This is a genomic window from Corynebacterium sp. HMSC073D01, from assembly GCF_001815555.1.
GTDB classification, from domain to species: Bacteria; Actinomycetota; Actinomycetes; order Mycobacteriales; family Mycobacteriaceae; genus Corynebacterium; species Corynebacterium glucuronolyticum.
The window spans coordinates 1-57,671 of record NZ_KV821030.1 but is presented as its reverse complement, the minus strand read 5'-3'; the positions used below and the strand labels follow the sequence as shown (position 1 = coordinate 57,671).

The window sequence follows — 57,671 nt, the reverse complement described above, 5'->3', positions numbered from 1 at the left end:
CGTCTTGCAGATAAGACAAGGAAGGTATGCGAGAGCAGGAATGGGTGCGACTCGACAACAGACATGAACACGTAACACCAGCCAACACTCACTGAACGTGCTGAAGAGGCTGTGCCCCAGATGCGCCGAATTATTGAGCCAATATGTGCAGACATTCGGACGCTAAAGAAAATAACCTAACGAGGAAAGATACCAATGCTCGCTAATGTGAATCCCCATGTGAGAGCCCAGGTTTTGGCTGAGGCCCTCCCGTGGATGCAGCATTTCAAAGGAAAAACAATCGTCGTCAAGTACGGTGGGAACGCGATGGTCAACGAGGACCTGAAAAAGGCCTTCGCTGCGGACATGGTCTTCCTCCGAAGCATCGGTGCCCACCCTGTCGTCGTCCACGGCGGTGGACCTCAAATAAATGCGATGCTTCAAAAGCTCGGCATTGAGGGAGAGTTCCGCGGCGGGTTCCGCATCACCACTCACGACACTCTCGATGTCGTGCGGATGGTCCTCTTTGGCAAGGTTGGCAGAGAACTCGTAGGCCTCATCAACTCCTACGGTCCTTATGCAATCGGCACAACAGGAGAGGACGGCGGGCTGTTCACAGCCACCAAACGACTCGTCACCGTAGACGGAAAGCCAACCGATGTGGGACTTGTTGGGGATATCACCTCCGTGCGTACTGAGGCCATCACTGACCTCATAGACAACGGACGAATACCTGTCGTCTCCACTATCGCCCCAGATAAGGATGGGCAGGTCTACAACATCAACGCCGATTCTGCTGCCGGTGCCCTGGCGACTGCCCTCCACGCTGAACGTCTTGTCATGCTCACCGATGTACCTGGGTTGCTCGCAGACTACCCCGATGAGTCAAGTCTCATCAGCTCAATCGACACTGACGCATTGAGCAGGTTGCTGCCTTCTCTCGACGCCGGGATGATCCCCAAGATGGAGGCTTGTCTCAATGCCGTCAGCTCTGGAGTATCTGCCGCGCACGTTGTTGATGGTCGCGTTGCCCATGCTGTGCTCCTCGAGTTTTTATCCACTTCCGGTATCGGAACGATGGTCACCCCGGTAACACAGGAATCTGCAGAAATGTGATCCTAAGAACACAACAGGACGCAGCAATCCCAGCTCGGGCTTGTGCTCACGCACGCAAACGTTTGAGTCCGCACAACAATGTGACAGCACGCGGTGAGTGAGACCACGCGGGTGAGTGAGACCACGCGTGTGAGTGAGACCACACAGAAGAGCGAACTAACAACGACACACATCAATAGGAACGACACAATTCAACAGGAAGGAAACGGTGGCACGGATGACACCTAAGGAAGGACAAGGCAGCATGTCTCAGCACGACCAACCAACCCCCGGAGAGCTCACCACACGGTGGGAATCCGTCATGATGGATAACTACGGCACACCTGCCCTCGAGATTGTCTCTGGCCATGGTTCGTGGCTCGTGACAACCTCCGGAAAGGAGGTTCTGGATATGGTGTCGGGAATCGCGGTCAATGCGCTCGGCTACGCGCACCCGCACATCATCGCAGCCATAGAAAAGCAAGCTCACACGATCGGTCATACCTCCAACTTGGCAATCACAGAGCCCGCCGTACACCTCGCGGAACGCCTGGTTCAGCGTTTCCCGATAAAGGATGCGCGAGTCTTTTTCTGTAATTCCGGCGCGGAGGCAAACGAGGCGGCTTTCAAAATCGCCCGGCGCACCGGTCGGCCACGGATACTCGCAGCCAGTGGAGGCTTCCACGGCCGCACCATGGGTTCGCTCGCGCTTACGGGGCAGCCGAAAAAGCAAGCTCCCTTTACCCCGCTTCCACCTGGGGTTGAGTTCTTCCCATACGGTGACCTGGACTCGTTGTCTTCGCTTGTCGACGATTCGGTCGCTGCCATCATCCTCGAACCGATCCAGGGCGAGGTCGGTGTCGTTCCTGCTCCAGATGGGTTCCTCTCCGGGGTCCGTGAGCTTTGTGATGCCCACGGTGTGCTGCTCATCATCGATGAAGTCCAAACCGGTGTCGGGCGCACGGGTGAATTCTTCGCCTTCAGCCATTCTGGCATCGTCCCCGACATCGTGACAATGGCGAAAGCACTTGGCGGCGGTTTACCCATGGGAGCAGTCATTGCACACGGCACGGCGGCAACCTTGCTTGGACCTGGGGATCACGGGTCAACGTTCGGTGGGAACCCGATCATTGCCGCTGCCGCCAATGCGGTCCTCGATGTGATCGACGACCAGCTTCTTTCTGAGATATCCCGGAAAGGGGCCCTGCTTGCACGGTTGACTCAGTCGTTACCCCACGTAGCCGAGGTTCGTGGCAGAGGGCTCATGGTGGGCCTTGTTCTCGATGCGGACATCGCAAAGGATGTTTCTGCACAGGCCTTGGAACAGGGATTATTTGTGAATGCTCCAAGTGCCACTGTGATTCGTCTGGTGCCGCCATTAACAATCAGCGACGAGGAAATTTCGAAGGCCACCGAGATCCTTCACTCGGTATTGCAAGAAATTCCCTAAATCACGCGACAGGTGACAGTGCCGACTTCCTCGCATCTCCCCCTCGAAGCGGCAGCTGAGCAGAACAACTTCTGAACCGAGGAGGTTTGTGAGCCTAGCTGCTTACCCGAACCCAACGCGTTCCGGCGCTGAACACCGTGAGCGGAGGCACCACGCTGTGGTCATCCCGCTGCAGTGTGCCTGTCACCTGTGCCTTTCCTATCTTCCCCCATGGCTTCTGGACGTGCGAAGGTAGGAAACACTCGAGGCATTGCTATCTTCCGCGTCGCTGGCTCGCGTGTCCTTGTCCTCTTCGGTGGGAGCGCACCACGTACGGATAGATTCGGCAATGCCGGGGGCATCGAGCCCCAATTCCTCCAGAACCTGCGACCGCGACGCATGGCGAAGGAATTTTTGGGGAACCGCAATGATCCGTACTGGGGTATCCACCCCACACTGATCACACACCGTATCGATCATCGAGCCGACACCACCATGGATGACGCCATCCTCTACAGTCACGACGGTATCGTACTGCTCGGCAAGCTCCGGGATAAGTGGATTTACCGGAATCGCCCACCCCGGATCGATGACATCAACAGAAAGCCCCTCCTGCTCCAAAGCCTGAGCAGCCTCCACACACGAGTCGGCAAGGGCACCGATCGAAATAATGAGAACCCTGTGCTGCCTCTCGCTATCCTCGGCATCGTTGTCATCTGCTACGTGCAAACCGGACGTGTAGATGAGCTCAATGCCACCTTCGAGGGTCTCAACAGCGTCGATGACGGGAACGAGCGCACCCTTGGGGAACCGCACGATGGTCGGCCCATCTTCATACTCGATAGCTTCATTGAACTGCTTCTTCAAGCGCTCGTCATCGCGCGGGGCAGCCAGACGCATACCCGGCACAATACCGGCGATCGACATGTCCCACACACCGTTGTGAGAAGCCCCATCGGAGCCGGTAATCCCGGAGCGATCGAGGACAAAAGTCACGGGGAGTTTGAGCAGTCCTACGTCCATGAGCATCTGGTCGAATGCGCGGTTGAGGAACGTTGAATACAGCGCGACCACCGGGTGTAGCCCGCCGAGCGCCAAGCCGGCAGCTGACGTCGTAGCGTGCTGCTCAGCAATCCCAACGTCGAAAAGCCGCTGGGGAAACTTTTCCCCGAACTTTGCTAAACCTGTTGGTCCGGCCATAGCGGCCGTGATAGCAACTATGTCATCGCGCCGGGCACCCGCCTTGAGTAATTCCTCTGTGAAGACATCTGTCCACGAACGTTGCGACTCCGCAAGCGGCACGCCTGTCTCCGGGTTAATTGCGCCGGTGGAGTGCATCAAATCGGACGTTTTGTTCTCTGCAGGTGCGTAGCCACGCCCCTTCTCCGTCACGCAGTGGATAATGATCGGACCGGTATATTCCTTGGCATATTTGAAGGCATGCTCAAGAGCCTGGATGTTGTGTCCATCCACAGGCCCGACGTACTTCATATTCAATTCAGGGAACATTTCCGTGGGAATAACGTGGTATTTAACGCCCTCCTTGAGGGCGTGCATGACTTCAAAAGTTCGCTTGCCGACCCAGCCCATGGACTTCAGAGTGGTCTTGCCTTGCTCCATTACTTTGTCGTAGAAGGGCTGAGTCCGCAGATCAGCGAGACTATTCGCAAAGCCACCAATCGTGGGTGAGTAGCTGCGACCATTGTCGTTGACGACGATGACGATGTTGCGGGTCTTGTCCTCAGCGATGTTATTGAGTGCCTCCCAGCACATGCCTCCGGTCAGTGCGCCATCGCCGACAACCGCCACAACTTTACGGTCGATCTGATCCGTGAGCGCGAACGCCTTGGCCAAACCGTCGGCATAGCTCAAGGCAGCAGAAGCGTGGGAGGATTCTGTCCAGTCGTGTTCTGACTCTCCGCGATCTGTATAGCCAGAGAGCCCACCCTTCTGCCGTAACGTATCGAACTTGTCTGCGCGACCGGTAAGGATCTTATGCACGTAAGACTGGTGAGACGTATCGAAGATAAGAGGATCCTTCGGAGACTCGAAAACCCTGTGCAAGGCGATGGTCAGTTCTACTACGCCAAGATTAGGGCCCAAGTGTCCTCCGGTAGCGGAGACCTTCTCAACCAGGAAGTCGCGAATCTCGCTTGCCAGATCTTCGAGTCTTTCTTGGGGAAGAGCTCGAACGTCGCTGGGGGAAACGATCCTTTGAAGAAGGCTCATGAGTTTTTCGATGCCTCACTTTTCACAAGTTATACGGATATGTACGACCTCGCGGTGTTTTGGGGCAGAGGATGCTCGTGTACTGCCCTAATAACCGTAGGAAGCGGAGGCGCTAGGTTCCGAGTTGTGCTCAAACGCGCGCACCGCTTATTACTCCAGAGTGTACCTGTGCCCGAAACTGGACACCGGCAAAGGTAAATTATTGGGAAACCGGGGGTAAACCTTTGACTAAATGAGACTTCTGTTCACCCCCACTGTGGTGCTACTGCGCTGCGGAAAGCGATACGACTGTTTCGAAGTGGTAGCTGCCAGGAAAAGCGTTCACTAGGAAAATACGGTCAATGTGAAATCCGTTATCTACCCATGTACGCAGATCGCGAGCGCACGTTGCCGGATCACAGCCGAAGTGTACCACCCGCTGTGGGCGACGCATTGCAATGTCCGCAATTGTCATTGTTCCTGCTCCTGTTCGTGGTGGATCGAGAATGACGAGAGCAGGCTGGGGCAATGAGGGAATCGTCTTCGCTACGTCTCCCCTTGCAAATGCAACCTGGTCAGAGCCCTGCCAATCCCGCACATTGGTGGTATCCACACTGATCACATCAGCTACGGGATCTGCGAGGGCGGCAACAACTGCCGGTGCAAGGGCGCCGACCCCGCCATAGAGATCCCACCCAACGAGCGGTTGATCGGTTCCCCCGGCGAAGTGATCGTCTTTCGTTGCCTCCTGAATGAGAGAGCTGAAGATCGCGGGTACATCTTTATGAGCTTGCCAAAACCCCGTCACCGGGAAGGCAAAAGGTGTATCTTCTACCTTCTCATTGACAAGCTTGCTACCCGCCACAAGACGACCGCGGTTGCTCACCCGTTTGCCGCGCGGAGCACGGATAGTCTCTACGACGTGCACCTCACCGGTGCTGTCGACCGCACACACGACTTCAGCGCCCGGGGTGAAGGTGTGCTCTTCCACGACATCGTAAATACGCGGATCAATAGCACTACAACGGGTGCACACAATGTCGTTGGAGTGCCGCTTACGCACACCTGCTCGGCCTTGTCTGTTCACGCCGAAGCGAGCACGTGTGCGGTACCCCGGGCGAGTGTCAATGTCGACGATCTCTGGGACTGGGAGTTCTCCATCGAACCGTCCAATCCTATGGAGCTGATCAATCAGGATTGTCTCTTTCAGCTCTGCTTCTTTCTCCGGACGCACGTCATGGAAATCGCAACATCCTGCGCCATCGGCAGCAGCAGGGCACCGCGACGGACCACGATACGATCCAGCCTCGTCGACGGTGTCGACAACTGCGCGCAAGAATCGCTTTTTCTTTTGGGTAATTGTGGCGGTGACGAGATCCCCTGGGAGGGCTCCTTCTAGGAACACCACCTGGTCGTTTACTGTGCCGATAGATTCACCGCCGTGAGCAGGCCGATCAGCGCGTAGCCTCATGCTCATCCCCACATTCACCTCAGCAGACTGCGCACCCGTTGGATCAATGTCACTCATGATCAGGTCCTACTTTCTCTTCCGTCGGGCTAGTTTTTTCGTTTGTGGATGCTATTCCGTCTCCGACGAGACCACCGGTCTTGTCCCCTACCCCATGTGCAGTAGCTTCTTCGATGATGCCATCAGCCTTTCGAATTGCCCAGATAGTAATGAGCAGAACCACAGCAGTCAACGGCCACCCCATGAGGATCTTGACAACCCCAAGTGCAGTTGTAGAAGCAGCGTTGTACAGGTGATTTTGAATGAAGAACCTGGCGATAAACACAAGCACCCAAGCCACGGTGGCACCGTCGTAGTAACGGCGTGCACGGGGATATCTGCGCCAACCAAAGCCATCACCTTTAAGGCCCTTCCAGACCACTCCGACTGCGGGCCAGCGGATGACAATTGAAATGAGGAAGATGACTGCGTAGAGCAGCGACATCCAGATTCCGTACAGGAAAAACCCCTTCGCGTCGCCCATAAACCAAGCAATTGCCGCACACAAAATGACGCCGATGAATCCGGACACTGCCGGCTGGAGTGTCTCCTTGCGAATGAGTCTCCAAATAAAAACGAGAGCAGCAACCCCAAGTGCGGTAAAAATAGCTGCTTTAAGACCCAAAAAGGAATTAGCGGGCACGTAAACCACGATGGGGAGCGTGGTTGCCACTAGGCCGGAGAGACCTCCCATTTGGTCAAGAAGGCTCGGCGCTTCTTCTTCTGCCTCTGTAGGCAAAAGAGCCTCGTCCTCAACTGTTCCGACACGAGGCTCTACGGTGTGGGATCCCCCCTCATTTCCATTATTTTCGGATAAACCGTCACTAGCCGCGTGCGTCTCCCGCAGTGATTGGTGTCCATCTTTTCCCTCTGATGCGGAGGAATAATTGTCTTGTGTCACGTTTTATCCTTGGTTCTTGGTTAGTTGGGCGATGGTGTCACATTACAGTTCCAGATCCACACTCACACAACCGCGCAGCACGCACGCTCCCCGCTGAGGTTCCCAAGCAAACAAGAGGAAACCGAGGTTACCGGAAAGTGATGGCATGTAGCCAGTGGATTCCTCGAAACGTAAAGCCCGACAACGAGAAAATGAGCGATGCCCCTTTCCAGGGACATCCCAACGGCATAGTGGAGGAACAGCACAGTGGAGGAACAAAACTCTGGCCCACATTGCTGCATTTCCCTCGGTGCTCGAAGCGCTGACGGGCACCGAAAGGAACCTTAGAATGAGCGATTTTGTGGTGCGATCTGCTGAATGGCGGAGCCATTAACACTATCAGAACGCCAATCAAACATTCGCTCACGAGCCTCGGCTGCGCTGCGGGAGGTGTCGCGTCCACGCGTGCTTTCCACGTAAGCACCTGAATTCTCTGCCTCAGATAGGGGAGCATCGTCCCCTTCGCCAAAAGCTAGACCTTCCGTGCGGCTGTCATGTGCCGATTGGTCAAAACCGGCAGACGGTGTCGGGACATATGCATGAGCTCCAGACGAAGAAACGTCGTCTTCGTCCCGAACATAGTCTGTGGATGAGTCTTCAGGAGTGGGCCGGCTGCTCTGGACATCGTCCTGTACATCCAGGGGATCGGAACCTTCTTCACGCACAGTCTGAGACGCTAGTGGAGGCTCTTGTGGCTGGCGTGCGATTGAATGCTCTCTCTGCGCGCGCGCCTGCATGGCATCTTGGATTTGTTTCGCGAGCGCGTCTGGCACGGAAATCGGTAGCGGCTGCCCTGGCGGAATGGGGGCATCACCGCGGTCAACAATGGTTCGAGCAACCGTTGCCCTGGCGATCTCGGCCATTTCATCCGCGGTCTCGTTCGGTGCAGCACAGGTAAAGCGAATCATCCAGCGCCCACCCTGCACGCCGATAAGGCGGAGCGTCGCCCGCTGTGTGCGTCCAACAACCTCCGGACCCCACGGACCATCCTCAACATGGGCATCGAGACCGTCTTCCGTCATGCCGTCGACAATGCTCGGGTATACCTCGCGCCACAGGTTACCTGTCTTCGCGGCGGCAAACCCGACCGGGGTAATGCGGCCATAAGGAGTAACAATGTGGAGTAGTTTCGGCCCCTGCTCCCCCATCTCCACTTGGACTTCGGAATCATGAGGAAGCGGGATCCGCAGAGAACCCAGGTCAAGCACGCTCGATGCGAAGTCGCTCACGTCGAGTTCCCGCGCACCAGGGCTTTCTGAATCGAACGGACCAAAAATGTTCATCTGTATTCCTTAATTAAATATGGTCAAACTTTTCGCGAATTCCGCAGTAGTTGGGCAGTTGCTCTACTTTGGGATCCTACCGCCCCTGTATTGTCCTCGACTGCGCTCCGGGGCTATATTCGTCGTTTCTCCGCACAAATCTGCACGCCAATACCCGCTTTTGAAAGACATGTAACACAGGACACTCCGACGACGTCACGTGGATTACGACCCTCGCCTGTCACTCTAACGCCACAACCCCAAAGGTCACCAGGATTAGCACGCAGTGAATGTGCACCTACTCTAGCGCACGAATCAATTCGCCGTCGGTGTGATTCCTGGGCGAGACTGTGGGCGTTATTGAAACAAGGAAGTGACCAGAATTTGGGTTACAGCCAGCAGCTTCATGATTCTCAGCGGTATGCGTGGCGAGCACACACATACCTTTCGCTGACGTGTGCATCCGCATCCGTCTACACACAAAGAGCAGTGCTAACCCAGGAGAGCTGAGCCTCCGGTCGATCCATACCCACCGGCGCCGCGCTCGGTATCGTCCAACTCATCCACTTCAATAACAATGGGCAGCTCAATCTTCTGAATCAGAAGCTGCGCAATGCGATCACCACGCGTTATCTGGATTGCCTCGGTACGATCTGTATTTACCAGACACACCTTGATCTCACCCCGATAACCTGAATCAATAGTGCCCGGCGTATTGACGATCGATAGACCTTTCTTGGCAGCCAACCCCGATCGCGGATGGATCAAGCCAACGTAACCAGTATCGAGTGCCATCGCGATGCCGGTTGATACGAGTGCGCGCTCCCCCGGCTGAAGAACAAGAGTTTCGGCGGAATGCAGGTCAATCCCCGCATCGTCCGCGTGTGCACGCTGTGGCAGGGGGAGGTCAGGATCAAGGCGTTTGATTGCTAATTTTTCCACCGTTCCAGCCTACAATAGCAGCCGAATTAGGCCACCTTTTCAGCGCGTTTAACCACACATCGAATCCTGCCGTCTCAAGGAGTACCACACGGAGACTACCTATGGAGACCACAAAGCGGCTTACCCGCGGAGACCACTTCCAAACGTTTTCGTCCTCAGGCGAAAACAACCACATGGCACAGCAAAACGCGAGGATACTTAGGGGCTAAGGAGCCGTGGTCAGCATCGGGATGGCTTGTCACTAATGATCTGGAGACTCAGAGTTTTCAACCGATCCAGGATGGCGAAAAACCGCGCGTAGCAAATCGAATCGATGGTAATAAACACGTACTCACACTGCGACGCGCTGTTAAATACATAGCAGCTAAGTCCATTGCACCGCATTTTTGAACACACTGCAACACGCCGCGATGTAGGCATGACACTAGTAACGGGTGCGATGCCGGAGTCGAATTTTCTCATGCTGGCTCCCTCCTGCCAGAGAATGTGTCCTGTGGCACAACATGGCCGAGCCCTTATCCGCCTAAAGTTTTACGTGAAGTAAACTGATGAACCATGAGCGGAGACAAGAAGGCACAAAAACCGACTGTTCTTTATGAGGAACGTCACCATGCGCCGGTGTGGTGGTGGATTTTCGGCCTGGCAGTAGCATTCCTTATTGCTGCACAAGTTCAGCACAACCGGGCAATGATCTGGGGATACATCACTTTCGCCATTTTTGGTGGCGCTGTCATTTGGTTCCTGGCTTCCCTTTCAAGCAACGGGGTTCGAGTTGAACAGGATGCATCCGGCGAACGTTGGCTTACATCCAAGGGGGCAAACCTCCCTGCCTCCGTCGTCTCCCGAAGCCTCGCAATCCCCCAGTCAGCCAAGCAATCCGCGATGGGCCGACAGCTCGATCCGGCCGCCTTCCTTATCTACCACGGATGGGTGAAGCAGTTGGCAATGTTCGTCCTAAACGATCCAGAAGATCCCACACCATATTGGCTCGTCAGCTCAAGAGATCCAGAAAGCCTCATTCGCGCCTTCGTACCAGACCAGGCCGAGCAGGCAATGTCTATGATCGCCGAATCCGACAGAGCATAACAATTGGCAGGAGTTGATCGAACCCCGTAAGGGGTTGTGATTTCACCCACCGCAGGACCACATACCCTTCCTCCGTGCCATGTCCTTCCTCCCCCGCCCCGGAACTATCTCGTCTCACCAAACAGGTTCCTCTGTACCCGGGTGGTCTAAGATCCGTTCAACGATTCGTCGGCCCGGGTTTTGCGATAGCACAAAGCCCTCGCCGGCTGGGCGAGGGCTCCACACCATCTGTAATTTAGCCGCTCAGAGGCCACATCAGCGTGACTCTCTCATGGGTGCAACCGCGACATCCTTATTTGGGGACACCACGACCCGCTCGCTGCCTACCCCAGGTTGGTGTGCACGCAGCTACCCCCTGCCCCGAAGGAAGTGAACTCTGCGCAAGCGAGTTCATCTGCTGATTCAACAGCAAAAATATCGATACGACCGTACGGGTATCGATACGACCGTACGGGTATAGCCTAAGCGCAATCCATACAGATCAGAGTGCCGTCCGGCTCCTCGTGAGAAAGTCGCTTGCGGCTCTGAACAATGAAGCAAGAGCCACAAGTAAATTCGTCGCTACGCTTCGGAACTACCGCGACATCGATCTCCTCGCGGGTGACATCCTGGGTCGGAATGTCAAAGGTTTCCACCTCATCACCGTTGTCATCCATCTCGTCACTCTGCTTTTCCTGAGAGCGGAGACCTTCGAGGGAATCGGCATCAAGATCATCGTCTGCGAGACGACGCGGTGCATCGTAATCAGTAGCCATGTAAGTTGAATAATCCTTATCACTCAGTCCTGTCAAGTGGTGAGAAATCACTCATGTGCTCCTCACTTTCTCGGCATGTTAGAGCGCCCCTATAAAGCTTGTCACTTCCATCACCCCCGTCTCGCATAATTGCTGGCCACAGCGCTGAATGGGGGTGATTAGAGCTAACTTTCCACCTCCAAAGAATCTAAGTATTTCTTATCTTTTCCTGATGTTTTTTAAGCTGCCCTGACCACAGCTCCACGAATACCAACTTCCATCCCCAAGACTCTCGCACTCCATGCAAACGTTTCGACCAGCCTAGCCCTTGAAAACCCACTATCCACTGTGTCGAGCCCCCGTTCACTAGTTACACCGTCAACAGACAAGCACTTCACCGTTCCGCGCACGACGCTGCGGAGGGTAGTTTAACGAGAAAACAGCCACATGAAATAGCGCGCGAAGCACCGGGCGGCCACTTCGATCCCTCATGTTTCGCAAATTGTTCACAATGCGTACGTATGTCTGTTGTTGGATCACGTACCGTCACACGTACCGTCGCTGGGAGACACTTACGTAGGTAGACCCCTAATCTGGAATTGCGTCGAGAGCCCCTGCGCTAGCCAAGAGACGTTCGAAAGCATCACCAACTCCCGGTGCAGCGCCCCACACCGGCAGTCCTTCCCGTCCCGGCACACTGATACCTGGAGAATGCACGCTTGCACCGGCTTCCTCCGCGATGATCTGCCCAGCGGCGTAGTCCCACGGGTGAATACCGTGTTCAAAATAACAGTCCACACGACCTTCCCCGAGGGCACAAAGATCGAGGGCGGCCGAACCCATACGTCGAATATCACGCACGGTAGGCAATAGTTTGGTCAGAATTTCTGCCTGCTTCGTGCGTCGGGACGCTAGGTAGGCAAAGCCTGTTGCTAGAAGGCTCTGTTCTATCTCAGTCGCGCTGGATGCGGAAATCTGCGCAAATGCCTCATGCCCCACAGTTTCTCCAGGAGGAACCACCGCTTTCTGAGCCCCCTCGCCCCGCGCTGAGCGGTACACCTCGCCGGTAACAACATTAATCACTGCGCCTGCAACGATATCCTCATTTATCGCAGCGGCTATCGATACTGCATACTGCGGAATTCCGTAGATAAAGTTCACTGTTCCATCGATGGGATCGATAACCCAGGTGACCCCAGACTGCGAAGTAGAACGAGCCCCTTCTTCGCCGAGGAATCCATCTGCGGGCCTCAGCGCTCGAATTGAGTTTGTGATGAACTCCTCGGAGTGCTTATCAACTTCCGTAACAGGATCCACGTCGGAGCTCTTCGTGGTCGTCACGCGCTTCAAGTCACCTACCCCTGCGCGCTCCTTCCGGATTAAGGCGGCAGCTTTCAACGCCACGACAACCGCAATATCGCGCAGTTCATCGGGCGCGGGGAGCTTCGCTTCCTCTGCTTGTGCTTGTCCTCCATAAACCACAGTTTGATCCTCGATCTGTCCCATCATTGTCATCTCCTCTACATCGAAGGATGCCCCTCGTCGTGCCGTGTACGCATTCCTTCGGATGGCTACGGTAAACAGCAATCCATCGCTTTCTAGCGTAGCCACAATTCCTCGATACCCCCTTTTCTCCGCATCGGCAACGCTCAAGGACATCGTCCCTTTCTCGAAGTACTTTTCCGCCCCGCCCCAGGTAGTTTCCCTCGTTGTTTGACTGTGATTGCCCCTGCCTGGCAGCTAGTGAGGTGGCCGACTAACGTTGAGGAAATTGTTTGGCGACCAATTTTTCCGTTCTCCCGTATTGATTATTGAAGGTCATCAACTTTCCACAGCTACACACGCCAGAATCAACGGCCACCTCAGACCGGAAATTCTCACACTGTTACGGAGCGGAGGGGATTGACTCTCACCTCCCCTCTGTGCAGGCACACCGCAGAGGTTAGGATGAATGCATGACGCGAATCGGTTTTGGCATCGACGTTGGTGGCTCCGGAATCAAGGGGGCTGTGGTCGACTTAGACAAAGGAGACTTCGTCGGCGAGCGAATCAAAATCCTCACTCCACAGCCGGCGACCCCGGCTGCAGTTGCTGACACGGTCAAAGAGATCGTCACGCAGGCTAAGTGGGACGGCCCGGTCGGAATCACTATTCCCTCAGCAGTTAAGAATCAAACCGCCCTCATGGCTGCAAACATTGATAAGTCGTGGGTAAACACGGACGCCCATGCCTTATTCAGTCAAGCTCTCGGCACGGAGGACATCTATGTCCTCAATGATGCCGATGCCGCCGGCCTTGCGGAAGTAACGTATGGCGTCCCAGAGGCCAGTCACGGCCCTGTCATCCTCGTCACCCTCGGCACCGGAATTGGGACCGCTTTGCTCATCGACGGTACGTTGTACCCGAATACGGAGCTGGGACATCTGACTGTTGACGGGCACGAGGCAGAGAAGTACGCCTCGAGCGCCGTCCGGGAGAAAAAAGATCTCTCGTATAAGAAGTGGGCTAAACGAGTTTCCAAAGTCCTGAACGAATACGAACATCTCTTCTGGCCCTCTTTGTTCATCGTTGGAGGAGGGATCTCTAGGAAAGCAGATAAGTGGGTCCCCTACCTCACGTGCGAAACTCCCGTTGTCCCGGCGAAGTTGCGAAACAAAGCCGGCATTATTGGTGCAGCTCTCGCGGCTGAGAGGAAGCTGCGTCCGTAAAAACACGATGGGTGTGGAGCAGCGATAATCAATGCCACACCCATCAACTTCCTCAACCATTCACGGCTATATACACACTTCCCCCTAAAGAGAACAGACTATTGTGAGAAACTTCACACAGGTTAGGGGGAGGAAAAATCCCAATCTCGGAAAAGTTGACCTATACTGGGTGGTCGATCGTCGACGGTAGGGTCAGTTCTTGCCTTGCAAGCACCCGAACTACTATGTAGGCCGTAGACAGTCACTAGTATTTCCGCGAGAAATCTCCGGCGCAATTGGTGACGGACTCAATGTTGTAGTTGAAGCGAAAGGGCGTACGTGACAGCCACTGAATCTTCGGATAAAACCCAGAATGAGTCTCAGGAGGGAACCTCTGTGACTACATCCACTCCTGCGAAGAAGACGGCTAAAAAGGCTGCGCGCACCGCGAAGAAGACCGCTAAAAAAGCGGCTCCGCGGAAAGCCACCCGCACTGCACGCACAGCGAAGGCAACCAGCTCTCAAGCAGGCGCCTCCACGACTGCTGCCGCAAGCACCGACGCAGCCACTGACACACAGAAGGCTCCTGCGAAGAAAACTGCTAAGAAGACGGCCCGCAAGGCCACTCCCCGCAAGGCTACACAGTCTGTATCCACACCTACAGATAATGAGGCAGTAGACGCAGCGACTGCTGGCGAGGGCGCGGATTCGGCATCCGCTGCTGCTAAGAAGACAACGAAGAAGGCGGCAAAGAAGACCGCTAAGAAGACAGCGAAGAAAACCGCGAAGAAAACAACCCGCGCCGCTGCTCGCAAGGCAGCTTCCACGTCTGCCCCAACGGAGGAGACCAACGCTCCCGCCAATAGTGAGGGCACCGAGGACGAGGAAGCCACCCCGGCGACCAAGAAAACGACGAAAAAGACGGCTAAAAAGTCTACGAAGAAGACCACTAAAAAGTCAGCAAAGAAATCTGCAAAGAAGACGGCGAAGAAAACAACTCGTCGCTCGTCTAAGAAGACAGAAGAGGACGAGGACACCAAGGCCGCCGAGGACACTGAGAACGAGGAGCTCGACGAGGACACTGATGACGAGGCCCATCCGCTCGATACAGGGGCCGACGCTGATGTGGATGACGAAGACGAAGAAGAGCACTCTGTTTGGGATGAGGAAGAATCAGCTGCTCTCCGCCAGGCACGTAAAGATGCTGAGCTAACAGCGTCGGCCGACTCAGTCCGTGCGTACCTGAAGCAGATCGGCAAGGTAGCACTGCTCAACGCGGAGCAAGAGGTATCCCTTGCCAAGCGAATTGAGGCTGGACTCTACGCCACTCATCTTCTCAACCAATTCAAAGATCCAGAGTGGTTGGAGAGCCACGAGAAGCCGGCGAATTCCCAGAAGAAGGATCTTCGCACGGTCGCTCGCGATGGACGTAAAGCAAAGAACCACCTGCTTGAGGCAAACCTCCGACTGGTAGTGTCCCTCGCAAAGCGATACACCGGTCGCGGAATGGCCTTCCTCGACCTTATCCAGGAGGGTAACCTCGGCCTCATTCGTGCCGTCGAAAAGTTCGATTACACAAAGGGCTACAAATTCTCCACCTACGCGACGTGGTGGATTCGCCAGGCCATTACCCGCGCCATGGCAGACCAGGCGCGGACGATTCGTATCCCCGTGCACATGGTCGAAGTGATCAACAAGCTCGGACGTATCCAACGTGAGCTGCTGCAGGATTTGGGCCGCGAGCCCACCCCGCAGGAGCTGGCCAAGGAAATGGATATTACTGAGGAGAAGGTCCTCGAGATCCAGCAGTACGCTCGCGAGCCGATTTCCCTCGACCAGACTATCGGTGACGAAGGCGATAGCCAGCTGGGTGACTTCATTGAGGATTCCGAGGCCGTCGTCGCGGTGGACGCTGTGTCCTTCACACTGCTCCAGGATCAGCTCCAGGATGTCCTTAAGACTCTTTCGGAACGAGAAGCAGGCGTGGTCAAGCTGCGCTTCGGTTTGACCGACGGAATGCCGCGTACGCTCGACGAGATCGGTCAGGTGTATGGGGTTACCCGCGAACGCATACGCCAGATCGAATCCAAGACGATGTCCAAGCTACGTCACCCATCGCGGTCGCAGGTTCTCCGGGATTACCTCGAGTAACTTGAGATAACCACAGCACAGGGGCGGAAACCACAAGGAGGTTTCCGCCCCTTTTGCCGTGTTCTTTCTGCACTTGCTGTCACGGAGCCCCCATGACCCGCGCGCATCGGCGCTACCTATGAGCCTTGGGAAGAGCTCATCATCCACATTCTTTTCCCTGTGCAGCCGATGCAGGCAGTTTTCTAACAGCACTCAGTGCTACGCCGCAGTGATGTGCCGTAGTGCTGCGCCATGGTGATGCGCTGGCGTGCTGATAGTGGATAATGAGCAAGATTATTCTGAGCTACCGGATTTTTACCGTTGCGCTTTTCCCCTTTTTTCGGCTGAGAATTGGGCTAGACGGACGACACTCACGGCTAGTTCAAGACCGACCCTCAGCAAGATTATGTTCAAAAAAGCGCTTCCCGCAGCGGCGGCCGTGGCGATACTAATAATGATCAGCCCCTCAAGTAGCCCAACGCCCCCGGAGAACAGTGTCCCTAAAGCACCAATGACGACACAAAAGATAAACACCGCGGTAAGTGCAACCGCAGCGGTATAAATTACCTTGGCGAATTTCGGGGTGATGTATTGGGTGAAGGAAAAATCGAACAGCGCTACCGCGAAGTCACGCAAACCGCTACGTGAGCTGTTTCCATCATCCTGTGCGGTCGCATTCAGGCTGTGCGCAGCCAAAGAAGATTCTCTTTGATCCGAACTCAGTGAGGAGACCGGCTGAGAAAAATCGGATTGCGAGCCGACTACAGATGGCGAGGCTCCTTCGGAAGCCCAGGGCGAGTATTGCTGAGAGGTCGGCACAGTGCTCTGGAGACGTACGTCACGTTGCGGAGTGCTTATGCGATCCGTATCCTGCGTTGGTCCAGAGGTGTACGGAGAATACCGGATTGACGTGGGGCTTTGGGTGCTTTCGTCAACTGTTGATGCTCCTTCCCCATAGATACTCGCGGCTGCACGCTCATCGGCTTGCTTCGCGTGTGATGAATTCTGTTCTTTGCCACTAATTTCAGACACGGTCGTGTGTGATGTGACGTTGCTTGACGCGGCGTTACTTGACGCGGAATTCCTTGGTGCGGAATTACTTGACGCCGTCTCATTCCCCGCTGGATACGGGCTACCTGGAACATCAGTTTTCTTTATCTGGAGAGGGGATCTGTTCAGACATACATCCATTCCTATGCTTGTGAAATTGCGTTATCTGCCAGAGGCGCATCGTGCCGAAAGCGAGTTATTTCGCACAGCTTTTGCGCCCTTTTCCCTTCCAGGCTATCGCCAAAGGTGTTGGTTTGCCTTCAGCACTTGTGGTTCGCCACACATCCCGAAATTTTGCTTCGCTGACCTACATCGATCAGAAAACACTGCGCGGGCGGAGGGTATCGAACATGCGACAGCGTCGATAACACGTGCCTCGCAACTTCGGTTTCCAATCGGTGCCCAGGTTCGCGAACCGAATCCGATTAAAGGGGTCAGAGTGTCTTCTGTTTATCCGCCGCGAGTTGGACTTTCTGTGCTCATCTATTCGGCGGTTGCCTTTCAGCTAGACCGGTACCGGCGTGGCTAGACCGGTGCCGGCGCTGTCGGGTGCTACCAGCTACGGAGGTAATCGATGCGGGCCTGCAGCTGAGCGGCGGTGCACATCGATGTCGGAGGGCCACCACAGGCTTTCCGCACCGCCGTGTGAATCTGGGCATGCGGCTTTCCTTTACGGGCAGCGGCAATCTGCACGAGCGCGTTCAACTCCTTGCGCAGGCGCGGAATCTCCTGCGAAGCAACGCGGGATTTCGCGGCGGCGACACCACCAGTTGGCGAAGCGTTCCTGCGCTGCTCTGCCAGGCGCGCCTCCTCCTGCTTTCGTTCCTGCTCCCGTTTGTCCAGCTGCTCCTCCTGGCGCCGACGCAGGAGCGCGCGCATCTGGTCAGCGTCGAGAAGCCCGGGAAGGCCAAGGTAGTCGCGTTCCTCATCGGATCCGGTGAACGTGGGGGTGCCGTAAGTCGATCCGTCGTAGATCAGCGAATCGAGCTCCGCCTCCGCGGATACAGACTCGTAGCCTTTCTCCGCATCGGGCTCGTTCTTCTCCTTATTCGCCTCCTGGAGTGCCTCGTCATCCCAGCCGTCAGACGGACGGTGGGGCTTGCCCAAGACGTGGTCACGAGACTGCTCTAGCTTCGCTGCGAGGTCGAGGAGGACGGGCACAGAGGGAAGGAAGATCGAAGCGGTCTCCCCCGGCATGCGGGAACGCACGAAACGCCCAATCGCCTGGGCAAAAAACAGCGGTGTTGAGGCGGAGGTGGCGTAGACGCCGACCGCGAGACGCGGGACGTCCACGCCCTCACTGACCATGCGCACCGCCACCATCCACTCGTCCTGGTTGCCGGAAAAGTTCGCGATCTTTTCGCTCGCCTTGGAATCGTCGGAAAGCACAACAGTAACCGGAGACCGAGACAGGCATTCGAGAATCTTGGCGTACGCGCGGGCGGTTTCCTTGTTGGTCGCAATGACCAGACCGCCAGCATCGGGCATGTTTTGACGCAGCTGCTCCAGGCGCGTCTGCGCTGCCTGCAGCACGGCGGGGATCCAATCGCCCTTGGGGTCGAGAGCCGTCCGCCACGCGCGGGCGGTCTGCTCCGCGTTGAGAGGCTCGCCGAGGCGAGCCTCGTACTCTTCCCCCGCGCTGTCGCGCCATCGAGCCTGACCAGAGTAAGCAAGGAAGACAACCGGGCGCACAACACCGTCGGCAAGCGCGTCACCGTAACCGTAGGTGTGGTCCGATTGCGAGACGAGGTGCCCGTCGCCATCGGGACCGTAGCGGACGAATGGGATAGCCGCGTCATCGGACCGGAACGGAGTACCGGTAAGCGAGAGGCGCCGCTCAGCATCTGCGTAGGCCATGCGGATGCCCTCTCCCCAGCTCTTGGCGTCGCCACCGTGGTGAATCTCGTCGAGGATAACGAGAGACTTCTTCGCCTCAGCCACAGCGTGATGCTTGTAGGGGTGCATGGAGACCTGTGCATACGTCACACACACGCCTGTCATGGCAGGGTTCACACCGTCGGTGTTAGAAAAGTGCGCATCCAGACTGATCCCGAAACGCGCCGCCGACTGCGCCCACTGTGTTTTTAGGTGTTCGGTAGGCACAACGACAATCACTCTGTTCACGATCCTGCGTCTAAGAAGCTCGGACGCAACCGTTAGTGCAAAGGTCGTCTTTCCTGCGCCGGGGGTAGCCACGGCGAGGAAGTCTTTGGGGTTGTCTCGGAGGTAGGTATCCAGCGCACGCTTTTGCCAGTTACGTAGCCCCATACTCACCTTTTACGCAGGCTCTTGTAGATTCGTTCGCAATCGGGGCACACGGGGGATCCGGGTTTCGCCTGCTTCCGCACAGGGAAGGTCTCCCCGCAGAGAGCAACCACCATCTTGCCACTAATCGCGGAATCAACGATCTGATTCTTCTTTACGTAGTGGAAAAACCGTGGGGTGTCGTCTGACGTGGATGTATCCTCACGCACATCCGGGCGCTCAATCGTTTTCGTAGAAGTAGGCACGCCCCCTATCATGCCCCAGTTTCCCCGGAAATGCTCAATTGGGTTTAATCTTGTGGATATGACAGGCCCGTACCCAGGCGAGAATTCTTCGCGCCATGACCCCGGCGATGCTGAGGCATCTCGGTCGCATGACTCTGCGTCGTCTTCGCCTTTTTCTGGGCAGGACGATCGTGAGGAAACCACCACGGACACCACTGGTGTATTCTCCTCGCTCGTTATCGACGCTGACGAAGAGGAATCGCACGATGACACCAGTCAGGGTTCCCGCCTGCGCCACTGGTGGTCCGCTCATGCTCGGCGGTCGTCCTCCGTAGAGCTCATCACAGATCAGGAAAAACGCACCCCGTGGCAGAATCACGAGCATCGAAAGGTGCTCTACATGTGGCTGCAGGGAATGCGCATCCCCTTCCTCATTATGTCCGCCATTACCTACCTGGTTTGGCACAGCATTCTCCTGAGCTGGGTTTTGTTCCTCATCTCCATTCCGCTCCCCTGGATTAGCGTCGTCATCGCCAACGGCGTCGGCGAACCCCGCGACAAGCGTGAGCAAAACGTGTACAAGCCCGAGCGGTTCCGCGCCGAGCAGGCCCACTCCGCATACGCTGCGCTCCACGCCCCCATTCCTGCAGATGGAGGCCAGCAATCACCTCCTGCCTTGGAGCCCGGTAGCACCCGGCGCGAAGACATGCCCCCCACGCACTGAGGATCCTTCGTCTCCCTCCTGATCTGGTTACCTCCCCCTCCCTGTCTTTTGCTTGTCGACGCTCGGGGCTCCCGCTGCGCTTTTTCGCCCACGTTTTCCTCGAGTTGTGGTTTTCGGGCATGAGGTTACCTGAAACGGAGCCCTCGCGTGAACACACGAACTGATATGTAGATAATGGAACGCATGAGACGAACGCAGCCACAGCGAGGCGGACAAGACCACACCACATCTCCACGTGAGGCGTTGGGCCTCGATCTCGCTCGTGTGTTTACGGCGTGTGGTTTTACGCCGGAGGGACTGACACAGCACCTTGGCACCGATGTCATGGGGTGTATCACTCGCGGGGAGCCTGCTCCCGTGGAAGTGGCAACCGCCGGGGGAAGAGCTATCGACCACATTGTTCGGGCGGCGATTCTCCACCTCCCAACTGACCTGGGCGCAGCACTCGGATCAGACGTGCTCAACCGTTGTATCCAGGCAGGACTCGTAGTACAAACCACCGGGTCCTCGGACGGATCTCATCTCCATATGTTCACGTGCGATATTCGTCCACACACGATTGATGGGGCGACGCACTGGGTGTATTCAGATCCGGATCCGTCGATGCACATCCGCACTCTCGCCGACGATCACGTCATGGGGCTCGGCGCTGCGTCCCGCCTCATGCTTGACGTGATTCCTACCACCCCAGTCGCGCGTGTGCTCGACCTGGGCACTGGAGCCGGAACTCTGTTACTGTCACAGGTCGGGCATGCCCGGGAACTATGGGGAACGGATATTTCCCAACGAGCTCTTGACCTCGCTGAGCTCACCCTCGCGGGGGCAGGCGCGCACCTTGTCAAGGGTTCCTGGTTCGAGCCCATTGAGAACGAGCGATTCGATCGCATCATCGCCAACCCGCCCTTTGTCATCGCACCGCCTGGAGCCGCGAAGACCTACCGACAGTCCACCTTCGAATTGGATGGTGCCACGCGCTTCGTTGTGAAATCGGTGCGCGACTATCTCACAGAAGGGGGCACGGCACATATCCTCGGCGCGTGGGCACTGCATGACGGGGAACCGTGGGAACACCATGTCGGCTCCTTCGTGCCCGATAACGGGGTGTGTTGTTGGGCAATCCAGCGCGATGAGGTGTCTCCGGCCGCGTATACAGCTATGTTCCTGCGCGACGAGGGAATCGATCCGCGCTCGGATGAGGGCCGGAGCACGACGCACACGTGGCTTTCCTACTTCGCAGAAAATGGAATCACGCGCATCGGACTGGGAATGATCCACCTCAGTGCGCTCTCCGCTGCTCAGCCGAGTGAGGTTCTTGCAGAGGAGATTCTCACCCCACTGGCGCCGAAGACGGGGCCGGAGGTTGCGGAGTTCTTTACGCGAGCCCAGTGGCTCCGTGAGCAGTCGCCAGAATCCATGCTGGAGCATACGTACCTCGTCCGACCGACAGTGGCTAAGGAGGATGTGTCCCTCCCCGATACGGAAGCCGGGTCGGGGTGGAGGAAAGCCGCACTGAGACTGACCCGCACCGATGGGTTTTCCTACACGCACGAAATTGACGATGATTTCGCCACCCTCATAGCTGGTTTACACCCTCAAGGTCTCGCTTTGGGGGAGGTCTGTGGTCTGTTCGCGATGGCTCACGGCCTGGACGAGAAGAAGCTTCAGCAACAGGTCATCCCGCTTGTCGTTGCTCTTGTCCAGCACGGCATGGTCTTACCGGCTGACCTCGTGTCGCCGCAGTTTTTCCAATAAGCCAGATGAGCATCTGTCAGCCCTATCTATGTCGCCCGACTCCTCCGCGCGCGGTTCTCCTTCCCCGCTCATCCCGCTTTAACGCTGTAGCACTCGCGCACGGTGAGGTGCACCACTACTGGGCTAGGCGGTAAGGGCGGATACCGAAAGAACACACCAGGGGCTGTGTACCCCTTCCTGCCCTTTGACATGAAGCCACCAGCCAGCCCACTCCTGGCACGCACTTTAGATACAATTCTCACAACGATCGAAAAAGGAGGAAGCGACAGCATGCGCGCTGTACTAACACGAGTGACGGAGGCCTCGGTGACCGTGGACGGAACCGTGGTGGGAGCAATCGATTGCCCGGAGACTGGAGGTATCTTGGCTCTCGTCGGCGTTGGACGGGATGATTCTGGCACGGCGTGGGAGACGATGGCTCGCAAGATTGCCGAGCTTCGTATCCTCGACGGCGAGTTATCAGTCACGGATGCCCACGCTCCAGTTCTGCTCGTCAGCCAGTTCACCCTGATGGGAAAGACGGCCAAGGGTCGCCGCCCGTCGTGGTCAGATGCTGCTCCCGGTCCGGATGCAGAGCCTGTCATTGACAAAATCGCAGCGGATCTCCGAAAGCGCGGTCTCACAGTCGAGACCGGTCAGTTCGGGGCGATGATGCAGGTTTCGTCGGTCAACGATGGTCCTTTTACTGTCCTGGTCGAGTGCTAAACATCTCTCCACACAGCCCATCGGCAGTCCCTGCGGATGGGCAGTTCCCCGTGGCAGGTTCCCTGCCACATTGACTACTTAGATGCATGACAGACCACGCACGCCACTCCCCCTGGTCAAGTAGACGGTTGACCACCGACAGAGTTCGTACTGTGTTATCCCCTCCCACGAAACCGTTGACCGGAACGCTTACCCCGGCATCCGGACGGTTCACCGGACCAACCACAGTACTCCTTCCCGTGCCGCTGGAACGCACCTAACAACGGAGCAAATGGGCCGTGACCTCCCCTTTTTCATCGCCCCTCTGCCATTACCATGATCCCGACCCACCCCCATTTAGGGGTGTTCCAACGGTCGGCGGAACCTTCACGGATGAAAAGCCGTTGAACCTTTTAGAAAGTTAACGACGATCGGTTGGAGGTTGCCCAGTGACAACACAAGTCAAGCAGGAAGACAACAAGGTCGATCCGCGAAATCGACGCCACCAAACCAACGATAACCCAGCCGCAGACCTCGTCCGCGTCTATTTAAACGGAATCGGCAAGACCCCGCTTCTTTCCGCTGAGGAAGAAGTGGAATTAGCAAAGACAGTAGAGGTCGGATTATACGCCCGCCATCTCCTTAACGATCCGGAATATAAGCCCACCCGCGCTATGAAGCGGGATTTAAAGGAACTCGCGCGCGAGGGAGACAAGGCGCGAAACCATATGCTCGAGGCAAACCTGCGCCTCGTTGTCAGCTTGGCCAAGCGCTACTCAGGCCGCGGGATGCCACTTTTGGACCTCATACAGGAGGGAAACCTGGGGCTTATCCGCGCAATGGAGAAATTTGACTACGCCAAGGGGTTTAAGTTCTCCACGTATGCCACGTGGTGGATCCGCCAGGCGATCACCCGCGGAATGGCTGATCAGTCCCGTACTATTAGGCTTCCCGTTCACCTTGTCGAGCAGGTTAACAAGCTTTCCCGTATCAAACGCGAGATGTACCAGCAGTTCGGACGCGAGGTGACCAACGAAGAGCTAGCCGAAGAATCAGGCATCGACGAGAACAAGATCGAGATGTTGTTCCGCCAGTCTCGTGACCCCGTCAGCCTCGACATGCCCGTTGGCGCAGACGAGGAGGCCCCTCTGGGTGATTTCATTGAGGACTCCGAGGCAACCGATGCCGAGGAAGCTGTTGTCGTCTCGCTGCGCCACTCCGACATCCGCGCGGTAATTGATACCCTCGAGGGCCGTGAACAGGATGTTATCCGCATGCGCTACGGACTCGACGATGGTGTCCCTCGCACACTCGACCAGATCGGACGCCGCTACGGCCTATCCCGCGAGCGAGTCCGCCAAATCGAGCGCGAAGTCATGGCTAAACTCCGCGAAGGATCGCGGGCGGAAAAGCTCCGCGCCTACGCCGTCTAAAAACACTCCCAACATGGGGATCATCGCCCGCCTGCTGGCGGGCTTCTTTAACTAAAAAAAGAAGTCAAAAAGGAAAGTCAACAGTAGAGGCACGGGGCATCCACGACGGCGAGGGCCGCTGCCTCCCAGTCGCGAACACGATTCTAATTATCTGGCACTAATCTGAGCCCGCGGTCCTTTTTCTTGCAAAATAGTGTCTTACCCCCAAATTCGTGAAATTTTGTAAAACTGCTACCGCGAAACTCGGCAGACGTTTAAGTTTTCTCCCATGGATATTCGTACGTCGACTCCAACCCGAGCCCAGCGGTTGGATCGACTCCCTTTTACAGGCAAGCATAAGAAACTACTCTTCGGCTCCGGCCTCGGTTGGGCCCTCGATGCCATGGACGTGGGACTGGTCTCCTTCGTCATCGCCTCTCTCGCGGTGGACTGGCATCTGGATAAGACGGTGACATCGTGGATCGCCTCCGTCGGGTTTATCGGCATGGCGATTGGAGCCACCTTCGGTGGCCTGCTCGCTGATCGATACGGCCGACGAAGCATCTTCTCTGTCACCCTTCTCGTCTATGGCCTGGCAACAGGCGCCTCCGCGCTTGCCACGTCGGTGACGATGCTGCTTATCTTCCGTTTCCTCACGGGAATGGGCCTGGGCGCCGAGCTTCCGGTCACATCTACCCTGGTAAGCGAATTCTCCCCGCAGCATGTGCGTGGCAGGATTGTGGTTCTCCTCGAGGCATTTTGGGCCGTCGGATGGATCGCAGCAGCCGTCATCGGCACATTTGTTGTCGCTCATCACGACAGCGGCTGGCGCTGGGGCCTCGCTGTGGGCGCGATGCCCGCGCTTTATGCTCTCTACGTTCGCGCCAAAATCCCGGAATCGGTGCGTTACCTCGAGCTGAAGGGGAAAGATGCAGAAGCAGAGGCAGTAGTTACTAGCTTCGAAGATGCAGCACGCTCCGAGGGCTATGAACCCGCCGCACTGTCAGAGCCCCCGCAGGAGGATCTCCCCGCCACCTCCGCCACCCACAGCATCTGGTCTTTCGCTTTGCGACGCCGCACCGCTGCACTGTGGTGCGTTTGGTTCTGCGTCTCACTCTCCTACTATGGAGCATTCACGTGGATCCCCTCGCTGCTTATGGATCAAGGTTTCACCCTTGTCCGCTCGTTTAGTTTCACTCTGATCATCACTCTTGCCCAGCTCCCCGGTTACGCAGCCGCAGCCTGGCTCATTGAGGTCTGGGGCCGTCGAAGCACCCTGTCGGTATTCCTCGCCGGCTCAGCTGTCGCCGCCGTATTCTTCGGCCTAGCGACCACCAGCTGGACCATTATTCTCGCCGGATGCCTGCTTTCCTTCTTCAACCTCGGCGCGTGGGGCGCGCTCTACGCCATCGGACCGGAGCTCTACCCCACATCTGTGCGCGGGCGTGGAACGGGTTCCGCCGCAGGTTTCGGGCGCATCGGCTCAATTTTGGCTCCGCTGACCGTGCCGCCCCTTCTCGCGCTAGGTGGGCATATCACTGTTTTCGGTGTCTTCGGCGTCGCCTTTGCTCTAGCCGCTGCAGCAGCGTTCACCCTTCCCGAGCAAAAGGGCATCGCTCTTTCGTAAAAAACTCATTACCCGTCCAGACATGGAGCCCCCGGTTTTGACCGCAGGGGCCCCACCATGAGTAAACATGACCGCAGACTTATGCCGCAGATTCGAAAGAATCCCCGGCATAATCATTCGGCGATGCGCCCACATCCACAGGGGCTCTCCCCAATCATTGGGCGGTGACGGACAAAACTGAGAGACAGGCGCACTGGCAGAAAGAGTGCCCTGTAGCTACTCACTACCCTTGCCCGTGTGACCCCTGAGAATGAAGAAGAGCCTCCGCACTGATGTCGCGTATGCGCGAACGTCCCGCCCCGCGCGGACAACTCGTGCAAACCTCCCCACTTTTCACTTCGGGATTTATCAGTCCCTCCTCCCCCAGTTCGCGGTAGACTGTGGGTCACCAAGCCATGTGCTGGGCAGCGTACACAAACCCCGTTATTTATTGGTAAAATATTAACAAAACGACCGGACTGAAAGGCGCATTCCGTGAAGGAACTTGTCGATACAACGGAAATGTATCTGCGGACTATCTTCGAGCTCGAAGAGGAGGGTGTTCCCCCGCTTCGTGCTCGTATCGTGGAACGTCTCGAACAGTCTGGCCCCACTGTTAGCCAGACGGTTGCCCGCATGGAGCGCGATGGCCTCCTCGTCGTGGAGGCGAATCGACGCCTCACATTGACTGAGGAGGGCCGCGAGCGAGCTACAGCTGTCATGCGCAAACACCGCCTTGCGGAGCGCCTTTTGTCCGAAGTTATTGGGCTGGACATTAACAAGGTTCATGACGAAGCGTGTCGTTGGGAACATGTAATGAGCGATGATGTCGAAAACCTCCTGACTACTGTGCTCTCCACAACAAAGGTGTCCCCCTTTGGTAACCCCATCCCTGGTCTAGACGAACTCGATGCCCACGCGGACACTGAAAAACCCGCCAAACTGGGAACCCGTATCGTGGATCTCCCTCCAGAGGAAGAGGTCAACGGTACGCTTGCTCAGTTACACGAGATTGTCCAGATAAATGAGGGTGTTTTCCGCAATTTCTGCGAGGCTGGCCTTCGGCCAGGAAGCCCGCTTACCGCAATCAATCATGGAGCATGGGGCGAAATCATCGCTAACGGGTCCAGCTTTTCCCTCCCCGAGGACATAGTTCACGCGGTGAGGATATACCCAGCAGAAGACTAAACCCCAGTGTCTCACTTCTGAGGTGCCGCCAACAAACCCCCGGCACCTCTTTTCGTATCCCCTACGCTTGATCACGCCTGCTGTCAGGGCCGTAATCGCTGGGCATCTTCTCCGCTTTTACCACCGGAGAACCCGATAACTCTCAGGACTACGGGCAACGCCCATGGACACAGATGCTCGCGTGGTCTGGGGATATCTTCTTTCTTGTTTCTATACGCGAATCAGAAATGTGGGCGAACGCGCGATCCACGATAGACGATCACGTCTATCTGCGGGGAAACCCTGTACGAGTACTGCCCGTTGTAGACTAGTATGCGTTGTTCCGGTGCACCAGTACCTGCCGGTTCCTACTCCGCTGTCGCAGTCGACAGTCACGGAGCCCTCAGTTAGACGCAGAGTACAACGGTGTCCTTCACCACCACGAAAAAGGTAGGTTTTTACAGATGAAACTCGTTGTCACGGGAGGCGCAGGCTACGTCGGTAGTGTGTGCACAGCAGTCCTTATTGAAGCAGGCCACGATGTCACCATCGTAGACAACTTCTCTACTGGTAACCGCGATGCCGTCCATCCCGATGCTCATCTTGTTGAAGGCGACGTACGAGATGTCATCGATGATGTCCTCTCCGCCGATTCCTACGACGGCGTGCTCCATTTCGCCGCCCGGTCCCTCGTTGGTGAATCTGTGGAAAAGCCGGCCGAATACTGGAACCACAACATGGTCACGACGCTCACACTGCTTGACGCGATGGTCGCACACGATGTTTCCAGCCTCGTCTTTTCTTCAACCGCCGCCACGTACGGCGAGCCGGAAACAGTCCCGATCACAGAGGATTTCCCCACACCGCCAACGAACCCATACGGGGCCACGAAGCTGGCCATCGACTACGCAATTTCCTCCTACTGCACTGCCTATGGGCTGGCCGCAACGAGTCTCCGCTACTTCAACGTTGCAGGTGCCTACGGTTCCATCGGCGAGAATCGTGAGATTGAAACCCACCTGATCCCGCTGATCCTGCAGGTTCCCCTCGGAGCCCGCAAGGATATCAAGATTTTCGGTGATAACTGGCCGACAAAGGACGGTACCTGCGTCCGCGATTACATTCACATCCGCGATCTCGCTGATGCCCATGTCCTTGCTCTAACGTCAAACCAGCCGTCCACACACCGGATTTATAACCTCGGCTCTGGCGACGGGTACTCAGTCAAGGAGGTTATTGAGGCGTGCCGGGAAGTCACCGGGCACCCTATTCCCGCCGAAGTCGCTCCCCGGCGCGCAGGTGACCCCGCTGTACTTGTCGCTAGCTCGGAAAAGATCAAGCAGGAACTGGGCTGGAACCCGACCCGCACTACCCTGCACAACATTGTGCAGGATGCCTGGGAGTTCACCAAGAACGCAGACATGCATTTCCTCCGTAAGTAGGCAACCCTGCGCCTAACCTTTGCGTGCGCACCCGCGGTGGATCCATCTCGGAAGGTGTGCCCAAGTCACGCAGCGCGCTCATATCCGGATCGCTTTTCCCGTCCGAAGAACGGGTGCAGTACGACGACCTTTGCCACACATGCGTGATAGCGACGGTTGGAGCGACCGAGGGGGACAGGACCGTTCCAGCCACTGACTGCTGCGGGATCTGGCATAGCCATCTCTTAAACCACGTCAAGGCACGCCAAGGGCCTGCGCTAGGTAACAGGCGCAGGCCCTTGGTCTTTCCTTTTCTTTTATCCCGCTCGTATTTCTCCTTTCTCTCCCCGATCCCATTCCCCCGAGGTGTGCACTGTTTTCGTGGAACGCCGCCCCCGAAGCGTTCCACGAGAGTATCTACCAATTCCCCCACGGGCTCCTCCCCTACCCGCCGACGTCGGGGTAGGAATGCCCCCGATGAACTCCCCCACGTTCCCCGATTTGCACCATCCCTACCTCACACCTCCGATTACGTTGTCCTCCGAATCCATTCGATGCCTGGGCACCCCCTCCGGCATCTATCCCCCTGCAGAGGTACGCGACTTCTTCATGTTTTGGTAGATACACTATGCATTTTTCTATTTGAGTACACGCACCTGGCTACGTTAGCCGTCACAGATGTGCTCGTGATTCACAAACGTGCTGCCAGAGATGTATTATTGGCATCGAACTTTTTCATCGTGACAACACCGCAACCAACGTGGCAGGCGATCGGATCCGTGTCATGCTTATCGATTCCCCCTTGTCATACTCCCCTTTTTTCCTTTCCTATCCCCAGATATCCCCCGCAGTCCCCGTCCCCGCTTGGTCTTCCCCACGACCTTTCACTTTTGTTGGTTCCCGATGTGCAAGGAGACAGCGTCCGTGCGGAGACTAGCTTGCTTTTCTGGCCTTGCCATCCGCACACGTGTCGACGGCAACGTCCGTGTCATTTCCCACGCACTCGGTTGACTCTGTACCCCCGTTTTCAGAGCGGACGCTCTCATCGTCCTTCACGGGAGGGTGTTCACCACCGATGGCGCTCTCTCCATAGAGGGTGTACGGAAATTCCTCAAAGTCATCGTCCTCGTCCTCATCGTCATAGTCGTCATCGTCGTCGATGCCATCGATATCGGACAGCAGTTCGTGGGTTCCTTCGAGGCAGGCTTCCAGGAGCTCACTATGAATCCCATGCATGCACGCTTGGCCGATGCACTGCGCCAGTACATGCTGCGGGTCTTCCTTCAGGATTACCTCGACTGCGGCGAAGTTATGGGTCATTGCATCTGCCGCGATGCTTGCAAGCACGTAAACGCACAGCGCGTTGTGCCTTGCGAATCCTGTCGCGGTTTTTGCCACCGCGAGGCACAACATGCGCGCGTCCTCAGCTCGCTCGATAGCAATGTCCAGGATGAGATCGCGTGTGAGTTTGTCGCTCATCAGCGTAATCATCGAAAGAAGAGCATCCTTCTCTTTCAATAGAGCGGTTTCCGACTCCGCGTCACGTGCAGCATCGAGACAGTCAACAAACAGGTTGCGAACCTCATACGAGCTTCCGCCCAAGCGAATGTCGCCTACAAGCGTACGTGCTTTCTGCGTCAACTTCTTTTGCTTCGACGAGGAAAGCGTCACATACGGGTTCCCATGGGCGAAACGAGCAAGGACATCGGACCGGGTGAGCTCTGGAAGATTCCCCTCGCCCACCATCTGCTTTGTCGAGACTGCAGTCGCCACATCACAGATTGTTCCGTGCTCCCAGACACCGGTATCGGGGATGACACTTGTGCCATCCTCGCCTGTCAGGGTGCCGGCGAGGAAGTACGGAGTTCCTGTCGCGATCTCCTCTGTTACCCAGATTGCAGCCAGAGGGAAGTTTGTTTCACCTGCCTTTTGGACGATCTCATCCAAGGTCTCATCAATGATGAAAGGATCGGTCTTTTTGGCGATAACCAACGCCCAAACGGAATCTGGTTTGTGCTGTGCGATGATGTCACAAGCGTGGTCAATCGAGCGCCAATCTGTGATGTCGGCGCGGGATGCAAAATCGAGGGACAGACGGACTTTCGTGCCTGCTGTCGTTGCTGTGAAGTTGAGAAAAACCACGGACTCCTCAGGAAAGAATCCCAGGAGACCGGGAATATTTGCGAAAATTTGGGCTGGTGTGCCGAGAACATTTTTTGTCATGACTTCACTATCCCTAAACCTCCGCGACTGCACCATGCCACCAGCAGCGCCTTTTCAAACATATCAATAATCCCTTATGCAGGGCCGAGGCCTAGCTTGTGGAAAACTGCGAAACGTACATACACGCCACCAGGAGAGATTGCTCCCCTCCTCGTCTGATAGGTTTATGAAATATTTTTCTATTGTGCCCTTGGTCACACCTTGTACCCGGCGGGCGTCGACTGGTGTGAGGCATCTCCACACCACATTGGCAAACGTGTCTCTGCTTCCACAGGCACACTGGCATGGATTCCCTCGCATAGGGAATAATCTCAGCGAGGTAACCGTTGTTGTAGATACATAGAGTGGCGACTCGCGGTGACTCCAATCAACCTGGTGAGACCGAAACGGGGATCTTCGTTTATGACAGAGCGAGGGCTGACACACCTCATGGTTTGGCTCCTCACTGTACGGCCCCCCACCGGGCTGTGCGGGGCACTTCGAGACTGATGCCACCGTGGTGTAGCTTATGGCTACACACAAAGAGACGTACACGCATGTGGGCTCGCACGCTACGGGCACATTGTGTTGTGGAGGAGATGGAAAGGAATAGCTCATGGCCGATAAAGAACGCTCCATGTACGAGCTTGAATATCCAGCACCGGAGGTGTCCGGCGCACACGAATCCACTGTCACAATGATTGTCGCTCTTCAAGGCTATGCCGATGCCGGGCATGCTGTGGAAGCCGCTGCAGACCACCTGCTCGCCGCACTCGACAATCGACTCGTCGCATCCTTCAACAACGACGAGCTCATCGATTATCGTTCTCGGCGACCAACTGTCACCTTGCGGGACTCGCACATCGACCGAGTAGACAAGCTTGAATTGGGTCTCCGCGTCCTGCGGGATGTCGAAGGACACCCGTTCCTGCTCCTGTCTGGTCCCGAGCCGGATCTTAGGTGGGACGGCTTCTCCCAGGCCGTCGCAGATCTGGCGGAGAAGTACGGAGTAGACAAAACGATCTGCCTATACTCAGCTCCCATGGCGGTTCCGCACACGCGGCCGATGGTCGTATCCGCACACGGCAATTTCCCAGCGTTGAAGAACAAACACATCTTCTTTGACTCCATCGTCCACCTGCCCGGTTCTGCGCAGTTGACGATCGAATCTGTGCTGCAAAGGCGCGGAAAGAAAACGGGTGGGTACACAGCAATGGTGCCGAACTACGTTTCCGGTTCCTTTTACCCCGAGGCAACCCTCAACCTCCTCCGTGCCGTAGAGGACATCGCGAACGTGAAGCTCCCCCTCCACGTCCTGGAGAGGGACGCAGAAAAGGTGGAAGAACAGCTGTACCAGCAGACCGCCGAGAACGGGGAGATTCAACAAGTAGTTGGACTTCTCGAGCAACAGTACGACGAGCGGTTAGCGGAATTCCAAGAAGCACACCCGGGCATGGCACTGCCGGGCGAAGCCGCAATCCCAACCTCGGAAGAGCTCGGTGAGGAGTTTGAACGATTCCTCGCTTCCGTGTCCGATCGGGAAACTCCGCCACAGCCCGGCGCGCTTCCGCCCCGTGCCTCTGAAAACACGCAGGAGCCGTCAGCACAGAGGACCGATGCCCCGGGCACAACCGACCCACGGGAAGCACTGCGCTCTTTCACCGAGGAAACGGCTGTTTATCCGGAGCACCACGAACGAAAAACGGACGAGGATAGGGAGACCGAGGAGGGCGTCGACAAGCCAGAAGGCTCTCCCTCTGCCGACGACGAGACTGACGACCACCAGTAGCGGAACAACCGCTGGACAGGTGTCACCGTGCGTGGGCCTGCCCAAGTACTCTGGAAACCATCCGGGGTGGCGCACTGTTCGCACGCCCTCGGATGGATAGCCAGTCGACTGCATGATGAGAAAGGACGTCCCCGGTGAATCTCTCCCAGATGCTCCCCGACCTCGAAGAGGTCCCCGAATCGCTTGTCGACGAGGCGACGTTCGACTCGTTCCTCCACTACGTCCGCTCCAAGGGGATCGAGCTGTACCCCGCCCAAGAAGAAGCAGCGCTGGGCATTCTGGCCGGGGACAACGTCATTCTGTCCACCCCCACCGGCTCCGGCAAATCGATGGTGGCAAACGCCGCTCACTTCATCGCTCTGGCGCGCGGTCAACGTTCCTTTTACACGGCCCCGATTAAGGCGCTTGTCAGCGAAAAATTTTTCTCCTTGTGCTCCATGTTCGGTCCAGAAAACGTCGGCATGATGACAGGTGATGCCACTGTTAATGGCAAGGCACCCATCATCTGTGCAACCGCGGAAATTGTCGCCAACATCGCTCTCAGAGATGGTGCTGAAGCCGATATTGACCAGGTCATCATGGACGAGTTCCACTACTACGCCGATCCTCAACGTGGGTGGGCATGGCAAGTACCACTGCTCGAGCTCCCCAAGGCTCAGTTCCTTCTCATGAGCGCCACTCTTGGTGATACCACCGCTTTGCGAGAAGATCTGACTGAGCGCACCGGAAGGGACACCAACGAGGTGACAGGTTCCGAACGGCCTGTTCCGCTTGAATTCCACTATGTGTACACACCCGTCCAGGAAACGGTGGAAAATCTTCTGGAGTCCGGCACCGTGCCGGTGTACATCGTGCACTTCACTCAGAGAGAAGCCCTTGAACAGGCTCAGGCGCTGACGAGCATTAATGTTTGCAACAAAGAGGAGAAGGAACGCATCGCCGCAGAGATCGGCTCGTTCCGTTTCACCACCAAATTTGGCAAAACACTCTCCCGCCTCCTGCGCAAGGGCATCGGTGTCCACCATGCAGGCATGCTACCCAAGTACAGGCGACTGGTGGAACGGCTGTCCCAGTCGGGATTGCTCAAAGTGATCTGCGGGACGGATACGCTGGGCGTAGGCATTAACGTCCCCATTCGAACTGTCTTATTCACAGGTCTCGTTAAATACGACGGTTTCCGCAGTCGAGTGCTCAAATCCCGCGAATTCCATCAGATCGCCGGACGCGCAGGCCGTGCTGGATTTGACACCTTGGGCACCGTCATCATTGAAGCCCCAGAACACGAAATTGAGAACTACAAACTTCGCAAGCGAGCGGGACAAGACGAAAAGAAACTCAAGAAACTGCGCAAAGCGAAGGTAAAGAAGGGCGAGGTAACGTGGAGCGATGAGACCTTTGACAAGCTCACCACCGCCGCCCCTGAGCAGCTAACAAGCCAGTTCAGAGTCAGTACCTCTATGATCATCAACGTGCTGGCCCGCACGGGAGACACCTTCGAGCACTTTCGCCACCTGTTGCGCACATCGCATAACACGCGTAAGCAGCAGAACCGGGATATTCTCACCGCAATCGAGCTGTACCGCGGGCTTGTCGAGGCGGGAGTCGTGTCCACGGATAACGGCGTGGAGCTGACCGAGGACATGCCCCGCGACTTCGCCCTCAACCAGCCTCTCGGACAGTTCGCCCTCGCTGCGCTAGAGCTATTGGATCCGGAGTCCCCCACCTTCACCCTGGATGTGATCAGCGTATTCGAATCCATTCTGGAAAATCCCCGTAATCTTCTTCGGGCTCAGCAACGCGTAGAGCGCAGTGAGGAGAACGCTGCTCTCAAGGACGAGGGTGTTGATTACAACGAGAGACGCGCCATCCTCGATGAGGTCACCTGGCCGCAACCCCTGGGAGAGCTTCTCACCCAGGCCTATGAAACGTACGCCGCAGGGCACCCGTGGGTTCACGAATACGAGCTCACGCCAAAGACTGTGGTGCGCTACATGATTGAACACGGCCTCACCTTCTCTGATCTCGTAGCCGAGTTCGGGATTTCCCGTTCGGAGGGAGAGGTACTTCGCTACCTCACTGATGCCTGGCGAACACTCAAACAGTCCGTTCCTGAGGCCTATTACACCGACGACCTCGATGACGTTGTCGTATGGCTAGGCGAGATCATCCAGCAGGTAGATTCGTCGCTTATCGACGAATGGGCACAAATGGCAGACCCGGATGCGCCTGTGTCAGAAGATACAGTGGAAAAGCAGCTGGCCTTTGGAGTCACCGATCCCAACGCGCTCACTGCGAACCGACGCGCGTTCACAATTATGGTGCGCAATTACTTCTTCCACGTGGTTGAACTTTTCGCCCTGGAGAAGGAGGAAACACTCGATGAGCTCATTGACTATCTGGATGACAAACCTGACATCTCCCTCGCACTCGACGACTACTTTGATGACTACGACGACGTAGACCTCACCACTGCCGCCCGTGGCAAGGAGTATTTCCGTGTGGAAGAGGACGGCCGTTCGTGGCATGTGCGACAGATAATTAAAGACCCGGAAGACGATCGATCGTTCGCTTTCGTGGGAACCGTCGATCTCGATGCATCCGATGCTGAGGGAGAGGTCCGGCTCAGTTCCCTAGTCATCGAACAGAATTAGGAAGATAGCATATGACCAACAACTCCAGCCCGCAGAATTCTCCCAGCATGGACGAGGAGACCGTAGCCTTTGCCTCCAAAATATTCAACCTTGCCCGTTCCACGACACCAGAGGATGCGGAGCTTCTCCTCGAATATGTGCGCGCGGGTGTACCCGTCGATCTCACCAACGAGGACGGTAATACACTCCTCATGCTGTCCGCGTACAGCGGTAATCGCGCGGCGGTTCGCGGCCTCATTGATCTCGGCGCCGATGTTAACAGGCTCAACAAGCGAAACCAGTCCATTATTGCTGGCGCCCTGTTCAAAGGCGAAGACGCTATCGTCACGGACCTAAAAAAGGCCGGTGCACACCTTGACCTCGGTCACCCGACGGCGAGGGAGACAGCTGCCATGTTTGGGCGCGCTCACCTGCTTGAAGCAGATGATGCCTAGACGCACGTCGGCCAACCACCGTTAGCCGCCGCGTCCGCTCGTGCACCGGCGGATTGACGTACCTGACCTGCCCCCCTTCCAGCTACCTGCCATTATGGTATAACCAAACGAGGCTCGTCCACAGAGCAAAACGATGAGCCGATTTTTATATTGGAAGGGATCCGAATCGTGGCAAAGATGCTTGTGACCATGCTTGTACTCAACTGCGTGGGAATGGTGGCACCCGGACCGGATATCTTTCTTGTCCTCCGCTTAGCGGTTCGCTCCCGATCGCGTGCACTGGCTGCAGCCGTTGGCATCACCATCGGAAATATCATCTGGGTGACGATCACCGTCGCGGGCATTGCAGCAATCCTCGTCACGCACCCTTCGTTCATGGTGGTCGTTCAGGGTCTGGGCGGACTTTGGCTCCTTTACCTCGGTTTCAAAACAGCGCACGCCGGGTTGCGCGAGTGGAAAAACAGAAATAACGATCTTCGGCTACTAAACGAGGGCGATGGTGAAGCCAATCGCTCCATCATGCAGGCCGTGCGCGTCGGTCTGTTCACCAACCTTTCCAATCCCAAGTTTCTGCTCATTCTCCTTTCCCTTTTCGCCCCGCTCGTTCCGCCAGATCCTTCTCTCGCCGTATCGCTCTCCATCATTGCTGTAATGTCACTATCCACGCTTGTGTTCTTCTCTCTCCTCGCAGTGGTTGTTTCTACGCCGGCGATTCAGCAACGGCTACTCAAAGCTGGCTCGTACATAGACATGGTGTCCGGTACTATCTTCGCTATCGTCGGCGCGACGTTCCTTTACGAGGCGGCGGTTCAGTTGCTTTCCGCGCGCTAGTTCTCTGCCATCATCGCCTCCCCCTCAAAGTTTCTTCCGCGAATAGCTGTCAAGTAAGGCAATACTAGGTTCCACCCCCATTACCCAGCGACTAGCAGGTCACGTCTCAAAAATTAATTAGCTTATCCGCTTATAGGCACTGTCACACAAATCTTTGACCTGGAGTTTTCCAAATTTGTTCGTCGTGGAAACATTTCGCAATACTTTTATCTAGAAAAATTTCCACTTTAGGCCAATTTCCGCCTTATTTATCAAGCAAATTACACACCCACAGTAGATTGCCAGACTCTTTCACGCATCCTCACAACATCGAACTACGTGCAGTTTCTAGCCCTAAGGCCCGGCGCTACCACGCACGTGCCAAGCGCTAACGAGAAATAAATTTTTCACCACTTAAGCAACCTAACGGCAGGGTGTGACATAACTCACCTCCAAGTTTTTACCCCCGCTGGCCTGCACTTATATTTTTCAATAAGAATTTTTTTAAGTTTGGTCTGTGATTAGTTTGGTTAGGACGGCCAGCGATAGGTTATTGTATGGGTATGAGTAACAAAGACTACAAACCTACTCTGGCCCAAATCCGCACTTTCGTTACTATTGCGGAAAACAAGCATTTCGGCGCAGCGGCAAATAAGCTGAATATTTCCCAACCGTCTCTCAGCCAGGCACTCGTTGCACTGGAAAACGGTCTAGGAATCCAGCTCATTGAGCGCTCTACTCGACGCGTGCTTGTCACCCCGGTTGGAGAGGCTCTTCTTCCCTACGCAAAGCAGACGCTTGAAGCTGCCGACGCGTTCTACAATCATGCGCGGGGCGCGGACGGTTCTCTGACCGGCCCGCTAACTATCGGGATTATCCCGACAGTGGCTCCGTACATCCTCCCCAACGCGCTCACCGCGCTCAAAGAAGAGTACCCCGAGCTTAAGCCACGAATCGTCGAGGATCAGACGAACCACCTTATCGACTCCCTGCGCGACGGACACATTGACGTCAACCTTATGGCCCTGCCATCGCATACCTCCGGCCTCATTGACATCCCGCTGTACGAGGAGCCTTTTGTTCTCGTCGTTCCGAAGGACAGCGACCTAGCCGGTGCCAAGAATCTCAAGATCACAGCTCTCAACGATACGGAACTTTTGCTTCTCGACGATGGGCACTGCCTCCGCGACCAGATCATCGATCTCTGCCGAGCTGCCGATGTCAAGCCAGGTGTGTACAGCCGGGTTACCCGCGCTGCCAGCCTCACTACCGTCGTCCAGTGTGTCGCCAATGGCATGGGCTCTACGCTTCTCCCCGTTTCGGCCCTCCACTCGGAGATTCACCGCCCGGGCCTGGCTTTCGCCACCTTCGATCCGGAAGCAGGCGCACGTCGCACTATCGGCCTTGTTCACCGTTCATCTAGCTCGCGCACAGCAGAAATTGAGCAGCTGGGTACTGTGTTCAAGAACGCCTACGACTCGGTCCCGGAAAAGGACCTATAGGAGGGCATTCGGACTGTAGTCTTCAGGCTCAGGCCGGTTCTTCGGCACATTAGCCCCTCGCCCGGTGTGTTACCTTTTAGTAGCACACCGGCTTTATTTTGTCTCGTACTTGGTACGTCCCTGTACCACCACCTAGAATGTTCGGCGACATGACTAACTCATCGACGTCCAAGAAATCTCTGTACGCCCGCCTCGCCAGTGTCCGCATCCAGGATGAAAGGCGCTTTCGCGCACGGCTGAAAAAAGCTCGCACCGACCGTGCGCTCGAGGCTATTGAAAAGGACCTCACTCACGCGGAGAAGAGAATCGCGGGGGTCACCTCACGCATTCCCACGGTAACGTACCCGCCGGAGCTACCGGTGAGTCGACGAGTTGACGATATCGCCGCTGCGATTCGCGATAATCAAGTAGTAATCATTGCCGGCGAAACCGGTTCCGGCAAAACAACCCAAATCCCTAAAATTTGTCTCGAAATCGGGCGCGGTCGCCGCGGAATGATTGGCCATACCCAGCCCCGGAGGCTCGCTGCCCGTACAGTAGCAGAGCGAATTGCAGAGGAGGTTGGACAGAACATCGGGGAGTCTGTCGGCTATGCAATCCGCTTCGATGACAAAGTGGGCCCCCACACCGCCGTAAAAATTATGACCGACGGCATCCTGCTCGCTGAAATGCAGCGTGATCGGTTCCTCAACGCCTACGACACCATCATCATCGACGAGGCACACGAACGGTCGCTCAACATTGACTTCATCCTGGGCTACCTCAAAAGGCTCCTGCCCAAGCGCCCGGACCTCAAGGTGATTATCACATCAGCCACCATCGATCCGGAACGCTTCGCCCGCCACTTCGCGGATCGTAGCGGAAGACCCGCGCCGATCATCGAAGTTTCCGGACGAACCTACCCCGTGGAAATCCGTTACCGTCCGCTCGTAGAGATTCACGGCGATAAGGAGGTAGCCATCGATGAGCTCGATGGGTTACTCGCTGCTCTAGAGGAACTCATGCAGGAGGGGCCAGGAGACATCCTCTGCTTCTTTGCCGGAGAGCGAGACATCCGGGACGCGCTCGATGCTATCTCGGCCAGGAAGTTTAAAAACGTCGAGGTAACTCCCCTATTCGGCAGGCTTTCCAACGCAGAGCAGCACCGTGTCTTCTCCCCTCACCGAGGCCGCCGTATCGTATTAGCTACAAATATCGCCGAGACGTCTCTGACGGTTCCGGGCATCCACTATGTTGTGGATACCGGACTGGCCCGAATTTCTCGCTACTCCAACCGGACCAAGGTGCAACGCTTGCCGATTGAACCAATCAGTCAGGCATCCGCCAACCAGCGCTCTGGTCGATGCGGACGTGTAGCCAACGGCATCGCGATCCGGCTCTATTCGGAGGAAGACTTCGCGTCCCGGCCCGAATTTACGGATCCAGAAATCCACCGAACAAATCTGGCAAGCGTCATTCTCCAGATGGCACTGCTCAGACTCGGCGACATCCGCGACTTCCCGTTTGTTCAATCCCCAGATGAAAAGTCGATTCGCAACGGTATCCAGCTCCTCCTCGAGCTCGGTGCTATTAATGAGCAAAAGCCGGGGGACGAATCTCCTCGCCTCACCGCCGTTGGCCGACAAATCGCTCGTATCCCCGTGGATCCCCGCCTGGCCCGGATGCTCATTGAAGCTGAAAAAATGCATGTACTCGCCCCTGTTACCATCATTGTCGCAGCACTCACACTGCAGGATGTTCGTGAACGTCCGCTGGACAAGCAACAGCAAGCTGACCAGATGCACTCTCGATTCAAGGACAAGGGATCGGACCTCATGGGATACCTGGCGTTATGGGCCTACCTGTGTTCACTTCGATCCAGGCTCTCCGGTAACCAATTTCGTAAACGCCTGCAACGCGAATACCTGCACTACATGCGCTCTCGCGAGTGGCGAGATCTCATCCGCCAACTTGTCAGCGTGTACGAGGACTTGTACTGGAACGTGGACACAAACGCGCTGTGGTGCGAAGACATCCCAGACCTCACTGCACCTCCGAATCTAGGATGTGGCGAAGGGTCACGGCAGAGTAAAAAGGCCGCAGCTGGTGCTGCTCCCCTGTCGCCTGTGGACGCAGCGCACGCTTACTTCACGGATTCCGATTCCATTCACAAGGCACTGCTCAGTGGTTTGCTTTCACACATCGGTGTGAGGAAAGGCGATTCCAAGGAGTTTTCCGGCGCACGAGGCACATCTTTCCTCATTTTCCCCGGCTCGGGGCTGGCAAAGAAGCCTCCGGAATTCATCATGGCTGCTGAACTCGTTGACACATCCCGCCTGTGGGCACGTGGCGTCGCAGCCATCAATCCGGAGTGGGTGGAGGGTTTGGCTCCACACCTTCTCAAGCGGACGTATTCGGAACCGACCTGGTCTAAGAAGCGTTCAGCGGCGATGGTACACGAGAAGACCCTTGTGTACGGAGTTCCGATTATCGCTGACCGCCTCGTGCAGTACGGTGCCGTCGATGAGGAAGCTGCACGGGACATGTTTATTCGTCATGCACTGGTTCAGGGAGAATGGATCACGCACCACCGCTTCTTCCACGAAAACCAGGATAAGTTGGAACAGGTGCGGGATCTGGAGGAAAAGGCTCGTCGTCGCGATATCACCGTGGACGATGACACCCTATTTGCCTTTTATGATCGGATTTTGCCCAGCCACATCACGTCAGAGATCCGCTTTAACCACTGGTGGAAGAGGCGAAAGCAGAAAAGCCCCCACCTGTTGGATTTCGACATTGACAAGCTCATCAACCCCGAAGCCGATACGGTGGCCGAGGAGAGTTTCCCAGATGCCTGGCGTCAGGGATCGCTCGAGTTTGAGCTGTCCTACCACTTCGAGCCCGGGTCTCCCTTTGACGGTGTGACGGTGCGGATTCCACTTCCTCTTCTTGCTACTGTCGATCCGGAACCATTCACCTGGCAGGTGCACGGCCTGCGCCTGGAACTAGTTACTGAGCTCATCCGGTGCTTGCCCAAGCAGTATCGCAGACTCCTCGTACCGGCCCCTGATTACGCCGCTAAAGTCTTGCCACGGTTGATTCCCTACGAGGGAACACTCGTGGAGCAGCTTACCTCCATTTTCCGCTCCCTCGGACTGCGCAACCTGGAGGAAACTGACTTCAATCTCGGCTCCTTGCCTCCTCATGTGCAAGTAACATTCGCGGCCGTAGACAAGCAAGGCACAATCACAGACTCGGACAAGGACCTCCGGGCCTTGCAGAACCGACGTTCGGGTCAGATTCGATCGTCGATAGGCAAAGCTGCCCGATCATCTTCGTCAAGTCTCGTGCAATCATGGTCGAAGGAGAACCTAGGAGATGTGCCGGAAACCGTTGACACAGAAGTCGATGGGCAAACCGTAACTGCATACCCAGCCCTTGTTGCCGATCAAGGTGGCTTCAAGGTGCAGGCAATGCCTACAAAAGCCGCAGCAGAAGCGTCGATGGTACAGGCCACAATGACCATGCTGATCTCCGCAGTGACTATCGGTACCAAGTCCATGCTCAAGGGTCTGCCACTCCAACAAAGGGTAGCCGTTGAAAACTACCCACACGGTGGAGCCGACGGTCTTATCAACGATGCCCGCATCGCGGCGATCCGTGACCTTATGCTCAAACACGGTGGCCCTGTCCGATCACCCGAACAATTCGAAGAGCTTAAGACAAAGGTAAAGGCCGAGGTGCCTTCGTATGTTCGGCAAACGGTGACAGCACTTGCTCCGGCGCTTTACGAATATGAGGCTCTCCGTGAGGAACTTACCCATTGGGACGGACCTGCTATTGATGACATTCGGAAACAACTCGACATCATCGTTCCGAAGAACGCTGTGTCCACCTTCGGGATTCAGAGGCTCACACATCTCCAGCGCTACATTCAAGCTGCACGAATCCGACTCGACGATCTCGAGGCCGACCCCCAAAAAGACGAACAACGGCAGGACATTATTGACCGGCTCGCCGGCCAGCTCTCTTCAAAGCTCAATCGGCTTCCGAAGTCAGCCCGGCACAGCAAAAAGGTGAAGGATATCATCTGGCTCATCCAGGAACTTCGAGTGAGCCTATTCGCGCAACGTCTTGGCACGGCGACGAAAGTATCGGAAAAGAAGATCTCTAAACAAATCACCGCGCTCTAGCTGCACATTAGAGCCGATTTTCCCGTCTTTCGTCGCGCCTCAGCGCCCGGATTTCCTTCTCGAAATCGTCTGCCGAGTCGAATGACTTATAAACAGAAGCGAAGCGAAGATAGGCAACCTCGTCGAGATCCCTCAACGGACGCAGAATAGCCTTGCCGATATCGTTTGCCGGTATCTGCGAGGATCCTTTCTGCCGCACGGTCAGCTCCACTTCTTGAGCGAGCTTCTTCAACGAATCCTCCGACACAGACCTTCCCTGGCAGGCACGACGAACTCCGCGAATGACTTTGTCCCTGCTAAAAGGCTCCGTCAGTCCGTTGCGTTTAAGGACGAGCAGCACTGCCTGCTCCATTGTCGTAAAACGCCCTTTACACTGCGGGCATTCCCTCCGGCGCCTGATGGCACTCCCCTGATCTACCACCCGTGAGTCAATGACTCTGCTGGTGGAGCATTTACAAAACGGACAATGCATAGCTCTCCTCATCGCGTGTACTAAACCACGAGCAGCCACTCCACTGCTGTGCCCCTCAGTTTAGCCAAGCAACGGGGAAGCCCCCATCGATGCGGGCTATTGCGCAACGAGGGCCGTTTCGAGTTGCGCGATGTCATTGTTAGGGGTCTGCTCCCCAGATCCGATGAAAAGCGAGCCTATAAGTACGAGACCGAAAAGAAGCCCAATACCCATATCCCTCATCTTTGCTGTGAGCGACGACACCGAAGACGTATGTGCACCCACCGTATTTTCGTTCGATGATTTGTGCGTGCGTGCCGTTTCTTCATCCGCTCGTGCGAATGTTCGATGTTCGCCATGTAAAGTTCGAACAGTGTGGCCACTGCGACGCACCCCTACTGGCGTACCGCCATTCCACACAGCAACCGGGCACGCCACCTCGCGGCGGTACTCAACCATCCCGTTCGCGCCCTTTAATCCACTGGTAACAATAGCCATAGTAAACCTTCCTTACGCTTTCTTCTCTGTGCGGGCCCTACTTTACATATCGACACACACACGCTTCGCTAGGTTTCGAACACATGCCCCATATTAGAACATGTGGTCGTCCTTGTAAAGACTCGTTCGCGCCGTCCGAACTGCCCACCCCCGTTCCCCTCTCGAACACCTGTTGTATCTTTGCTAGACTAAGAACTCGATAATGGACATCACCGAACGCAACGGTCGATCCATAATCACACCGGCAATTGCAAGACGCGGGTAAGGAAGAATATGGCAACAAGGAAGAAGCGCGCAGAGCACGCTAGCGGGAAGAAACATCTTGACCAGCGAGTGCTATCAGACCGCCAAAAGCGCATTATGGAGGTAATTAGGGATTCCGTCGCCCTCCGTGGATATCCGCCGAGTATTCGCGAGATTGGTGATGCCACTGGACTCCAGTCCACGTCATCGGTTGCCTACCAGCTGAAGGAGCTCGAGAAGAAGGGTTTCCTTAAACGCGATCCGAATAAACCCCGTGCCGTAGATGTCCGTCACCTCCGCGAAACCGCACCCGAGAAATCCAAAGTTTCTATCGACGAGGACGGTGTACTCAAGGAAGGCTTCGTTGCACCGGCATACATCCCTGTTGTAGGGACCATTTCCGCCGGTCTCCCCGTTCTCGCCGAGGAGACGATTGAGGAATATATGCCTCTACCATCAGAACTCGTAGGTGATGGCGAACTTTTCATGCTGGAAGTTAACGGGCGCTCGATGAAGGACGCCGGAATCATGGATGGCGATTGGGTCATTTGCAAAAGGCAGTCCATCGCAGAAAAGGGCGACTTTGTAGCCGCGCTCATCGACGGCGAAGCGACGGTGAAGGAATTCCACAAGGACTCGACGGGCGTGTGGCTTCTGCCCTACAACGAAAGCTTTGACCCGATTCCCGGCAATGACGCAGAGATTCTCGGCATTGTAACCGCCGTTTTCCGTAGCTACTAAAATCTTCCGCACCGTCCAGCCGAGTTTTTCATCGACTGGACGGTTTTTCTTTGCCCCATTCCCCTCTCCCCCACATGAGGGTAAGAGGCATGCCCGCATAGACATCTAACCATTTTTGTTTGCCCATTCGAAATCTTCTTACGACGCTTAATTTCGCACTACAGAGGGGTTCCTCAAATTTAGGGCAGGCTTCTGGCACTGCCCATCTTCGCCACGAATTACCAAACACGCATGCCCGAACGTAAGCAATCCCACAAATTTAATGCCACAATAGTGTTGGTTTTGATTAGGAGACACCGTATCAATGCCCGATTGCTGCTGATTTGCGGTGAGTAATCCTCTGTATTTCGCAAAGCGTGGCACAAAACAGACCGGGTACGCCCTTAAGGGGTTTACTGCAGGGCCGAGCTAGGAATGGAGTGACCGACAAGTGTATGCAGAAGAACGTAGGCGACAGATCACCTCGCTGACCGCGGTCGAAGGTCGCGTGAACGTAACCGAGCTTGCAGAAAGGTTTAACGTCACTGCCGAGACAATCCGTAGGGATCTCGCTGTCCTCAATCAGGAGGGTGCCGTTCACCGCGTTCACGGTGGCGCGGTTGCTAGCCAGAATTACCAGACCACGGAACGAAGCGTAGACATCCGCGCACGCAGCGCTTCGGGAGCAAAGCACGAGATTGCCAAGGCGGCACTGAAGTTCCTCCCTGAACCACAAGGAGGAATGTTCCTTGATGCGGGAACCACAGTCATGCAACTGGCCCACATGCTCGCAGAGCACCCGGACGCTAAGAAGTGGTCCATCGTTACTAATTGTCTGTCTATTGCACTCGATCTTGCCTCTGCCGGATTGGACGAGGTCCAGCTGCTTGGTGGCAGCGTTCGAGCCATCACCCAGGCTGTAGTCGGCGATACGGCACTGCGCGCTCTGGCGCTCATGCGGGCAGATGTCGCTTTTATCGGCACCAACGCGCTGACCTTGGACCACGGACTGTCCACAGCCGATAGCCAGGAGGCTGCGGTGAAGAGAGCAATGATCACCAACGCCCGCACCGTTGTCGCTCTGTGCGACTCCACCAAGATGGGCTCCGACTACCTTGTCTCTTTTGCCTCCCTTGATGACATCGACGTTGTCATCACCGATACCGGAGCACCTCAGAGTTTCGTAGACGCGATGCGAGAACGCTCCATCAACGTCATTATCGCAGACGCTTAAACATCAACGCACAAGCCGAGGGAAGCCACATTCCCTCGGCTTTTCTTCGCACCCCTCAACCTTTGCCCGTTTTCACACATTTTGCACGTGTCCTAAGTCTCATTATTCATGCACACCTTCTAATCCACACATGTGCGCGTTACAGTGTAAGCACAGGTCGTTAACCACTTTGTAGACTGCTACATTCCGGGTACACCCCAGAGGAATTTCCCACCTCTCACGATGTCCGGTTTCCCTCAGTTTTCAAGTGGGATCGCAAAGATCGCACCAAGTGAAGTCGATAGGACAACACCAGATCAGGCTCTGCTTCACGCTGGGTGGTGTGGCGCATGTTAGGAAGGAGGAGACGCATGAGGTTTTCAGAACGCCAAGAGCTCATTGAAACTTCGCTCGCTCGAGACGGCCATGTCAGCGTTCCAGCGCTTGCAAAGGCGTGTGGCGTTGCCCCCGAGACGGCGAGACGAGATTTAGCCAAGTTGGAAAAAATGGGTCTCGTACGCCGAGTGCACGGCGGAGCAATACCGCCGACACATGAGGGAAGTGAGCCCGATAGTTACACAGCAAACCTTGTTCAGGTCGCTGCGCCAAGCTACCGCGAAGAAACCGCGTACTCCGATAAGACACAGCAGCACGTGCCGGAAAAATCGGCTATCGCTCGTGCAGCACTGGAGCTGATCCCCTCGGGGCCGTGTTCCATCACAATTGACGCCGGGACTACTACCGCTGCCCTCGCAGCAGCTCTACGCCATTCGTCACCGGACAAAGGGTCCACGTTTGTGACTAATTCTATGCCGGTCGCTGAGATTCTTTCTGGTGGCGGGCTTACCGGTGTCAACGTCGTCGGTGGCAACGTTCGGCCGTATACACGGGCAATCGTTGGCGAGGCGGCCGCGCGCCACTTTTACTCACTACGAGCAGATATCGCCTTCATCGCTGCAAATGGCGTGACTCCCTCCCACGGCTTTTCTACACCGGATCCAACGGAGGCTGCCGTTAAGAGCGCCATCGCTCGCTCGGCAAAGAAGACGGTTGCCCTTGTTGATTCTTCCAAGATCGGACGCGACTTTCTTGTCACCTTCGCCCAGTTGACCACGGTTGACGCGATCGTGACGGATATTCACGCGCCACGGGAATTTCTAGAAACCTGTTTCCAATACAACATAAAGGTTGTTACTGCATGATTGTTACTGTGACGGCTAACCCGTCAATTGACCAAACGCTGTATCTTCCAGGTTTCCTGGAAAGAGACTCTGTCCACCGCCTCACGGGCCACGAGTCCGTTGCCGGTGGCAAGGGCATCAACGTATCGGTCGCGCTGCACAAGGCGGATGTGCCAACCAAGGCCATTTTCCCAGCGCACGCCGACGATTATTTCATCGGTTTGTTAAATCGTACCGGTGTTCCCCAGCGTCGCGTAGACATCGCTGGCCAGGTACGCACAAACGTGACGTTGTGTGAACCCGATGGAACGACGACGAAGCTGAATGAGGGTGGCGCGGAGCTGTCTGCAGACGAGCGCGCTGCTTTCGAACACGCCATTCTGGAGGAGGCCCGCGAAGCAGACATCGTCGTCTTCGCAGGATCGCTGCCACCTGGTCTGCCGACCGATTGGTACGCGCACATGGTGCGTGTTCTCCGCCGGGAGACTCCCAAGGTGCTCATCTGCGTCGATACCTCAGATCGGCCACTGCAGGAACTGGCAGCCTCGTTCCCGGAGACATCCCCGGATCTTATTAAGCCGAATGCTTTCGAGCTTGGGCAGATCCTCGGCATCGACGGCAACGCACTGGAGACTGCTGGTAAGAACGGTTCCTACGGCCCCGTTATCGAGGCAGCGAACACGCTTCAGGCCAAGGGCGTTCAGCTAGCCCTGATCACTCTCGGGGCCGCCGGCGCTCTGCTTGTGTCGCCCGAGGGCTCGTTCCTCGCCACTCCCCCTCCGACCGATCCAGTTTCCACAGTGGGCGCTGGCGATAGCTCCCTTGCTGGATTCCTGCGTGCCCGCCACTTGGGAAAGCCGATGGTGGAGAGTGCGGCGATGGCTGTCGCCTACGGTTCCGCAGCGACAGCACTGCCGGGAACAACGATTCCCGCTCCCGACCAGATCAATCTGGAGCAGACCGCAGCCCGCGCGCTGTAATCGTAAAACGTATAGACATCATTTCATCGTGCACCCTCTGGATGCACGGTCACTGAATCGAAGGAATCGACTGACTAATGGAGACAAAGATTATTAACCCCTCCTTGGTGAGGTTGGACGCCGATCTCGGCTCCACGCCTGACGAGGTTATTTCGGGGCTCGCTGCCGTCGTCACGGATGCCGGCCGCTCAACCAGCGTCGACGAGCTTGCTGCGGCTGCACATGCCCGCGAGGCCAAGTCCCACACCGGCGTGCCCGGCGGTGTGGCAATCCCCCACTGCCGCTGTGCGGCGGTTACCGAGCCAACCCTCGGCTTTGCTCGCCTCAAGGACCCGGTGGACTTCGGTGCACCGGATGGCCCCGCAGATCTTACGTTCCTTATCGCTGCCCCAGAGGGCGGCGGACGCGAACACCTGAAGATTCTGTCCACGCTCGCCCGTGCGCTGGTGAACAAGGAGTTCGTGGCCAGCCTCCGCGCCGCTGGCTCTGACGAGGAAGTCGTTGCCCTCATCACAGAGGTGCTGAACAACCCGCCGAAAAAGAAAAAGAAGAAGCCGGCTTCCACGGAGGCCACAGCGGCTGGTGCTGGTGCTGCAGCGGCAGCCGCCGCCCCCGCTGAGAAGCAGGAGGACGCAGCCGCACCCGTGACCCGTATCGTGGCTATTACCGCGTGCCCCACGGGTATCGCCCACACGTACATGGCTGCCGACTCGCTGACCAACACCGTCGACGAGATGGACGGCGTGGAGCTCACCGTCGAGACGCAGGGTTCGTCCGCTGTGACGCCGATGGATCCCGAGGTTATTGCCGCTGCTGACGCCGTGATCTTCGCTACCGACGTGGGAGTGAAGGATCGCGAGCGCTTTGCGGGGAAGCCCGTTATTGAGTCCGGCGTGAAGCGCGCCATCAATGAGCCCCGCGTCATGATTGAAGAGGCCATTGCGGCCAGCAAGGATCCGAACGCACACCGCGTTTCCGGAAATGCCGGTGCAGCCAAGGCGGAGGCGGCCGATTCCGGTTCGTCGCTGAGCTGGCCGAAGCGCATCCAGCAGGCCATCATGACCGGTGTGAGCTACATGGTTCCGTTCGTCGCGGCGGGCGGTTTGCTCCTGGCCCTTGGCTTCCTGTTCGGTGGTTACGATATGGCCAATGCGTGGGAGACTATCGTGAAGGACTACTCCATCACGAACCTCCCGGGTCACGACATCACTGTCGATGGTGAGGTGATAAACCTGACCAAGGCCGGGTTTAGCCTGTACCTCGGTGCCGTCCTCTTCGCTACGGGACAAATGGCCATGGGCTTCATCGTGGCGGCGCTGTCTGGTTACACCGCGTTTGCTATCGCTGGCCGCCCAGGCATCGCGCCTGGCTTTGTCGGTGGTGCGATTTCTGTACTCCTCGGCGCCGGCTTCATCGGTGGCCTGGTTACCGGTGTTCTCGCCGGTTTTGTGGCGTGGTGGATCGGTTCGTGGAAGGTTCACCGCGTCATCGCGTCGCTCATGCCTGTGGTGATCATTCCGCTTCTCACATCCCTCATCGTCGGCCTTGCAATGTTCTTCCTCCTCGGCGCTCCGCTCGCCGGGATCATGAACGGCCTGACCAACTGGCTGAACTCCATGACGGGTACGTCGGCTGTCCTGCTCGGCATTATTCTCGGCCTCATGATGTGTTTCGACCTCGGTGGCCCGGTGAATAAGGCTGCGTACCTGTTCGGTACTGCGGGGCTGTCCGCTGGTGACGAGGCTTCGCTAAAGATCATGGCTGCAGTCATGGCTGCCGGCATGGTTCCGCCCATCGCACTGTCCATCGCCACGTTCGTCCGCCCGCGCGTGTTCACTCCGGCGGAGCAGGAGAACGGCAAGTCTTCTTGGCTGCTGGGTCTGTCCTTCGTTTCCGAGGGCGCGATCCCGTTCGCCGCGGCTGATCCGCTGCGCGTCATCCCGTCCATGATGGTAGGTGGCGCAGTGACCGGTGCGCTGTCGATGCTCTTTGGAGCGGGCTCCCGCGCCCCACACGGTGGTGTGTTCGTCCTCTTCGCCATCGAACCGAAGATCGGCTGGTTGATTTCCATTATCGCTGGTGTCATCGTCTCCGCTGCAGCCGTTGTACTGCTGAAGATGGTCTGGCCGCAGAAGATCGTGGAGAAGCAGGCCGAGGCAGCAAAGGCTGAGGCTCACGCCTAGCTTCCGCCCTCTTTCCCACCCCGCAGTTCATCCGAGCTGCGGGGTTTCTTTTGTGGGATTTACGTCACAGCGGTGCCCGGTTTCGCACAAAGCGGTCACGGTTGGGCCATTCTCGGGTACGATGTAGCGTAATAAAAGAACACGTGGCTTTTGCCGGGTTTTCGTTTGCTCACGTACCAGCCACGCTGCACTATTACCCAACTTGAAAGGATCTCTAGCATGGCTTCTAAGACTGTTAAGGTCGGTTCCTCCGTCGGACTTCACGCTCGCCCGGCTACCATCATCGCCGAGGCTGCCAGCAACTACGACGAGGACATCGAGCTCCTCATTGTCGGCGCTGACGAGGACGACGAGGCCGACGCTGCCTCCAGTCTCTCCATCATGGCTATGGGCGCTGAGCACGGCGACGAGGTTACTGTGACCTCCGACAACGCAGAGGCTGTTGAGGCCATCGCCGCTCTCATCGAGAAGGATCTCGATGCCGAGTAATCTTTCCTAGATAAAAAGCACCAGCTTTTCGCTGGTGCTTTTTGCTTGTCGACGCTTCCTACCGGGCGTAGATGTTCGTCCCCTCGCCGACGTGCTCGTAGAGCCATTTCATGATCGGGAACAGGATAATGATTCCTGCCGAGCCCCACGCGATTCCCTGCAGCTCAATGCCGAAGATCGTGAGTGTCAGGTTGCCGATTCCGGCGACGAGCGCGACGGCAGCTGCTGTGAGGTTGACGGGGTTGTTGAAGTTCACGTTGTTGTCCTGCCAGATGCGGATGCCCAGCATGCCGATGAGCCCGTACAGGACAAGCGTCGCGCCACCGAGCACACCGGTGGGAATGGTGAAGATGAGCGCCCCGAACTTGGGGATGAAGGCCAGCGCGATCGCCGTCAGCGCTGCCACCCAGTATGCGGCTGTGGAGTAGACCTTCGTCGCAGCCATGACACCGACATTTTCGGCGTAGGTCGTCGTACCGGAGCCGCCGAAGCAGCCAGCGAAGGTCGTTGCCACACCGTCGGCAAGCAGTGCGTCGCCCGCCAGATCATCCATGTCCTGGCCTGTCATGGCGGAGACGGCTTTCACGTGACCGACATTTTCGGCAATGAGCACGATGATGACGGGCAGGGTTACGAAGATAACTGCGGGGTGAAACTCCGGCGTGTGGAACGTCGGCAGGCCAATCCACGGAGCTGCGGCGATTGCTTCCTCTGCGCCTTCCGAGAGGTTTCCTGTCAGCGCCGCGAAAACCCACCCGATGACCACGCCGATGAGAATACCGAGGCGGGAGACCATTCCACGGCCAGCCACGGTGCAGATCAGAATGGAAAACAGGGTTACCGAGGCAACCAGCGGTGAGCTAGCAAAGTTCGTTGCCGCTGTCGGTGCCAGGTTGAGCCCGATCAGCGCCACGATAGCGCCAGTAACGGTCGGCGGCATGACGGCATCGAGGACCTTCTTGCCTGCGGCCTTGACGATGAGCCCCACAACGATGAGCAAGACACCGGTAACCACCACGCCACCCAGCCGGGCGGACATGGACTCCCCCGCCGTCGCCGTCAGTGGCGCGATAAAGGCGAAGGAGCTTCCAAGGTAGGAAGGAAGACGGTTGCGGGTAATGAGCAGGAAGATAATCGTGCCCAGCCCGGAGAACAAGAGCGTCGTGTTGACGGGGAATCCGGTCAGCGTGGGCACGAGCAGCGTCGCCCCGAACATGGCGATGACATGCTGCATCCCGATACCAATGGTCCGTGGCCATGACAGCCTTTCTTCCGGCGCGACCACGCCGCCTGGTTCGATATGCCTGCCGTCTCCGTGGACGGTCCAGCCCCAATTCCAATTCACGAACTCCCATTATCCCAAGTCGCAAGCGGGAAAGGAAACTGAGGGGCCTATTGCGCCACAAATTCGCCGAGCTGGGCGGCCAGCTGCCGGGGGATGCGGGCATCAATCACGGTGCCCTGTTCCGTGTAGCTCTCGCTCAACACGGTTCCTTCCTCGTGCACGCGGGCGACCACATCACCGCGGGAGAAGGGAATGTGGAGCGTCACGTGACTGTCCAACGTGTTGAGGAAGAGCTCGATGCGACTTTCCAGCTCAGCGATGCCTTCCCCGGTGCGCGCGGAAACGAAAGCAACATCATCGAGCGCGTGGCGGAGCTCCGCCAACACGAGCGGATCCGCCTGGTCGATCTTGTTCACGACGATGATCTCCGGAGGCGCCTCCACCACCTCTTCCCGCACGATATCCAGGATGACTCCACGCACGGCTTCGATCTGCTTGAGCGGGAACGGATCCGACCCGTCAACGACATGCAGGATGAGGTCGGCTCCGAGAACTTCCTCGAGGGTTGAACGAAACGCCTCCACGAGCTGCGTGGGCAGGTGGCGGACGAAACCGACGGTGTCGGAGAAGATGATCGACCGGCCGTCGACAAGCTGTGCTCGGCGCGTCGTGGGGTCGAGGGTGGCGAATAGCGCATCCTCGACCAGTACTCCGGCCCCTGTCAGCGCATTGATGAGCGAGGATTTACCGGAGTTGGTGTAACCGGCGATAGCAATCTTCGGGATCGTTGAGCCGCGGCGCCGCATTGCTTTCACGTCACGGGCTTTCTTCATCGACGCGAGTTCCTTGCGCAGCTTGGCCATCTCACTGCGCAGGCGCCGTCGGTCGGCCTCAATCTTCGTCTCGCCCGGACCACGCAGCCCCACACCGCCATTGGACCCGGCACGGCCACCGGCCTGGCGTGACAGCGCACCGCCCCAACCGCGAACGCGCGTGATAAGGTATTCCATCTGCGCCAGGGCCACCTGGGTTTTACCTTCGCGGGACTTGGCGTGCTGGGCGAAAATATCCAGGATGAGCATGGTGCGGTCGATGACCTTGACATCCAGGGCCTTCTCCAGAGCGATCATCTGCCCCGGGGACAGCTCACCATCGCAGACGACGGTATCCGCCTCGTGGGCGTTGATCGCCACTTTTAGCTCGCTGACCTTGCCCTGCCCGATGTAGGTGCCTGGATCGGGCTTGTCGCGCTTTTGGTATAACGTATCCACGACCTCTGAGCCTGCGGTCTCCGCCAGCGCTTTGAGCTCCTCCATCGCCGCGTCGATTTCCGCAGCTGTGCCCTCGGTCCACACCCCGACGAGGACGACGCGTTCGAGGCGGAGCTTTCGGTACTCCACGTCGTAGCCGTCCTCCCGCTCGGTGCGGGTCATATCGGTATGGCTCATCACGCCACGCAGGCGGGAGCGATCCTCCAGATCAAGCTCGCCGACGGACGGCGTATGGGGGCGTGTCAGTGGCTCGGCGCTGTAGCGATCCACGGTCGTGTCCTCGTGGTCGCGGAACACGTCGCGCAGCACGGCATCGTGATCTGGGTTTTTCGTTCCAAAAGTAGAGTCAGTCATTGCGCCCCATTGTTGCACATGACCTTGCAATTCAGTAATTTCGCGTACCGGCTATCGGCAGCGCTGCTCACGTTTGTAAGATGGTGCCCATGACCTCTGACACGACCACAGATCTCTCTTGCATCGGCCTCGACCTGGGTGATTGGCCCAAGACGGTAGAAGCCGCGATCAACAGCGGCACGCTTGCCGTTGTCGGCGAGACCAATGGGGGCCAGTTGGTGCAGTTCAACGACCCGTCTGGTGCACGCATCTCGATCCTCACGTCAGAGCCGTACGCCGTGTTCAGTGGATTTACGGGATCGACCGTGGTCACCGCGCACGTCACGATGGTGAATGACGTGCTTGCTCTCCTCGACGTTGTCAACGATGCGGGCTTCCACATCACCTCTTTGACGGTCAATCTTGCGCAAGGCCCGATCCTCGTCGATTCCGAACCTTTGCAGTTCGAGGGTGTCGAGCTCACCGCGATGGCCATCGATGCGACAGTTTCTCCTGCCACGGACGTCCAGCCACGCCTCCACTCTGCCGGAGCTGAGCTTATCGACGCTGGATCGGGCGCTGCCGTCCCCGACGCCTCCGCCAGTCTTACGACTCCCGTCGTTCGCGCGGATTACCGCACGACGGAGCTCACCGGTCAGAGGTTTATCCACGCCGTCGTCCACGAACCCCTCCCCATGGACATTTGCCTCCCCGACGGCCCCACGCTGCCGAAAAAAGGCGATGTCATTAGCGGCACTGTCATGCTGACCGGATCTGTAGCCCTGCCTGCCTCTGGTGGCTGCGGTGGAGGCTGCGGGGGCGGCGGTTGCGGTTGCGGTGGCGGCAGCTGTGGCGGACACGCGTAGAATCGCAGACGAGCAACGGATGACGAGGGGAAAGGAGGACACCTATGGCAACGGATGAGTCGGCGTCGTACGGCACCCCCTTTTCCCAGCGACCAAGCGTGGTTTTCCCCACTGTTGTGGTTATCATTTGCTGCATTGTTTTATCGCTGTGGCTCAAGGTTCCCGGCCTCATCCTGTCCACCTTCATCCTTTTGGGCACGTTCTTCCTCGTCAACCAGGATCAAAAGTCGACGGAGCGCGATGCTCTCATCATGTCCATTCGCCTGTCCAGCGAGGATATTGAAAACACCTTGGAGCAGTACTCTACGTTCCTCAACGGAACGGACACGGATGCGCTCGCGGATCGCACCCTCCACCGCCCGGAATTGGCGAATCAGGACTCCGAAGACCCCGACATTGAAGCTTTCCACTACACCGCACGGAACTGCGAGCGCTTCCTCAACCGCCTGGATGCCAAGGTGGGTGCGGAAACGTCCCTCGATGAGCTGCGCCGAATCCTCACCGCAACCGACGAGCGCGCCGCCCAGCTAGAGGAACAGTGGCGGGCTGCCCGTCGCGCGGCCTTACGGCTCGGAACGACATCGTCATTCACGGAGTCATCCCCCAGCAGTGACCCGCTCACCGCGTGGAACAAGGCGGGGATCAATACCTCAGGCGGGGGAAGCTGGAATCAAAAATGGTTCCGGCGCAAGCCCAAGCGGGCTGACTAAACCTGCACGCGAAAAACGATCTCCGAGGGGCCCCGTAGGGCCGCTTTTCCGTCTTTCACCGTCACCTGAACTGTGCCTCCCGGAACATGGACGGCGACCGTACCATGAGCTAACCCCGCGTCGGCAAGAGCAGCCACAGCAGTAGCAACCGTACCGGTACCACAGGAGCGAGTCTCGCCTACCCCACGTTCATTGACCCGCATGTACACAGCACCGTCGACAAGCTCCGTCGCGATCTCAACGTTGACCCCTGCGGGAAAGAACTCCGTATCCACCGCGAACCCATCCTGGATCGGGAGAGCCTCCAGCTGGTCCTTCGTCAGCGTCGGGATGATACATGCCAAGTGCGGGTTCCCCACATCGACGCCGAGCCCGGCAAACGTTGTCTGGCCCAGCACACAGGTGGACACACCGGTGACAGAGGCTTCCCCCATTTCCACAGACACATCTGCAGTTCGTTCATCTGCAGCGTGCACCGTCACGTGCTTATCCCCCGCACGCGTACCCACAAGGAAATCCTTTTCTTTTTCCAGGCCAGAGACCACAAGATAGTGTGCAAAGACACGCATGCCGTTTCCGCACATCTCCGCTACCGAACCATCGGCGTTGCGGTAGTCCATAAACCAGTCCGCTGCCGAGCTCGCATTAATATCGCGGGCGCGAACAACCCGCAGCAGCCCGTCGGCACCAATTCCGGCATGGCGATCACACAGCGCGGCAACCTCCTCGGGCGTGGGGTCTAGGCAATTGTCAGTATCGACGAGGATGACAAAGTCATTCTCCGTCCCGTGTCCTTTAAGAACAGTCGCCTCAGCGAACCTAGAAGAAATCATGCACCCAAGTGTAGAGCCTCGCACACACGCTCGGCATCCACCGTCTGCGCGGGAAACCACGTAATCCGCGGATCGCGCTTAAACCAGCTGCGCTGCCTGCGCACATACCGCCGTGTTCCCGTGATGGTGCGCTCCACCGCTTCATCGGGTGACAACAGGCCCGCATCCATATCCAGCACCTGCGCGTAACCGATGGCGCGACCTGCCGTCGACTCACGTGTGAGCCCCTGCTCAACGAGGCTGCGTGTCTCCTCTACCAGCCCAGTGGCAAGCATCTGCCGGGATCGTTTCTCGATGCGCGGATTGAGCCACTCCGTCTCCGTTGCGAGACCAACGACCCGCATGCCCCACCGGGGCGTTGCGCGCCTTGTCGGCATGCTTGCGGCGTACGGACACCCCGTAAGCTCGATGACCTCGAGAGCGCGGACAGTGCGCCGGAGATCGTTTTGCTCAATAATGCGGGCCGCCTCGGGATCCTGGCGGGCGAGCTCCGCGTGCAGAGCCTGCACTCCGATCTCTTCGCCCCGCTTCTCCCACCGTGAGCGGACAGCGGCATCGGTGGGAGGAAACCTCCATGCGTCGACAAGGCTCTGGTAGTACATCATCGACCCACCGACCAGAACAGGACGGACACCGCGACCACGAAGCTCATTAATAGTTTCTTCGGCGACATACTGGTAACGCTGCACCGATGCCTCCTGAGTCACATCCCAGATATCCAACAGGTGGTGGGCAATACCGCGTCGCTCCTCAACCGGCACCTTCGCCGTGCCGATATCCATTCCCCGATACAACTGCATCGAATCCATGTTGACGACCTCCCCGCCCACCAGCTCACACACGTCGAGCGACAGGTCCGACTTTCCCGAGGCCGTAGGGCCAACGATGGCCACTGGTTCGCAACTCATACCGACAGTGTAGTAAGCCACGAGTTAGCGCCACGTTTCGTCTGCAATAAACCCCGGACTTTTGACACTGGAAACGGTAAACTTGGAAAAAGATAACGGGTGATACCACCCGGGTCGAATGTATTTGGCAGCCGTGTTGCGCGGCACTACGTAGCCGCCAGTGGCGGTAGAAGGGCATGGACACACCATGACGACGCAGAACCTCAATCCCAACGACCCCCGGACCGCAGATGCCACCGCGCCCGCACCGCGTCCCACCCCGAAGCCCGGCCCACGGCCGAAACCCCGCCCCGCGCCCTCGCGTAAACCGGTAGCAACTCTTACGTCCACAGCCTCGTTCGCCCTCGTCGGTGCCCCCACCATTCCGGTTGCCTCCACAAACCCCGGTGCCTACGGTCGCTCCGACGACAACGGAACTATCTTCCGTACCACCGCCGTCGGAGAGGTCGAAGTGGGCTCCTGGCAAGCCGGCGATCCGACCCAGGGACTCGTCCACTTCGCGCAACGATTCGACGACCTGCGCACCGAGGTTCTCGTCCTAGGAAACCGCCTCGAAGCGCACCCCGAAGAGGCCTCCACCATCGCTAACCAAGCACGCGCCATCGCGGACCGGCTGCCCAGCGAGCAGGTCGTAGGCGACCTCGACGCCGTCAGCTCCTACCTCGATTTCCTCATCACAGCCACTGAATCCGCACACGCGGAAGCGAAAAAGGCTAAGGAAGAACGTTCAGAGAAGGCCATCGCCCGCAAAGAAGAGCTCATTGCCGAGGCCGAATCCATCGCCGCCGACTCCACCGAGTGGAAGGCCGCCGGCGACCGACTCAAGGCCATCCTCGAGGAATGGAAGACGATCCGCGGAATCGACCGCAAAACCGACGACGCTCTATGGAAGCGTTACGCCCGCGCTCGCGACTCCTTCCGTCGCCGTCGCGGAAGCCACTTCGCTGAGCTCGACCGCAACCGTGCAGCTGCCAAGAAAATCAAGGAAGAACTCGTCGAACGCGCCGAGGCGCTGCAGGATTCCACTGATTGGGGCGAAACTGCAGGCAAATACCGCGAATTGATGAAGGAATGGAAGGCCGCCGGTCGCGCGCCTCGCGATGCCGACAATAAGCTCTGGGCCCGCTTCCGCGCCGCCCAAGATGTCTTCTTTGGAAACCGCGATTCCGTCACCCGCGAACGCGACCAGGAATTCGAGGCCAACGCTACCGCCAAGCAGACGCTCATCGACGAATACGATCCGCTGATCCAACCCGACAAGGATCTCGCAGGTGCACGCGAAAAACTCCACGAGCTACAAGACAAGTGGGAAGAAATCGGTTACGTCCCGCGCAACCGCATCCGCGAATTTGAGCAGAAGATTGCCGCCCTTGAATCCCGCGTGTCTAACGCCGCCGACGATCAGTGGCGACGCACCGACCCTGCCGCTCAGGCCCGCGCTGACCAGTTCTCGCGAAAGGTGGAAGAGCTGAACCAGCAGGCTGCAGCCGCCGAGGCCAAGGGCAAGACTGCCAAGGCTGAGGAACTGCGCGCCCAGGCAGCCCAGTGGCAGGAATGGGCCGACACAGCAAGCCACGCCGTCGAAGACCGCTAAGCGATTCTTGTAATTTCGGGGGTGGTGTACCCCCGTTTCGTGGTGCGCT

General features: G+C 57.2%; 45 protein-coding genes. 27 read left to right on the top strand and 18 right to left on the bottom strand.

Annotated features, from left to right (window positions below):
• Positions 1-195: 195 nt before the first annotated feature.
• Entirely contained in the window at positions 196-1,095 is a 900-nt protein-coding gene (gene argB, locus HMPREF3044_RS04080; protein ID WP_005389842.1) for an acetylglutamate kinase, read from the top strand.
• Between the two features lie 217 nt (positions 1,096-1,312).
• Positions 1,313-2,524 carry an acetylornithine transaminase gene (locus HMPREF3044_RS04075; protein WP_070739520.1) on the top strand — a complete coding sequence of 404 codons (1,212 nt, stop codon included), beginning with the start codon at positions 1,313-1,315 and terminating at the stop codon, positions 2,522-2,524.
• Between the two features lie 198 nt (positions 2,525-2,722).
• Here HMPREF3044_RS04075 and dxs read toward each other — a convergent pair whose 3' ends face one another.
• The 5 genes from dxs to dut all read right to left on the bottom strand — a co-directional run bounded on the left by dxs (position 2,723) and on the right by dut (position 9,362).
• A complete protein-coding gene (dxs, locus tag HMPREF3044_RS04070) occupies positions 2,723-4,732 on the bottom strand; it encodes a 1-deoxy-D-xylulose-5-phosphate synthase (RefSeq protein ID WP_070739517.1) in 2,010 nt (669 codons plus the stop codon).
• A 262-nt stretch (positions 4,733-4,994) separates the two neighbouring features.
• A complete protein-coding gene (locus HMPREF3044_RS04065) occupies positions 4,995-6,239 on the bottom strand; it encodes a class I SAM-dependent RNA methyltransferase (protein ID WP_070739515.1) in 1,245 nt (414 codons plus the stop codon).
• Positions 6,232-6,912, bottom strand: a complete 681-nt coding sequence (locus tag HMPREF3044_RS04060) for a DUF3159 domain-containing protein (RefSeq protein WP_083318112.1) — start codon at positions 6,910-6,912, stop codon at positions 6,232-6,234. The genes HMPREF3044_RS04065 and HMPREF3044_RS04060 overlap by 8 nt, the downstream gene beginning before the upstream one ends.
• Positions 6,913-7,442: 530 nt before the next feature.
• Positions 7,443-8,441, bottom strand: coding sequence for a DUF3710 domain-containing protein (locus HMPREF3044_RS04055; RefSeq protein WP_070739509.1), 999 nt, complete (start codon positions 8,439-8,441; stop codon positions 7,443-7,445).
• 471 nt (positions 8,442-8,912) lie between these two features.
• The gene (gene dut, locus HMPREF3044_RS04050; protein ID WP_005389833.1) at positions 8,913-9,362 is read right to left on the bottom strand and encodes a dUTP diphosphatase; all 450 of its coding nucleotides are present in this window, start codon (positions 9,360-9,362) and stop codon (positions 8,913-8,915) included.
• Positions 9,363-9,917: 555 nt separating this feature from the next.
• Here dut and HMPREF3044_RS04045 point away from each other — a divergent pair.
• Entirely contained in the window at positions 9,918-10,448 is a 531-nt protein-coding gene (locus tag HMPREF3044_RS04045) for a DUF3093 domain-containing protein (protein ID WP_005389831.1), read from the top strand.
• Positions 10,449-10,909: 461 nt separating this feature from the next.
• Here the strand turns inward: HMPREF3044_RS04045 and HMPREF3044_RS04040 are convergent, their stop codons facing one another.
• Entirely contained in the window at positions 10,910-11,203 is a 294-nt protein-coding gene (locus tag HMPREF3044_RS04040; protein ID WP_005389829.1) for a DUF4193 family protein, read from the bottom strand.
• A 567-nt stretch (positions 11,204-11,770) separates the two neighbouring features.
• The gene (locus tag HMPREF3044_RS04035; protein ID WP_005389827.1) at positions 11,771-12,841 is read right to left on the bottom strand and encodes an inositol monophosphatase family protein; all 1,071 of its coding nucleotides are present in this window, start codon (positions 12,839-12,841) and stop codon (positions 11,771-11,773) included.
• 296 nt (positions 12,842-13,137) lie between these two features.
• Between HMPREF3044_RS04035 and ppgK the strand changes: the two genes are divergently transcribed.
• Together ppgK and HMPREF3044_RS04025 are read left to right on the top strand one after the other, a co-directional pair.
• Positions 13,138-13,890: a polyphosphate--glucose phosphotransferase gene (ppgK, locus tag HMPREF3044_RS04030; protein ID WP_005389825.1), complete on the top strand. Its 753-nt coding sequence runs from the start codon at positions 13,138-13,140 to the stop codon at positions 13,888-13,890.
• Positions 13,891-14,208: 318 nt separating this feature from the next.
• Entirely contained in the window at positions 14,209-16,020 is a 1,812-nt protein-coding gene (locus tag HMPREF3044_RS04025) for an RNA polymerase sigma factor (protein WP_070739506.1), read from the top strand.
• A 294-nt stretch (positions 16,021-16,314) separates the two neighbouring features.
• Here the strand turns inward: HMPREF3044_RS04025 and HMPREF3044_RS13065 are convergent, their stop codons facing one another.
• The 3 genes from HMPREF3044_RS13065 to HMPREF3044_RS04010 all read right to left on the bottom strand — a co-directional run bounded on the left by HMPREF3044_RS13065 (position 16,315) and on the right by HMPREF3044_RS04010 (position 19,571).
• On the bottom strand, positions 16,315-17,031 hold the full coding sequence (locus HMPREF3044_RS13065) for a DUF4282 domain-containing protein (protein ID WP_210400519.1): 717 nt from the start codon (positions 17,029-17,031) through the stop codon (positions 16,315-16,317).
• Positions 17,032-17,601: 570 nt separating this feature from the next.
• Positions 17,602-19,317 (bottom strand): DEAD/DEAH box helicase, encoded by a 1,716-nt coding sequence (locus HMPREF3044_RS04015; protein WP_005389818.1) that lies wholly within the window; start codon positions 19,315-19,317, stop codon positions 17,602-17,604.
• A 2-nt stretch (positions 19,318-19,319) separates the two neighbouring features.
• Positions 19,320-19,571 carry a DUF3039 domain-containing protein gene (locus HMPREF3044_RS04010; RefSeq protein WP_005389816.1) on the bottom strand — a complete coding sequence of 84 codons (252 nt, stop codon included), beginning with the start codon at positions 19,569-19,571 and terminating at the stop codon, positions 19,320-19,322.
• Between the two features lie 46 nt (positions 19,572-19,617).
• Between HMPREF3044_RS04010 and HMPREF3044_RS04005 the strand changes: the two genes are divergently transcribed.
• The 7 genes from HMPREF3044_RS04005 (at position 19,618) to galE (ending at position 28,325) form a co-directional block, all read left to right on the top strand.
• Positions 19,618-20,262 (top strand): DUF3099 domain-containing protein, encoded by a 645-nt coding sequence (locus HMPREF3044_RS04005; RefSeq protein WP_231286047.1) that lies wholly within the window; start codon positions 19,618-19,620, stop codon positions 20,260-20,262.
• Positions 20,263-20,445: 183 nt separating this feature from the next.
• A complete protein-coding gene (locus HMPREF3044_RS04000) occupies positions 20,446-22,014 on the top strand; it encodes a DUF7782 domain-containing protein (RefSeq protein WP_231286046.1) in 1,569 nt (522 codons plus the stop codon).
• A 270-nt stretch (positions 22,015-22,284) separates the two neighbouring features.
• Positions 22,285-22,719, top strand: coding sequence for a D-aminoacyl-tRNA deacylase (gene dtd, locus HMPREF3044_RS03995; RefSeq protein WP_034989063.1), 435 nt, complete (start codon positions 22,285-22,287; stop codon positions 22,717-22,719).
• 428 nt (positions 22,720-23,147) lie between these two features.
• Complete coding sequence (locus HMPREF3044_RS03990; protein WP_005389805.1) at positions 23,148-24,131, top strand: sigma-70 family RNA polymerase sigma factor; 984 nt, start codon at positions 23,148-23,150, stop codon at positions 24,129-24,131.
• A gap of 268 nt (positions 24,132-24,399) precedes the next feature.
• On the top strand, positions 24,400-25,737 hold the full coding sequence (locus HMPREF3044_RS03985; RefSeq protein ID WP_005394148.1) for an MFS transporter: 1,338 nt from the start codon (positions 24,400-24,402) through the stop codon (positions 25,735-25,737).
• A 474-nt stretch (positions 25,738-26,211) separates the two neighbouring features.
• Positions 26,212-26,904, top strand: coding sequence for a metal-dependent transcriptional regulator (locus tag HMPREF3044_RS03980; protein ID WP_005389803.1), 693 nt, complete (start codon positions 26,212-26,214; stop codon positions 26,902-26,904).
• Positions 26,905-27,347: 443 nt separating this feature from the next.
• On the top strand, positions 27,348-28,325 hold the full coding sequence (gene galE / locus HMPREF3044_RS03975; RefSeq protein ID WP_034989019.1) for a UDP-glucose 4-epimerase GalE: 978 nt from the start codon (positions 27,348-27,350) through the stop codon (positions 28,323-28,325).
• Between the two features lie 65 nt (positions 28,326-28,390).
• On the opposite strand, the gene HMPREF3044_RS13060 is transcribed toward galE, so the two are convergent.
• Positions 28,391-28,546 carry a hypothetical protein gene (locus HMPREF3044_RS13060; RefSeq protein WP_159447581.1) on the bottom strand — a complete coding sequence of 52 codons (156 nt, stop codon included), beginning with the start codon at positions 28,544-28,546 and terminating at the stop codon, positions 28,391-28,393.
• Positions 28,547-29,237: 691 nt separating this feature from the next.
• Positions 29,238-30,527 carry a DUF4192 domain-containing protein gene (locus HMPREF3044_RS03970; protein ID WP_246820875.1) on the bottom strand — a complete coding sequence of 430 codons (1,290 nt, stop codon included), beginning with the start codon at positions 30,525-30,527 and terminating at the stop codon, positions 29,238-29,240.
• 595 nt (positions 30,528-31,122) lie between these two features.
• Between HMPREF3044_RS03970 and HMPREF3044_RS03965 the strand changes: the two genes are divergently transcribed.
• From HMPREF3044_RS03965 to hrpA, 6 genes are all read left to right on the top strand, one after another.
• The gene (locus tag HMPREF3044_RS03965) at positions 31,123-32,295 is read left to right on the top strand and encodes a PAC2 family protein (protein WP_005389792.1); all 1,173 of its coding nucleotides are present in this window, start codon (positions 31,123-31,125) and stop codon (positions 32,293-32,295) included.
• Positions 32,296-32,444: 149 nt separating this feature from the next.
• Positions 32,445-34,946: a DEAD/DEAH box helicase gene (locus tag HMPREF3044_RS03960; protein WP_070739532.1), complete on the top strand. Its 2,502-nt coding sequence runs from the start codon at positions 32,445-32,447 to the stop codon at positions 34,944-34,946.
• An 11-nt stretch (positions 34,947-34,957) separates the two neighbouring features.
• Positions 34,958-35,380 (top strand): ankyrin repeat domain-containing protein, encoded by a 423-nt coding sequence (locus HMPREF3044_RS03955; RefSeq protein ID WP_005389788.1) that lies wholly within the window; start codon positions 34,958-34,960, stop codon positions 35,378-35,380.
• A gap of 177 nt (positions 35,381-35,557) precedes the next feature.
• Positions 35,558-36,211 carry a LysE family translocator gene (locus tag HMPREF3044_RS03950; protein ID WP_070739529.1) on the top strand — a complete coding sequence of 218 codons (654 nt, stop codon included), beginning with the start codon at positions 35,558-35,560 and terminating at the stop codon, positions 36,209-36,211.
• A gap of 542 nt (positions 36,212-36,753) precedes the next feature.
• Entirely contained in the window at positions 36,754-37,692 is a 939-nt protein-coding gene (locus HMPREF3044_RS03945; RefSeq protein ID WP_231286044.1) for a hydrogen peroxide-inducible genes activator, read from the top strand.
• 149 nt (positions 37,693-37,841) lie between these two features.
• A complete protein-coding gene (gene hrpA / locus HMPREF3044_RS03940) occupies positions 37,842-41,864 on the top strand; it encodes an ATP-dependent RNA helicase HrpA (protein ID WP_168167233.1) in 4,023 nt (1,340 codons plus the stop codon).
• Positions 41,865-41,871: 7 nt separating this feature from the next.
• On the opposite strand, the gene nrdR is transcribed toward hrpA, so the two are convergent.
• Both nrdR and HMPREF3044_RS03930 read right to left on the bottom strand, forming a co-directional pair.
• Positions 41,872-42,336 carry a transcriptional regulator NrdR gene (nrdR, locus tag HMPREF3044_RS03935; RefSeq protein WP_034989021.1) on the bottom strand — a complete coding sequence of 155 codons (465 nt, stop codon included), beginning with the start codon at positions 42,334-42,336 and terminating at the stop codon, positions 41,872-41,874.
• 96 nt (positions 42,337-42,432) lie between these two features.
• Positions 42,433-42,813: a hypothetical protein gene (locus tag HMPREF3044_RS03930; RefSeq protein WP_070739497.1), complete on the bottom strand. Its 381-nt coding sequence runs from the start codon at positions 42,811-42,813 to the stop codon at positions 42,433-42,435.
• 273 nt (positions 42,814-43,086) lie between these two features.
• Here HMPREF3044_RS03930 and lexA point away from each other — a divergent pair, with 273 nt between their 5' ends.
• The 6 genes from lexA (at position 43,087) to HMPREF3044_RS03900 (ending at position 49,822) form a co-directional block, all read left to right on the top strand.
• Positions 43,087-43,797: a transcriptional repressor LexA gene (lexA, locus tag HMPREF3044_RS03925; protein ID WP_005389778.1), complete on the top strand. Its 711-nt coding sequence runs from the start codon at positions 43,087-43,089 to the stop codon at positions 43,795-43,797.
• 430 nt (positions 43,798-44,227) lie between these two features.
• On the top strand, positions 44,228-45,010 hold the full coding sequence (locus HMPREF3044_RS03920) for a DeoR/GlpR family DNA-binding transcription regulator (RefSeq protein ID WP_005389776.1): 783 nt from the start codon (positions 44,228-44,230) through the stop codon (positions 45,008-45,010).
• Between the two features lie 350 nt (positions 45,011-45,360).
• Positions 45,361-46,191 carry a DeoR/GlpR family DNA-binding transcription regulator gene (locus tag HMPREF3044_RS03915; RefSeq protein ID WP_005389775.1) on the top strand — a complete coding sequence of 277 codons (831 nt, stop codon included), beginning with the start codon at positions 45,361-45,363 and terminating at the stop codon, positions 46,189-46,191.
• Positions 46,188-47,150, top strand: coding sequence for a 1-phosphofructokinase family hexose kinase (locus HMPREF3044_RS03910; protein WP_005389773.1), 963 nt, complete (start codon positions 46,188-46,190; stop codon positions 47,148-47,150). Before HMPREF3044_RS03915 ends, HMPREF3044_RS03910 begins: the two co-directional genes overlap by 4 nt.
• A 77-nt stretch (positions 47,151-47,227) precedes the next feature.
• Positions 47,228-49,333, top strand: a complete 2,106-nt coding sequence (locus HMPREF3044_RS03905) for a PTS fructose transporter subunit IIABC (RefSeq protein ID WP_005389772.1) — start codon at positions 47,228-47,230, stop codon at positions 49,331-49,333.
• A 219-nt stretch (positions 49,334-49,552) separates the two neighbouring features.
• Entirely contained in the window at positions 49,553-49,822 is a 270-nt protein-coding gene (locus tag HMPREF3044_RS03900) for an HPr family phosphocarrier protein (protein WP_005389770.1), read from the top strand.
• A gap of 58 nt (positions 49,823-49,880) precedes the next feature.
• Here the strand turns inward: HMPREF3044_RS03900 and HMPREF3044_RS03895 are convergent, their stop codons facing one another.
• Both HMPREF3044_RS03895 and hflX read right to left on the bottom strand, forming a co-directional pair.
• Entirely contained in the window at positions 49,881-51,167 is a 1,287-nt protein-coding gene (locus HMPREF3044_RS03895; protein ID WP_005394171.1) for a uracil-xanthine permease family protein, read from the bottom strand.
• A 47-nt stretch (positions 51,168-51,214) separates the two neighbouring features.
• Positions 51,215-52,732, bottom strand: coding sequence for a GTPase HflX (gene hflX / locus HMPREF3044_RS03890; protein WP_070739494.1), 1,518 nt, complete (start codon positions 52,730-52,732; stop codon positions 51,215-51,217).
• An 80-nt stretch (positions 52,733-52,812) separates the two neighbouring features.
• Between hflX and HMPREF3044_RS03885 the strand changes: the two genes are divergently transcribed.
• Together HMPREF3044_RS03885 and HMPREF3044_RS03880 are read left to right on the top strand one after the other, a co-directional pair.
• Complete coding sequence (locus HMPREF3044_RS03885) at positions 52,813-53,577, top strand: hypothetical protein (protein ID WP_070739491.1); 765 nt, start codon at positions 52,813-52,815, stop codon at positions 53,575-53,577.
• Between the two features lie 44 nt (positions 53,578-53,621).
• Entirely contained in the window at positions 53,622-54,287 is a 666-nt protein-coding gene (locus HMPREF3044_RS03880; RefSeq protein WP_070739488.1) for a hypothetical protein, read from the top strand.
• Here HMPREF3044_RS03880 and dapF read toward each other — a convergent pair.
• Positions 54,284-55,120 (bottom strand): diaminopimelate epimerase, encoded by an 837-nt coding sequence (gene dapF / locus HMPREF3044_RS03875; protein WP_070739484.1) that lies wholly within the window; start codon positions 55,118-55,120, stop codon positions 54,284-54,286. The two genes, HMPREF3044_RS03880 and dapF, sit on opposite strands and share 4 nt — an antisense overlap.
• Positions 55,117-56,028: a tRNA (adenosine(37)-N6)-dimethylallyltransferase MiaA gene (gene miaA, locus HMPREF3044_RS03870; protein WP_070739526.1), complete on the bottom strand. Its 912-nt coding sequence runs from the start codon at positions 56,026-56,028 to the stop codon at positions 55,117-55,119. The genes dapF and miaA overlap by 4 nt, the downstream gene beginning before the upstream one ends.
• A 187-nt stretch (positions 56,029-56,215) precedes the next feature.
• Between miaA and HMPREF3044_RS03865 the strand changes: the two genes are divergently transcribed.
• Positions 56,216-57,622, top strand: coding sequence for a DUF349 domain-containing protein (locus tag HMPREF3044_RS03865; RefSeq protein WP_005394179.1), 1,407 nt, complete (start codon positions 56,216-56,218; stop codon positions 57,620-57,622).
• Positions 57,623-57,671: the final 49 nt, after the last annotated feature.

What these genes read in the sequence shown, in the direction of transcription:
- argB (WP_005389842.1), top strand. Translation starts at nt 196, where the DNA reads ATGCTCGCTAATGTGAATCCCCATGTGAGAGCCCAGGTTTTGGCTGAG.
- HMPREF3044_RS04075 (WP_070739520.1), top strand. Translation starts at nt 1,313, where the DNA reads ATGACACCTAAGGAAGGACAAGGCAGCATGTCTCAGCACGACCAACCA.
- dxs (WP_070739517.1), bottom strand. Translation starts at nt 4,732, where the DNA reads ATGAGCCTTCTTCAAAGGATCGTTTCCCCCAGCGACGTTCGAGCTCTT.
- HMPREF3044_RS04065 (WP_070739515.1), bottom strand. Translation starts at nt 6,239, where the DNA reads ATGAGTGACATTGATCCAACGGGTGCGCAGTCTGCTGAGGTGAATGTG.
- HMPREF3044_RS04060 (WP_083318112.1), bottom strand. Translation starts at nt 6,912, where the DNA reads ATGGGAGGTCTCTCCGGCCTAGTGGCAACCACGCTCCCCATCGTGGTT.
- HMPREF3044_RS04055 (WP_070739509.1), bottom strand. Translation starts at nt 8,441, where the DNA reads ATGAACATTTTTGGTCCGTTCGATTCAGAAAGCCCTGGTGCGCGGGAA.
- HMPREF3044_RS04045 (WP_005389831.1), top strand. Translation starts at nt 9,918, where the DNA reads ATGAGCGGAGACAAGAAGGCACAAAAACCGACTGTTCTTTATGAGGAA.
- HMPREF3044_RS04040 (WP_005389829.1), bottom strand. Translation starts at nt 11,203, where the DNA reads ATGGCTACTGATTACGATGCACCGCGTCGTCTCGCAGACGATGATCTT.
- HMPREF3044_RS04035 (WP_005389827.1), bottom strand. Translation starts at nt 12,841, where the DNA reads ATGTCCTTGAGCGTTGCCGATGCGGAGAAAAGGGGGTATCGAGGAATT.
- ppgK (WP_005389825.1), top strand. Translation starts at nt 13,138, where the DNA reads ATGACGCGAATCGGTTTTGGCATCGACGTTGGTGGCTCCGGAATCAAG.
- HMPREF3044_RS04015 (WP_005389818.1), bottom strand. Translation starts at nt 19,317, where the DNA reads ATGGGGCTACGTAACTGGCAAAAGCGTGCGCTGGATACCTACCTCCGA.
- HMPREF3044_RS04010 (WP_005389816.1), bottom strand. Translation starts at nt 19,571, where the DNA reads ATGATAGGGGGCGTGCCTACTTCTACGAAAACGATTGAGCGCCCGGAT.
- HMPREF3044_RS04005 (WP_231286047.1), top strand. Translation starts at nt 19,618, where the DNA reads ATGACAGGCCCGTACCCAGGCGAGAATTCTTCGCGCCATGACCCCGGC.
- HMPREF3044_RS04000 (WP_231286046.1), top strand. Translation starts at nt 20,446, where the DNA reads ATGAGACGAACGCAGCCACAGCGAGGCGGACAAGACCACACCACATCT.
- dtd (WP_034989063.1), top strand. Translation starts at nt 22,285, where the DNA reads ATGCGCGCTGTACTAACACGAGTGACGGAGGCCTCGGTGACCGTGGAC.
- HMPREF3044_RS03985 (WP_005394148.1), top strand. Translation starts at nt 24,400, where the DNA reads ATGGATATTCGTACGTCGACTCCAACCCGAGCCCAGCGGTTGGATCGA.
- galE (WP_034989019.1), top strand. Translation starts at nt 27,348, where the DNA reads ATGAAACTCGTTGTCACGGGAGGCGCAGGCTACGTCGGTAGTGTGTGC.
- HMPREF3044_RS13060 (WP_159447581.1), bottom strand. Translation starts at nt 28,546, where the DNA reads ATGGCTATGCCAGATCCCGCAGCAGTCAGTGGCTGGAACGGTCCTGTC.
- HMPREF3044_RS03970 (WP_246820875.1), bottom strand. Translation starts at nt 30,527, where the DNA reads ATGACAAAAAATGTTCTCGGCACACCAGCCCAAATTTTCGCAAATATT.
- HMPREF3044_RS03965 (WP_005389792.1), top strand. Translation starts at nt 31,123, where the DNA reads ATGGCCGATAAAGAACGCTCCATGTACGAGCTTGAATATCCAGCACCG.
- HMPREF3044_RS03960 (WP_070739532.1), top strand. Translation starts at nt 32,445, where the DNA reads ATGCTCCCCGACCTCGAAGAGGTCCCCGAATCGCTTGTCGACGAGGCG.
- HMPREF3044_RS03955 (WP_005389788.1), top strand. Translation starts at nt 34,958, where the DNA reads ATGACCAACAACTCCAGCCCGCAGAATTCTCCCAGCATGGACGAGGAG.
- HMPREF3044_RS03950 (WP_070739529.1), top strand. Translation starts at nt 35,558, where the DNA reads ATGCTTGTGACCATGCTTGTACTCAACTGCGTGGGAATGGTGGCACCC.
- HMPREF3044_RS03945 (WP_231286044.1), top strand. Translation starts at nt 36,754, where the DNA reads ATGAGTAACAAAGACTACAAACCTACTCTGGCCCAAATCCGCACTTTC.
- hrpA (WP_168167233.1), top strand. Translation starts at nt 37,842, where the DNA reads ATGACTAACTCATCGACGTCCAAGAAATCTCTGTACGCCCGCCTCGCC.
- nrdR (WP_034989021.1), bottom strand. Translation starts at nt 42,336, where the DNA reads ATGCATTGTCCGTTTTGTAAATGCTCCACCAGCAGAGTCATTGACTCA.
- HMPREF3044_RS03930 (WP_070739497.1), bottom strand. Translation starts at nt 42,813, where the DNA reads ATGGCTATTGTTACCAGTGGATTAAAGGGCGCGAACGGGATGGTTGAG.
- lexA (WP_005389778.1), top strand. Translation starts at nt 43,087, where the DNA reads ATGGCAACAAGGAAGAAGCGCGCAGAGCACGCTAGCGGGAAGAAACAT.
- HMPREF3044_RS03915 (WP_005389775.1), top strand. Translation starts at nt 45,361, where the DNA reads ATGAGGTTTTCAGAACGCCAAGAGCTCATTGAAACTTCGCTCGCTCGA.
- HMPREF3044_RS03910 (WP_005389773.1), top strand. Translation starts at nt 46,188, where the DNA reads ATGATTGTTACTGTGACGGCTAACCCGTCAATTGACCAAACGCTGTAT.
- HMPREF3044_RS03905 (WP_005389772.1), top strand. Translation starts at nt 47,228, where the DNA reads ATGGAGACAAAGATTATTAACCCCTCCTTGGTGAGGTTGGACGCCGAT.
- HMPREF3044_RS03900 (WP_005389770.1), top strand. Translation starts at nt 49,553, where the DNA reads ATGGCTTCTAAGACTGTTAAGGTCGGTTCCTCCGTCGGACTTCACGCT.
- hflX (WP_070739494.1), bottom strand. Translation starts at nt 52,732, where the DNA reads ATGACTGACTCTACTTTTGGAACGAAAAACCCAGATCACGATGCCGTG.
- HMPREF3044_RS03885 (WP_070739491.1), top strand. Translation starts at nt 52,813, where the DNA reads ATGGTGCCCATGACCTCTGACACGACCACAGATCTCTCTTGCATCGGC.
- HMPREF3044_RS03880 (WP_070739488.1), top strand. Translation starts at nt 53,622, where the DNA reads ATGGCAACGGATGAGTCGGCGTCGTACGGCACCCCCTTTTCCCAGCGA.
- dapF (WP_070739484.1), bottom strand. Translation starts at nt 55,120, where the DNA reads ATGATTTCTTCTAGGTTCGCTGAGGCGACTGTTCTTAAAGGACACGGG.
- miaA (WP_070739526.1), bottom strand. Translation starts at nt 56,028, where the DNA reads ATGAGTTGCGAACCAGTGGCCATCGTTGGCCCTACGGCCTCGGGAAAG.
- HMPREF3044_RS03865 (WP_005394179.1), top strand. Translation starts at nt 56,216, where the DNA reads ATGACGACGCAGAACCTCAATCCCAACGACCCCCGGACCGCAGATGCC.